Raw genomic sequence first — 54,467 nt, 5'->3', positions numbered from 1 at the left:
CGACGCCGCCGCTGCTCTCAGAGCAATCGCTCTGATCCGGCACGCGCCAGCCGTTTTGCTCGTGTTCCACGCAGCCAAACGCATTTGCCGCAAGCAAGATGACGTCGCATCAACAGTCCTTCTGGACAGCGGCGCCTTTTCCGGCTGATATGCGGCGAATTGACACATAACGGCTCCACGTGAGCCTGGAGGAAACCGCATGATCCCGTTTCATACGCGCCTGTTCGGCGCGGTCGTCGCATTGACACTTGCGGCCGGCGCACCTGCCCTCTCGCAGCAGCTCGAGCTCAAGATCATGGCGCCCGCGGCCCCCGGCGGCGGATGGGATCAGACCGCGCGCTCAATGCAGCAGGCGCTGGTCGCTGCCAAGATCGCGCGCAGCGTCCAGGTCACCAACGTGGCAGGCGCCGGTGGCAGCGTCGGCATCGCGCAGTTCGTCAACGGCGCCAAGGGCGACGGCAACCAGATGATGGTGAACGGCTTCGTCATGGTGGGCGCACTCGCCATGAACAAATCGCCGGTGACGCTCGAACAGGTGACGCCGATTGCGCGCCTCACCGAGGAGATCCAGGTGATCGTGGTGCCGGCCAATTCGCCGATCAAGACGGCGCAGGATCTTGCCGCCGCCGTCAAAGCCGATATCGCCAAGGTCACCTTTGCCGGCGGCTCGGCCGGCGGCGTCGACCATGTGATGGCGGCGTTGTTTGCGGGAACGATCGGCGCCGACGCCAAGAAGGTCAACTACATCCCATTTTCCGGGGGCGGCGAGTCACTGGCGGCCATTCTTGGCGGCAAGGTCACCGCGGGCATTTCGGGAATGAGCGAATACGAAGGTCAGATCAAGTCCGGCAAATTGCGCGCGCTCGGCGTGACGTCGGAGAAGCGCATCGCCGGCAGCGACATTCCAACCTTCAAGGAACAGGGCATCGACCTCGTGCTGGCCAACTGGCGCTCGGTGGTAGCACCTCCCGGCATCACGCCGGAACAGCGCAAGACCTTGAGCACCGCGGTGGAGAACATGGTCAAATCCGACGCCTGGAAGGACATCCTCAAGCAGAAGGGCTGGGATGACGCCTATCTCGGCGGCGATGCGTTCGCCGACTTCCTGAAGAAGGAAACGGCGCGCGTCACCGACGTCTTGAAGTCGGTCGGCCTCGTCAAATCATGACGGATCTTCCGCAGGGGCCGGCGTCACGGCGCGTCGATCGCGCCGGTATCGTCATTGCGCTGGCGCTCGCGGGCCTTGCCGCGGTGCTGGTATGGGACTCGCGCCAACTGCCGGCCACCACGATGTACGGCATGGGGCCCGAGGTGATGCCGGTTGTCATCGCCATCGGGCTCGGCCTTCTTGCGATCGGCAATCTGATCGACGCATTGCGCGGCAACCTGCCGCCGCGCGAAAGCGCCGATCCCAAGGCGGTGTGGCTTATTCTCGGGGGCCTGGCGCTTCTGATCGCCATCATCGGCTTCGGCGGCGGCTTTATCCTTGCGACCTCGGCATTGTTCGTCACCACCTCGGCGGCCTTCGGACGGCGCGCGATCCTCGCCGATTCCGCCATCGCGCTGGTCATGACCACCCTGATCTATCTCGCCTTTGACCGGCTGCTGACGTTGAGCCTCCCCACCGGGCCCCTGGAAAGACTGCTGTAATGGAAACTTTCGCCGCGCTCGCGCATGGCATGGCTGTCGCCGTGCAGCCGATGAATTTGCTCTACGCGCTGATCGGCGTGTTCCTCGGTACTGCAGTGGGCGTGCTGCCCGGCATCGGTCCGGCGCTCACGGTCGCTTTGCTGCTGCCGGTGACCTACAAGCTCGATCCCGGCGGCTCGCTGATCATGTTCGCCGGCATCTATTACGGCGGCATGTATGGCGGATCGACCACCGCCATCCTCATCAACACGCCCGGCGAGAGCGCATCGATGGCGACCGCGCTCGAGGGCAACAAGATGGCCAAGGCCGGGCGCGGTGGTCCGGCGCTGGCCACCGCAGCGATCGGCTCGTTCGTCGCGGGCACCATCGCCACCATCGGCCTCGCCTTTCTCGCGCCATGGCTGGTGGATTTCGCGGTGCGCTTCGGGCCCGAGGATTATTTCGCGCTGATGTGCGTGGCCTTTATCACGGTGTCCGCGACCTTCGGCGACTCGCCGATCCGCGGACTGACCAGCCTGTTCATCGGGCTGACGCTCGGGCTGATCGGCATCGACAAGCTCACCGGCCAGGCCCGGCTCGCTTTCGGCATCCCCGAACTGCTCGACGGCGTCGAAGTGACGACGCTGGCGGTCGGCCTGTTCGCCCTGGGCGAAGCGCTTTACGTCGCCTCGCGCCGCCATCACACCGAAGAGAAGATCGAAGCGGTTCGCGGCTCGCTGTGGATGACGAGAGAGGACTGGAAGCGATCGTGGAAACCGTGGCTGCGCGGGACGATGTTCGGCTTTCCAATCGGCGCGCTCCCCGCCGGTGGCGCCGAAATTCCGACGTTCCTGTCCTACTCCACCGAGAAGCGGCTGACGAAACATCCGGAGGAATTCGGCAAGGGTGCGATCGAGGGCGTCGCGGGGCCTGAAGCCGCCAACAACGCCTCCGCTGCCGGCACGCTCGTGCCTTTGCTGACGCTCGGCCTTCCGACCTCGGCAACGGCTGCGATGATGCTGGCGGGCTTTCAGCAGTATGGCCTGAACCCGGGACCGCTGCTGTTTGCCGAGCGGCCCGACCTGGTGTGGGGCCTGATCGCGAGTCTCTTCATCGCCAACGTCATGCTGCTGGTTCTCAACCTGCCGCTGGTAGGCCTGTGGGTGAAACTGCTCGCGATCCCGCAGCCGTGGCTGTACGCCGGCATTCTCGTGTTCGCGACCATGGGCACCATCGCCGCAAAGCCCTCGGTCGTCGAACTGTCGATGCTGGCTGGCTTTGGCGTGCTGGGCTTTCTGATGCGCCGGTTCGATTTTCCGATCGCGCCTGTCGTCGTCGGTCTCATCCTGGGGCCAATCGCCGAAAGCCAGCTGCGCCGCGCGCTCGCCATCAGCCTCGGCGATCCCCTGGTGCTGCTGCAGAGCCCGATGTCGGCCACGCTGCTCGGCATCGCGCTGATCGCGCTGCTGGCGCCGTTCGTGCTGAAGGGGATGAGCCGGTTCAAGGCGAGCGAGGACTAGGGCGTGGACTCGTTGGCGCGCAGCCAAATTCGGATTGAGGCGAGCTTGATGAAGGCCAGATAGTTGGCTGCGAGCTTGTCATATCGGGTAGCGACACGCCGACACTGCCGTAGCGTGGCCGGCAACGTTCTGAATTGACTTCCGCTTCCGGCGTCACCGCGGACGTGGCTGGACTTGCCGCTGGGTCACCCCTGTAGCGAATGACCCATAGCCGTCATTCCTTCGGCTCGATGAGCCTCGACTTTCCCTAATCACCCACGAGAACTTAGACCGCACCATAGAACTGCCGATATTGCCAAGCGGCTTCCCTCTGTAATTGGGGTTCAGACCACGACTGGTCCTTGAAGCGCATGACAGACATAGGCGAGAGGTCGACGGCCGGCTTGCCATCGATAATCCAAGTTGCGAGTGCCTCTCCGATGGTTGGCGAGATTGAGAGACCGGCGACGTTGCACCCGCTTGCAAAATAGAAACCCGTAGCGCCGGAGGCCGGGCCAAGGATATGGTGGCCGTCGGCGGTCATTGTCGGAATGCCACCGCGAAATTCTCGCACTTTTGCCGTTTGCAGGACTGGAAGTTGATCTTTGACTTCAAGGGCGGCTGAACGAAGCACTTCGATGTCTAGTGGCATGTCCTTGATATCGAAACTGGCTTGGAGCGACTGCATGTCGAAAAATCGCGGCGTTTCTTCGTAGACACCCCAAAGCAAACCGCCTTGGCAAGGCCGCGTGTACACGGCGGCATCCATGATCCGAACCATCGGTAGATCAGCACGCGCGCCATCCAAAGGCTCGGTGACGATGAGTTGCTGCCGGGTTGGCACCAATGGCACGGAAATCCCACTTGCCTCCGCGACCTGTCGCGTCCATGCACCAGCCGCATCAACCACGATCGGCCCTTCAATGACGCCTTTCGCGGTGGTTACGCCGGTCACCTTGCCGGCAATGATATTCACGGTGAGCACGTCCGTCTTCGGCAGTACGGTTGCGCCCTGAGCCGCCGCTGCTCTGGCGAAGCCGGTGGCAACCTGCGCTGGGTCGAAATACCTGTCATCACCGATCCTCATCGCCGCTACGACGCCCGTCGGCTTTAAAAATGGATTGAGGCGACTTGCCTGCTGCGGAGAAATCGGCTCGACATCGAGGCCCAAACGGCGCCCACGCTCAAGGTCGGCCTTGATCACCTCCGCGTCCTGCGCCCGGCGCGCGATCTTCAGGCTGCCAGAATGCACCCAATCGAGAGGCTGCCCCGTTTCTTCGGTGAACGCTTCAATTTTGCGACAAGCGTCCTTGATGAGGCCTATCATCAAGTCGCTCTTGCGGGCGCAGCTCACCATGCCCGCAGCGCGGGGCGAGGTTTGCGATCCAATATCGTGCTTGTCTATCAGAACGACGTTGAGACCGCGTTTGCTCAAGTAGTATGCTGTGGCAGCGCCGAGGCCGCCGGAGCCAATAACAATAGTATCGGCCTTGCTAATCATGGGGCGTGCCCTCGAAATAAGTTAGCGGCGACCGAAGCAAACCTATCACTGGCGGGCGGTAGCCGACTATTCTCTTTCTCTGGACGACAGCCGCAACGAGGGGGCCGCCTTGTGGCACTTAGCGTCGTTTCGCTGCAATGCGGAATTTGGTCGGCTATCGGCGCATGTCGGACATCGAGTAGTCATCAAGCTCGATTTCTGGGGACGCGCCCTGGTCCTACCAGCCCGGCAATGGGTCCCGTTTGAAGTCACGACCGGCACAATTCTTGCTCGAATCCAATCTGCCTGAATGCATCCGCCTGGATCGCCTGTTTCCCGGGCATTTTTGGATTTGATTATTATGCGCTGCCTCGTCGTTGCCGATTTGCATTATTCATTGCCGCAGTTCGACTGGCTGCTGGCGGCAGCTCCCGAATTCGACGTCGTCATTTTTGCCGGTGACGCGCTCGACATCGGATCGTTCGTCGATTTCCGCGCGCAGATTCTGGTGGTGAAAAAATACCTGTCGCTGCTGTCGGGCATGACGCGGGTCATTCTCTGCTCAGGCAATCACGACCTCGACGAACGCAGCGCGGAAGGCGAAAAGATCGCGCGCTGGGTCGGCGACATCAGAGAACTCGGCATCGCCTGCGACGGCGACGACGTCACCATCGGCGATGTCAGCTTCACGGTATGTCCGTGGTGGGACGGACCGCTGGTCAAGGGCCGCATCGAAGCCCAGCTTCGCGACGCAGCGATCGCGCGGGCGCAACGCTGGATCTGGGTGCATCATGCGCCGCCGGCGAATTCGCCGACGAGTTGGGGCGGCAAGCGGTTCTTCGGCGACGTCGAACTGGTGCAATGGATCGCGCAGTACCAGCCGTCGATGGTGATCTCGGGCCACGTGCATCAGTCGCCCTTCATCCCCGACGGCTCGTGGTTCGACCGGATCGGCACGACCTGGGTGTTCAACACCGGCCTGCAGCACGGCCGGCCGCCGGTCTATCTCGTGCTCGACCTCGATGAGGACGCCGCGTTCTGGCTGTCAGCCGGCGAAGCGCAACGCATCGACCTGCGCGCGCCGTTGCTGCGGCCCGCAGCTGACATCGAGAACCCGCCGCCCTGGCTCATATCCCTGGGTCGGATTGCCGATCCGAATTCGTATCGTTCGGAGAGCCGAGGTGATGGCTGATGACGATAACATCCGCGTAGAAATGGCCGGCGGGGCGGGTCAGTGGTTTTTTCGAACCAATAAACCCACCCCTGTACCCGCGCCGTCACTTCATTCCTTGCAGGTCTTGTCAGCCGCCAAAGCTGTCTGCGCCGACGCCATTGTCGGATGTGCCATGCCGATGACCTTCATGCTGCCGCCCGCGGCAGGCTGCGCATTGACGACGTGACATTTCATCGTCGCGGTATCCTGGGCCACGTAGAACGAGGAAGCACCTGATGGTGGCGCCTGACCGGTCGTTTTGTCCTGCTGCGCGAATGCAGGTGCAGTGAATGCGAGGATAGCAACCGTCGCAAAAAGAAATTTCGTCATGATCTCTACCTCCCGGTTTAGAGACAGCGAGCAGGATCGCGAAGGTTTCATGCTGGCCTCATCACCGCGCCCCTCGGTCTCATGTATGAAATCATACCCGCGGGTCGGATTGCCGATCCGAGCCTGGCGAGACCTGCGTCGGCGGCAGGTTGATCATGCTCTGCAGGAGTTCGCCGACCATCGAGAGATGGTTACCCTGACCGGCATATTGATGCATCAGGTCGGCCAGATAGGTGTTGGCGACGTTGAGGCGTTGCGCCAGCAAGCGCGCGATCAATAGCGCCACCGCCGGCTGGTCGCGCAGGAACGCCGCCGCGTCGTCGAACTCGTAGACGACGGAATCGGCGGCGGCCCGCACGGTCGCGGTATGGGGTTGGTCGAGCAGCACCGACATTTCGCCCAGCATCGCCCCCGGTTCGGTCAGAACGGCAACGACGCTATCGCCCTTGATGACTTCCAGCCGTCCTTCGAGCAGCACGAACAGATGTCCGGTCTTGCTGCCCTCATGCAGCACGAGCGCGCCCGCCGGCACGGCCCGCTGAATTCCTCCGGTGCAATAATCCAGAACAGCCCGCATCAGCTTCATCTCCGTGTCGGCCAAGACTAGGCACTCTGGATGCCAAGGTCGAACGGATAACATGCGCTTCGCTGCTCAAAATGTCGGCACGGAAAATCCGGCGCCGGCGCGCGCCGACGCGGCTTCGAACGAACATCAGATCTTTTCGAGCATTGCCGCTTTCAGCTTCGCGATGCGCGCTTCATCGCGCTTGTAGAACGTCCACTGCTTGACGCGCTTGGCGCTCACCAATCCGGCCTGCGACAATATCTTCAGATGCTCGCTTACGGTGGGCTGGCTGACGCCGAGCTTCTCGGCAATCAACACCCCGCAAACCCCGTCCTTGACAAGGTCGCCGTCGACCTGCGGGCGAAAATGCGCCCGGGGACGTTTCAGCCATTCCAGAATCAACAGCCGCCGACCGCTGGCGAGCGCGCGAAAAGCAGACTCGACGTCATCCTCGAAAGAAGCCATATTGCTAATTAGCTAAGTAACTAATTCATGTCAATGAAGCTTCGGGAGTGCGTTGCAATGGTTGCGTCAGCGGATGCCGTACCGTCGGAAATGATCGCCCAATGCGAGCGGCTCATCCGGCCCTTTATCCGGCAGACGCCGGTGCTTGAGGTCGATGGCGCCGAGTTCGGCCTTCCCGGCCATCCCCTTACGCTCAAGCTCGAGCTTCTTCAGCATTCGGGCTCGTTCAAGGCGCGCGGCGCATTCGCCAATTTGCTGACCCGCGACGTCCCGCGGGCCGGCGTGGTGGCGGCGTCCGGAGGCAACCACGGCGCGGCCGTCGCCTATGCGGCGATGAAGCTCGGCAAGCCTGCCAAGATCTTCGTGCCGAGCGTCTCTTCGCCGGCGAAGGTGCAGCGCATCAGGGATTACGGCGCCGACCTCACGATCGAGGGTGACCGCTATGCCGATGCGCTTCTGGCCAGCGAGGCATGGGCGCAGCAAACCGGCGCATTGCCGGTGCCGGCCTTCGATCAGAAGGAAACCATCATGGGACAAGGAACGCTCGGCCTCGAGCTCGCCGACCAGGCGCCGGATATCGATACGCTGCTGGTGTCGGTCGGCGGCGGCGGGCTGATCGCAGGACTTGCCGCCTGGTACGCCGGCCGTATCAAGGTGATCGGGGTCGAGCCGCTTGCTTCGCCCACGCTGACCAAAGCCTTTGAAGCCGGCCATCCGGTCGATGCAGAGGCCGGCGGTCTGGCGGCGGATTCGCTGGCGCCGCGGCGCGTCGGTGAACAAGTCTTTCCGATCGTCCAGAAATACGCACCGCGGACGGTGCTGGTATCCGACGCCGCGATCGCCGACGCACAGGCGGCGCTGTGGCGCGCCTTGCGCATCGTGGCAGAACCGGGTGGCGCAGCCGCATTCGCGGCGATCCTGTCGGGCGCGTACAGGCCCGGTGCGGGCGAGCGCGTGGCGGTTATCATCAGCGGCGGCAACACTGCCGCCGTCAATTTCGACCTCACCTATTGACCGCTGATCGGCCGCGCGATCGCGGCGAAACCTGCCTCACACCCTGACTTCGGCGGCTGAAGCTGTCGTGGGCCAGCACACTTTGGAATCACTCTAAATCAGAGCGCTGGAATCGCTCTAAATCGAGGCATTCGCGACATCAGGTCGCTGACGGCGCGATAGCCACTGCGCTACTGAAACCGGCATCTCCATCACTTTTGCCGGGCAGCTTTCATGATGAACTTTCGCGCCACCGCCGCAACCGCAGCGTTGCTTTGTTTCACCGCGTTCGGAGCCTCGCCGGCGTCCGCCGACGGCGAGGTCAACGTCTACACCTATCGCGAAACCAAGCTGATCCAGCCGCTGTTCGACGCCTTTACCAAGGACACCGGCGTCAAGGTCAACGTTGTTTCGGCAAGCTCAGGCCTCGAGCAGCGCATGAAGGCGGAAGGCGCCAGCAGCCCGGCCGACGTGCTCCTGACGGTCGATCTCGGCCGTCTCGACGACGCCGTGCAGGCCGGCGTTACCCAGCCGATCAAGTCGGTGGTGATCGACGAGATCGTGCCGGCGCAGTACCGCGATCCGGACGGCCAGTGGGCCGGCATCTCGATGCGCGCGCGCGTGATCTACGCCTCGAAGGACCGCGTCAAGCAGGACAAGATCACCTATGAGGAGCTCGCCGACCCCAAGTGGAAGGGCAAGATCTGCATCCGTTCCGGCCAGCACATCTATAATAACGGCCTGTTCGCTGCCTATACGGCCAAGCACGGCGAGGCCAAGGCCGAGGAATGGCTGAAGGGCGTGAAAGCCAATCTGGCGCAGAAGCCCTCCGGTGGCGATCGCGAAGCCGCGCGCGACGTGGCCGCTGGCAAGTGCGACATCGGCATCGGCAACACCTATTACTGGGCGCTGATGATGAACAATGACCCCGAGAAGAAGCCGTGGGCGGAAGCCACCAAGGTGATCCTGCCGACGTTCGAGGGCGGCGGCACCCACGTCAATCTCTCCGGCGTACTGCTGGCGAAGCACGCCCCCAACAAGGCCAACGGCATCAAGCTGATCGAGTGGCTCGCCGGCGAGAAGGCGCAGCAGATCTACGCTGACTCCAACTACGAATACCCGATTCGATCAGGCGTCGCCGTCAACCCGACGATTGCGGGCTACGGCAAGCTCACCGCCGATCCGACGCCGATCGCCAAGATCGTCGCCAATCGCAAGGCAGCCTCGACGCTGGTGGACAAGGTCGGGTTCGATAATTGATCGCACCAAGTCGCGACAGCATTTCCGCCAACATGCCCTCTCCCTCCCCGGGAGAGGGCATAATACTGCATGGGCTTACGGCTTGTTGCCGATGTGAGCCGGCGTGACCCGGACCACGCGCTCGGGGCGGATCGCCGCGTCGATCGCGGTCGCGACCGCCATTCTTGTCGCCGCTCCCGTCATCTCCATCATCGCGCTGGCGATGCAGCCGGCGCCTGATGTCTGGCAGACCCTCATCAAGTACGTGCTGCCGCGGAGCCTTCTCGACACCGCGCTGCTGCTGATCGGCGTCGGCGCCCTGTCGCTTGCGATCGGCACCGGCGCGGCGTGGATGATCTCGCTGCATGAATTTCGCGGCCGGCAAATGCTGCTGTGGCTGCTGCCGCTGCCGCTCGCGATCCCGACCTATCTCGCGGCTTACGTTTATGTCGATTTGTTCGAGCCGCTAGGCCTGGCCCACAAGACGCTCGCACTTTGGCTGCCGCTGCAGGACGCGGTGCGCGTGCTTCCCAATTTGCGTTCGCTGCCCGGCGCCATCATCGTGATCGCGCTGGTGCTCTATCCTTACGTCTATCTTTCGGCGCGCACGATGTTTCAGTTCCAGAGCGCGGAGTTCGCCGAGGCCGCGAAGACGCTCGGCGCCGGCCGCTGGACCACCTTCTGGCGCATCTCGCTGCCGATGGCGCGTCCCGCGCTGGCGGTCGGCACGGCGCTGGTGTCGCTGGAAACGCTGAACGACATCGGCGCCAGCGAATATCTCGGCGTCCGCACCCTCACGGTCTCGGTGTTCACGACCTGGCTCAACCGCGGTAGCCTTGCCGGCGCCGCGCAACTGTCCTGCTTCATGCTGGCGATCGTGGCCGGGCTCATCGCAATTGAACGCTACGGACGGCGCAATGTCACGACGGAGTTTTCCGCCGAAAGCCCGCGGCTGACGCAGCGGACGACGCTTGCCGGCATCAAGGGTGGCTTGGCATTCGCGGCCTGCCTGCTGCCGGCCTGTCTGGGATTTCTGGTGCCGCTATTGTATCTCGCGCATCAGAGTTTCAAGCGCGGGCTGTTTGCGAATTTCGACACGGCGTTGTGGCGCGACGCCTTCAACTCGATAGCGTTCGCGAGCCTTGCCACGCTGACCGCACTGCTGCTGGGATTTGCGACCATTCTGGCCTGGCGCTGGCGACCGAACCGGCTGCGCTTCGTTGCGATGAACATCGCGCAACTGGGTTACACGCTGCCCGGACTGGTGCTGGCGCTCGGGCTGCTGGCGCCGCTGCTCGCCATCGACAACGCGCTGAACGCGCTCGCCGCATCGCTCGGACGATCGCTGCCGGGATTGATCCTGATCGGCTCGGGTGCGGCCGTTGTCATCGCCTATGTGATCCGTTTTCTGGCGGTGCCGACCGGATTCATCAAGGCAGGGTTTGAGCGGATTCCGCGCGATTACGACGACAGCGCGCGTGCGGTCGGCGCTCGCCCCGCCACCATGATGCGGCTGATCCATCTGCCGCTGCTGCGCCCCGCCATGCTCGGCGCCGTCATCGTGGTGTTCGTGGATTGCCTGAAAGAGTTGCCGGCAACGCTGTTGCTGCGGCCGCTCAACGTCGACACGCTGGCGACCTCGATCTACCAATACGCCAGCCGCGGCAGCTTTGAGGAAGGTGCGCTGGCAGCGCTTCTGATCGTCGCCGCCAGCATCGGCCCGGTGGCGTGGCTGACGCGGTTTTCGGACATTCCGAGCGGGCCGGCATAGGCGATGCCGTGGCGGGCCGTAGGGTGGGCAGAGGAGCGTCAGCGACGTGCCCACCATCTATCGTCAATCGCGCTGCGAAATGGTGGGCACGCTGCGCTTTGCCCACCCTACGGGACTGCGCCCGTGCGCAATTGCGCACTAGGCAGGGACGACGAAAAATGGCTCACGGCGTAGAGAACTGCCCTGCACGCTTGATCAACAGGTCCAGGAAGCTGCGTGCCCGCAGCGACATCCAATGCGTCTCGGGATAAACTGCGTGCAGCGGTAGCGCGGCGATCGAAAAATCCGGCAGCAGGTCCTGCAACTGGCCGCTGCGAATGCCGGCGACGGCGCTCCATTCCGGCAGGATGGCGATGCCGAGATGGTGCATCACCGCCTGCTCCATCGCGTCGGCATCGTCGACCAGCAGCGGCCCGCCGATCGAAGCGACGTGGCGACCGTGTTCGGATTCGAATATCCAGTCGTTGGCGGCGGCCAGGCGCGAATAGACGATGCATTGGTGCGCGTTGAGGTCTTCGGGTGCGCGCGGCACCGCACGTCCCTGCAGATAGGTCGGCGTCGCGACCAGATAGCGCCGCACCGTGCCAAGCCGCCGGGCGACAAGCGTGCTCGACTCGAGTTGCCCGATCCGCAGCGCCAGCTCGATCCCCTCCTCCACGAGATTGACGAAGCGCTCGCTGAAGCGGATGTCGAGGCGAACCCCCTGATAGGTTCGGACATATTCAGCAATGACGGGCATCAAATAGCGCCGGCCGAAAGATGACGGCAGACTGACCCGCAGCGTGCCGCTCGGCCGCAGCGCGCTTTCCTCGACGTTGGCCCGCGCAAGATCGAAATTTCCAAGAATCTGGCGGGCCAGATCGTAGATGCGGTGGCCCTCGGGCGTGGGCTTGAGCTTGCGCGTGGTGCGAAAGAACAATTGCGTGCCGAATTCGCTTTCGAGCAATGCGATCCGCTTGCTCACGGCCGGCTGGCCGATGCCGAGTTCGTTGGCGGCAACCGAGAAGCTTCCGCCCTCCAGCGAGCGGACAAAGGCTCGCAAACAGTCGATCCGGTCCATCCGATATTCCCAGTAGGAATAGATCATATCCTATCCATTCCATTTTTCTTCGGCAAGTTCGTCGCTAGGCTGCAGCCAACAACGGGAGACCAGCTCCCGAACGACCAATCGAACAAACCTTTGGGGAGGCGGACATGAGACGGCGCATCGGGATCGTCGGGGCCGGCATCGCCGGCTTGCACCTGGCCCTGTATCTTCAGAAACACGGGGTCGACGCCACGCTGATCACCGACCGCGCGCCGGACGATTATCGCGGCATTCGTCTATTGAACACGGTCGCGCACCACCATGTGACGATCGCGCGCGAAGACTATCTCGGCGTCAATCACTGGAACGACCCGAAGCATCACTATTACTATCACGATCATTTTTTCAATTTCCCGCAGCCGATCAGCTTCCGCGGTTACTTCTCGCGGCCGAGCCGCGCCGTCGACTACCGGATCTATCTTCCGGTGCTGATGAAGGATTTTGCCGATCGCGGCGGCAGGGTCGAATACCGTCGCATCGAGGAAAGCGATATCGCGCCGCTGGTCGGCCGGTTCGACCTCCTCGTTGTTTCCAGCGGCAAGGGCCCGCTCGGCCAGCTCTTCGCTTACCGGCCGGAGCATTCGCCCTATTCGCAGCCGCAGCGGCGCCTCTGCGTCGGCCTCTATACCGGCGTTCGCGAGCCGGACCCGATGAACGTGACGCTTTCGGTTTCGCCGGGCCATGGCGAAATGATCGTGATCCCCACCATCACCTTCGGCGGTATCGCCAGCGCGCTTCTGATGGAGAACGTGCCGGGCGGCGACATGGAGGAGCTGGCGACACTGAGCTACGAAGCAAACCCGAAGCACTTCCTGCGCGTCGTGCTGGAAAAACTCGAGAAGCATCATCCGACCACCTATGACCGCATCGACACCGCGCGGTTCGATCTCGCGCAGCCGCTCGATCTGCTGCAGGGCGGGGTGGTGCCGACGGTTCGCAACACGGTGGTGGAATTCGACGGCGGCAAATGCGCCATCGCGCTCGGCGACGTCCATTCGGTCGTCGATCCGATGATGGGACAGGGCGCCAACGTCGCTTCCTACGCCGCCTTCGTGCTCGGCGAGGAGATCGTCAACGCCGATGTGCTCGATGCGCGCTTTTGCGAAAAGGTCGACCTGAAGCGGCAGGACCGCGTGCTGGCGGCCGCACGCTGGACCAACATCATGCTGCAGCCGCCTTCGGAGGCGCTCGGCATGCTGATCGGAACGATGAGCCAGAATCAGGCGCTCGCCGACGAGTTCACCGAGAACTTCAACTATCCGGACCACCAATGGGACCGCGTCGCGTCGGCCGAGCGCATCCAGGCCTGGATCGAGAGCAAGACGGCGCCTGCGGCACCCAGGCGGGCCACGGCGTGAGGGGCACGAGATGCAGCGCGCCAACCCGCTCGCCTTCCGTCACGCAGCGTCGCGCTTTGCAACGGGGGTCGCGGTACTGACCGCGCTCGATTCCCGCGGCGAGGTCTGCGGCATGACGGCCAACAGCTTTGTCACCATCAGCCTTTTGCCGCCCACCGTGCTGGTCTCGGTCAAATCAGGCAGGATGCATGAGGCGATGTCGGTGAGCCGGCGCTACGGCGTCAACGTGCTGCCGGAACAGGCCAAGGCGCTGTCGCGACATTTCGCGGGCCGGCCGTGCCAGGCACCTCCCGATTACGAAATCGTGGAAGGCCTGCCGCGGCTGTCGAACTGCGTGGCGTTTTTCGCCTGCGAGGTGATGCGGACGATCGACGTCAGCGACCACACGCTGTTCATCGCCGAAGTATCGGAGTGCGATTACTGCGACAGTCTCCCGCTGGTGTTCTTTTCCAGCCGCTACCATCTGGGCCCGGGGAAACCCCTCGACCACTAGTGGCCGCAATGGCGGCTGCTAGATCGCGCGCGTGAAGCGGCGGAAGCCCGGCGAACCCGTCAGCGCTTCGAACGCCGGATCGCGCTTCTCTTCAGCGAAGGTGAAGCCCGCCTTGGAATAAGATCGCTCGGCGGCCTCATTGCCGATCAGAAACGAGATCGACGCCCGCTTGAAGCCCGCAACCCTGCCGGCTTCCAGCGCGTGTTCGATAAGTGCCTGCACCAGCCCTCGCCCGCGATATTCCGGCAGCGTGGCGACATGCTCGATCAGCCAGTCGCCCTCGCCGCCCTGCACCCAGCAATTCGCCGCATAGGCGCCGCGCCGGAAGATCGCCGCCGGCTCCGACGGGTCGAGCCCGGCTTCATCGGCCGCGGCTTCGATCGCCGCCCGCACGGCCGCGCGCGTGCCGGAAGCAGGCAACGCACACAGCGAAGCCGCCGGCTTGCCTTCGACTTCAGCGATGATGAATTGCGAGACGTGCCACCAGGATGGCGTTGGCGCGACAGCGATCCGTTCGACAAACGCCAGGCATTGCGGCTCGTCCCAGCCGAGCGCGATGTCGAACCAGCCGCGCGGCAGCGGGCCGCGCTGCGAGGCCAGGATATTGCGGGCAATGAAGCTTGCGTCGTCAGTGCGCGCGGGACGGATCGCAGGTAGCGACCGCCCCGCCATTGCGTCAGGCGTTCTTCAGCGCGACGCGGAACTCGGCTTCGGTCTTCGCCTTCACCTCGTCCAGCGTGACGCCGTCGGCGAGTTCGATCAACGCCATGCCGTCCTTGCCGTACTTGTCGATGGTGAAGACGGCAAGATCCGTCACCACCATGTCGACCACGCGCTCGCCGGTCAGCGGCAGATTGCACGTCTTCAAAAGCTTCGGGCCGTCCTTGGCGGAATGCTCCATGACGACGACGACGCGCTTGACGCCGGCGACGAGGTCCATCGCGCCGCCCATGCCCTTCACCATCTTGCCGGGGATCATCCAGTTGGCGAGGTCGCCGTTCTGCGCCACCTGCATCGCGCCGAGGATCGACAGATCGATATGGCCGCCGCGCACCATGCCGAAGGAATCGGCCGAGGAGAAATAGCTGGTGTCAGGCAGTTCGCTGACCGTCTGCTTGCCGGCGTTGATGAGGTCGGCGTCTTCCTCGCCCTCGTAAGGAAACGGTCCCATGCCGAGCATGCCGTTCTCGCTCTGCAGGCTGACGTCGATACCGTCGGGGATAAAGTTCGAGACCAGCGTCGGAATGCCGATGCCGAGATTGACGTAATAGCCGTCGCGCAACTCTTTCGCGGCACGAGCGGCCATCTGTTCACGGGTCCAGGCCATGAGGCTCTCCTACGGTCTATTGTTTGCGCATGCTCTTGTCGGAAAACCGGTGCCCACTTTTCCGGATCATGCGCTGAGTTGAGATTAAGCGGCGGGGCGCGGGCGGGTGTTGCGGAATTCGATCCGCTTCTTAGCCGTACCCACTTCGATGATGCGTTGGACGAAAATGCCGGGCGTATGGATGTGGTCGGGATCGAGTTCGCCGGCCGGCACCAGTTGTTCGACCTCGGCTACGGTGATCTTCGCAGCGGTGGCCATCATCGGGTTAAAGTTGCGCGCGGTCTTGCGGTAGATCAGGTTACCGGCGGTGTCGCCCTTCCAGGCGTGGACGATCGCGAGGTCGGCGAACAGGCCGCGTTCCATGATGTATTTCTCGCCGTCGAATTCCTTCACTTCCTTGCCTTCGGCGATCAGCGTGCCGACGCCGGTCTTGGTGTAGAAGGCCGGGATACCGGCGCCGCCCGAGCGGATGCGCTCGGCCAGCGTGCCCTGCGGATTGAACTCGAGTTCCAGCTCGCCGGCGAGGTATTGCTGCGCGAACAGCTTGTTCTCGCCGACATAGGAAGAGATCATCTTCCTGATCTGCCGCGTCTCCAGCAGCCTGGAGAGGCCGATGCCGTCGACGCCCGCATTGTTGGAGACGACCGTCAAACCCTTGACGCCGGAATCGCGGATCGCATCCGACAGGGTTTCGGCAATACCGCACAGACCGAAGCCGCCCGACATGATCATCATGCCGTCCTTGAGAACGCCATCGAGTGCCGATTTGGCGTCGGGGTAAACCTTTTTCATGGAGAATTGACCTGATGGAGGGAGCGGCTGGAGGCCGACATTATCCGGATTATTAGGCGAATTCTTCGCGGTGCGTCAATGACGCGGGGATTATGCCGCCGAACCGCCCACCGGGCGCCACCTCGGCCTTGAAAGCGTCAAGAAAACCCTTCAAGTTGCGTGGGTTGGCACGGGCTTGACCGTTGCGCCGCCTGCCCTAATCAACATAGACCCTGTAAGCATCAACCGAGTTCGGTTTAGCCAGATCCGGATATGTCATTGACGATGGCCCAAGGAATGAAGCGCCTCGGGATGCCGATTGCGGCGCTGCTCGGCGTGGCCGTGCTCGCCCTGTTCGGAACCTCCTGGTTCCTCAACCGCGACGCGCTGCGGCAGGCGGTCGAGGCGCAGATCCGCGGGGTCACCGGGCTCGATCTGATCGTGTCAGGCCCGATCGACGTTTCGGTGTTTCCGGGAAGCTACGTCTCCTTTCACAATGTCGGCCTGAAGGGCGGCGGCACCACCGACCCCGCACTGCAGGTCGATGTGCTGACCGCGAACCTGCGCCTGCTGCCGCTATTGCTGCGGCGCTTTGAAATCGCCGACGTCATGATGCTGCGGCCGCATATCCGCGTCGTCAGGGACGGCAGCGGCGAGAGCAACTGGACGCCGTTCGTCGAACGGATCGCGCGCACGATGAAGCCCGGCGCCGAAAACCAGGTATCGTTTTCCGAAATCAGGATCCAGGACGGCGTGCTCAAATATGAGGACGCCGTTAACAACGTCAAAGAACAGCTCGGCGACATCGATCTTTCGCTGGCCTGGCCGTCGATCTCGCGCTCGTTCGCGGCGACCGGACAATTCGACTGGCGCGGCGAGCGCGTCGACGGCTCGATCTCGGCCGGCGACTTCGTTGCGATGCTGTCGGGCGACCGCTCGGGCCTGAAGGCGCGCATCGTCAGCGCGCCGCTGAAACTGGCCTTCGACGGCTCGGTCGCCAACCGCACCAGCCTGATGATGGAAGGCACGGTGACCGTCGACAGCCTGTCGCTGCGCAATGCGATGCGCTGGATGGGACAGCCTGTGCCCGGCAGCGGCGGGTTCGGCCGCTTCGCGCTGAAAGCCCGCGCCAATGTCGTCGGCGCCTCGGTCGCGTTGACCAATGTGAATGTCGAACTCGACGGCAACGTCGCCGAAGGCGTGATGACTTTTGCCAATAACGGCCGCCAGGCGCTGCAGGCCACGCTCGCCGCAGGCAATCTGGATTTCACGCCGTACATCTCGACCGTGCGGCTTCTTGCCAGCGGCGCGCGCGACTGGAACCGGCAATTGTTCGACCTCACCTCGCTTTCCGCCACCGATCTCGACATGCGCCTGTCGGCGGCGAGGGTGACGGTCGGCCCGACAAAACTCGGCCGCACCGCGTTTGGCGCGAACCTGCGCGGCGGCGCGCTGGCGCTCTCGATCGGCGAAGCGCAGATGTATGGCGGCATCGCCAAGGGCTCGTTCGGGATCGCGCGTTCGGACGCGATCGCCGACGTCAAGGCGCAGTTCCAGTTCACCGATGTCGACCTGCAGGCCTGCGCCGGCGAATTGTTCGGCATCACCAAACTCTCCGGCCGCGGCAATCTCGGGGTTTCGCTGACGGCCTCCGGCTCGAGCCCGTTCGGCCTCGCCTCCTCGCTCGACGGCACGGCTACCCTGATCGGCCATGAAGGCGCGATCGCGGGCTTCAATGTCGAACAACTCCTGAAGCGGCTGGAGCGCCGGCCCTTGTCCGGCGGCGGCAATCTGCGCTCAGGTTCGACGCCTTACGACAATCTCACCGTCTCGGTGCGCTTCAACGACGGCATCGCCACCGTCGAGGACGTCCGCGTCGACGGGCCGACGACGCGCCTGACCTTGACCGGCACCGCTTCCGTGCCGGCCCGCGAATACGACCTCAAGGGCGTCGCCAGCCTGACGCCTGCGGCCAACGGCGGCGACAAGGGTTTTGAACTGCCGTTCGTGGTGCAGGGCCCGTGGGACGATCCCCTGGTATTCCCCGATCCGGAAAGCCTGATCCGCCGCTCGCCGGGCGCCGCGCCGCTGCTCGATGCGGTGAAGGACCGCAAGACGCGCGATGCCGTGCGCTCGGTGATCGAGCGGTTTACCGGTGGGGGGCCGAAGCCGGCAGCGCCGGAGACGGCGGACGGCGCGAAGGCGAACTAGCTTGATCGCGTAGCCCGGATGAGCGGCTTGTCCGCCGTAGCTCGAAGAGCATAGGCGGAAGCACATCCGGGGTTCTTGTTCGCTTGGTCCTGCATATCGCTGCGCCTGTCATCGGGCGCGCGTTCGCGCGACCCGTTGGCTCATGCGGGCGACTTGCTGACGGCAAACCGTCATAGGCACCCTTTCACTATGGAACGTTTTCGTTCCGGCCACCCCCAACCCCATACGGCTTGTTGAGAAAATAACTCCGGTTACCCAGCGCTGCTTCGGCATATTGGTCGATCGCAACGATGATCGCCTGCACATGCGCGTGGCACCAGCCTTCGCGCGTCGCTCTTATGCGAACTTCCGCCAGGGCCTTTATCCACGGCGGGTTATCCGCGTTGTGGTCGTACCATCGAAGCGGTCCTGACATCGCTGGCCCCTGTTGATGAAATCTTCCAGCTCCGCCCGCTTCCGCGAGAGCAGGAGTTGGGCCCGCGCGTTGTCCAGGCCGGATTGATCGAGCTGGCGCACAAGCTGGTCCAGTTCGCCAATCCGCCGGCGCAGCGCTTGAATCGTCTCATCGCTCACGGCGGCCGCGAGCCTTTTCCGTTCCGATTGAATCGGAACGGGACTCTGGAGTTTTGATTGGACGCGTGTTCTTGACGCGAACCGGTGCCCGCCCCGGATCAGGTCCAGGGCCGGCTTTCACTGGAAAACGCGCCGGCGCCCCGTTCGCGGGTTTTCGGCTGACCGCCCGGACGTCCAGCTTCAGCCGTTCATCAACATTGAGCAGGCGTTCCTCGCCGCCGAGCCGGTTCCGCTCGCTGATGAGCCCGAGCATGACGACCCGCATGGACATCAGGTGAACAGCGGCCTCCGAGCAGTCCTCATCTCGATTGACCCGTTTGCGGATGTTATCCTCCGCGCCCAACATCTCCGCCCGCAAGAACCTGATTTTTCTACGAATTTCGTTCAATTTGTTGTCCATGGGCCACCTCGTCAGGGTTGAACCCCATAAGAACAAATAAAGAACAAATTTCAAGTTAAGAGTCGGCTCCCAAGCAAAGATTCTTTGGAGTTCCAGGATGACCCGCCTCCCCGACCAGGTCGACGCCCCGATGACGCCCCGCCAACTGGCGACGCTCCGCACCCTCAGCTCCGAGGCCTATCAGCCGAAGTTGTTCGAGAAGAACCTGACCGCGAGGGAAGCCGAGCGGCGCATTACGGTGCTGAAGGCGGAGATCGAGCTGGCGAATTCGTTTTGAAGCCGCAGTAGCCCGGATGACCAACGGGTCGCCCGAATGCGCGCCTGCGACGAGCGCAATTGCGCTCGCGCAGTGATGACAGGCTGCGCGACATACGGATCTTATTGTGATCCCCGCATACGGCTGCGCTCATGCGGCTATTTGCTTTTCTGCGGCAGCTTGTCGGCAGCCGCGCCGCAGCCGCGCGCATCCCTGCGACCGAAGAACTACCTGACGATTTCCCAGAAGATGCCCGCCTCGGCGACAAATGCCAAAGTGAACAGCACGGTGCGAAGGTAGGGAAAGCCGACCCAATAGACGACGGCGTGAGCCAGCCGCAGCCAAAAGAAGCTCGCCGACCAGAACGCGGTCATCGCGTCCGCCTTCCCGGTCAGGTGCGCGGCGACGACCAGTGCGGCGAACGGGGCAAATACCTCGATTGCGTTCAGATATGCCCGGTGTGCGCGCTGCCCCCAGGGCGGGACCGGGCGCGGCAGGCCGGGGTCGGCATAGTTCTTTGGCTGGAGCGGTCCGTTGGTCCTGACCTGGCAAACGATATACGGAATCCAGAGAGCGGCGGTCAGCATGGCGGTATAGACGAGGTATCTGAGGTCGGTGGTCACCTTGGCCTCCTTCGTTCGGCGCCAATTCTAAAGGAGCGCGCGCGAAGGCTCGCGGGGCGCGTCCTGATTGGCCGGTACAGTCGTTCGGGCCGCGACCCAAACGACAGGGCCGCGCGAATTTATTTTAAGACCCGGGGAGCAAGCGTAGGCCCGGATGAGCGACTTGCCCGCCGCAGCTCAAGGAGCGCAGGCGGAAGCAGGATATTCGAAGCCAGGGTTCAGTCCCGGAACGCCGCGTCATAAAGATCGATTATCTCACCCAACCGAAGGGAGAACGCCATGAAGGCCATCGCACTGGGCGCATTCGGTGCCGCGCTGCTCGCGTCCGCCGCTTCCGCCGCGCCCCTCAACGCGACGACGATTGGCTCCGCCGAAGTCTCCAGCGTCGGCCAGGTCGGTCTGCTCTGCAACGAGTATGATGGACGCTGCTGGCGGATCCGAGGACCGCGCTATGTCCAGCGCTATTTCTATGACCCCAGCTACTTCCCCGGCCGGAGCTACAACTATTACGCTGGCCCCGGCTACTACGATCGCGGCTACGGCGGCTACGGACCAAGGTTCGTCATTCGCGGCTGGTAGGCAGGAAGCAAAAGGGCCGCCCTCCGGTGGGCCGCTTCTTACGGACAGCAAGCGTAGCCCGGATGCTGCCTGCTAGGGCGACCTTCGAATAGACCAGAGGATAGCGTTCGCGAGCATTCGCTGGTAGCGGGCGTCCTGCCAAACTGACGGCTCGTGGCCTAGCGCCGTATAGAATACGCGTCCCTCGCCGTAGAACCGGGTCCACGCGAGAGGCCAACCATAGAATCGTCGATGCACGCCGGTCTTGCCAAGATCCACCGAACCTGGGTCGAGGCGCAAGAGCACGCGTGATCCACGATAGTCGAAGTCGCTGACTTGGTAGATCTCGTCCTCGACTTGCAACGAATTCCCAAGAAAGGCCACCAGGGGATCGCGGGGATCAGCCACCTGAATTGTCACGGCCTGATGCCAGGGATGACCATTAAAGTAGCCGCCGACCAGATCGAGATAGTCCGGCCAGGTGTAGAACGTGTCCGTCGCCGAATGAACGCCGAGAAACCCGCGGCCCGAACGCACGAAGTTGAGAAGAGCGGTCTTTTGCGCGTCGCGCATCGGAAGCTCTCCCGACGTGTAGAACATCACCGCGGCGTAGCGCTCGAGGTTCTCGGCGGAAAATTCAGACATGTCTTCCGTAGCAGTGACTTCAAAGACACCCGAATTGCTTCCAAGCTGGGCCAGGATTGCCTTGGAAAGCGGTATGACATCATGCCGGTAGCCGGCCGAATATGTGAAATAGAGGATGCGCGCTGGCGGGCGCTCGGCATGCGCGCCGAGTGGTCGGATTGCCGCCGCGCTGCCGAGGAGCGCGATGAACTCACGTCGCCTCACAATCCTCTCCGCGCAACCCGACCAACCATGTGTTGAAAAAAGCCTAGCACAGATCAGTCCAGCGCTGGCCCTGCAGCATCGCCCTCTGCAGTCCGATGCAACGCCCACGTTCAATTCCTGGCCTTGGCCTGGCCAGGCACTCAGCCCACAAGTGGATCCCGCATATCGCTCCGCTCATGCGGCTACTCGCTACCGTGTGCGAACGCACATTCAGTTGTCATCGCCCGGCTTGACCGGGCGACCCAGTATTCCAGAGACGGCAGTGATTGAATCGATAGGCCGCGGCGTACTGGATGCCCCGCCGGAGCCTGTCATCGGGCTCGCCAAAGGCGAGACCCGGTGGCGTGGCATGACGGTTTTGGGTGCCGCGACAATCCGGATAGCTTCCGGTATCCGAGGGCGCAAATGATTGAACCAAATGATTGAACCAAATGCCGGGCGGAGCCCCTGCCGCATTTGCGCCCGGAATGTCCCCCTACAGAAGTCTGCCTCGTCCCATCTGGCTAACGCCGAATGGTTGCGCTATCTTTTATCTAACCGGTTAACAAGCCGGCGTTTTCAGGGAGAACAACGTGATATCCAAAAAATTAGGTGGGCTTTCACTCGCGGTCGCTGCGGTCGGGCTGTTTTACGCCACCGCACCCGCGCTTGCCCAGCAAAAGACCATCACCGTCTGGTTCGGCAAGGGCTTTTACAAATCCGAGGACGACGCGCTGCTGGAGGCGATCAAGAAATTCGAGGCCAAGACCGGCATCAAGGTCGAACTCTCGCAATACGCCATTCAGGACATGATCCCGAAGACGGTGGCGGCGCTGGATTCCGGCACCGTGCCCGACGTCGCCTATTCCGACAGCTATGACGTGCAGGCGCAGGGTAAATGGGCGTTCGAAGGCAAGCTCGAGGACCTCGGCGACATCCTGACGCCGATGAAGTCGGCGTTCGCGCCGAACACGCTGGAAACCGCGCTGCTCTACAACGACGTCGCCAAGAAGAAGGCCTATTATGGCTTCCCGCTGAAGCAGCAGAGCATGCACGTCCAGATCTGGCAGGACATGCTGGAGCAGGCCGGCTTCAAACAGAGCGACATCCCGACCAAGTGGGAAGACTACTGGTCGTTCTGGTGCGACAAGGTGCAGTCCGCCAGCCGCAAGGGCACCGGTCAGCGCGTCTACGCCGTCGGTCAGCCGATGGGTGTGGAATCCACCGATAGCTTCCAGTCGTTCTACACCTTCATGGACGCCTACAACGTCAAGCTGGTCGATGACGACGGCAAGCTGACGGTCGACGATCCCAAGGTGCGGGAAAACCTGATCAAGGCGATGAAGGACTACACCGATACCTACGTCAAGGGCTGCACGCCGCCCTCTTCCACCACCTGGAAGGATCCCGACAACAACGTCGCCTTCCACAACAAGACGATCGTGATGACGCACAATTTCACGATCTCGATCGCGGCGAAATGGCTCGACGACTCCAACAACGCAGCACTGACGCCGGAACAGCGGGCGCTGGGCAAGAAGAACTACGACGAGACCATCATCACCGCCTCCTTCCCGAACAAGCCGGATGGTACCCCGATCAAGTACCGCTCCGACGTCAAGACCGGCCTGATGTTCACGGTCGCCAAGAACAAGGGCGAGGGCAAGGAATTCATCAAGTTCCTGCTGCAGGAGGAAAATCTTCGGCCCTACATCGAAGGCGCGCTCGGTCGCTGGTTCCCGGTGACGACGGCCAGCCAGCAGAGCCCGTTCTGGCAGGCTGACCGCCATCGCAAGGCGGTGTACAATCAGTTCACCGGCGGCACCACGCCGTTCGACTTCACCAAGAACTGGAAGTTCACGATCCTGAACAACGAGAACGTCTGGGCCAAGGCGATGAACCGGGTGGTGAGCGAGAAGATCCCGGTCGACAAGGCCGTCGACGAACTGATCGCCCGCATCAAGCAGGTCGCGGGTTAGGAGTAAGCGATACCGGCCGCCGCGAAGTCGTCCCTGCCGCGTGCGCATTGCGCACGGAGCAGGGACCCAAACTCCGCGGCGGTCGTTTCGGAAGATGCTGGTCGACGGCTTTTGCTCAATAACAAGGGCCTGTGGGTAGGGGTCCCTGCGCCCGTGCGCAATTGCGCACTAGGCAGGGACGACGATGTAGCAGCGGCCGGCCTCTTTCCCTCTTTCCCCGTACGCGGGGCGAGGTAAAAGAAAGTCGCAGAAATAGAGTTTAGAATATGGCGATCACGCTTTCGGGCGACCACGCACTACCCGGCCCGCCACTGTCAGCCCGGCTGACCACACCGCAGGTCTGGGGCATCGTGCTGCTGGCGCCCTATATCCTCGTGTTCCTGGCCTTCGTGGTCTACCCGGTCGGCTACGGGCTGTGGCTGGCGCGGCATCCGGCGAGCTACGTCGCGCTCTGGCACGACCCGATCTTCGCGCGCGCCGCCGTCAACACGCTGATCTTCCTCTTGATCGGCATCAACGTCAAAATGGCGATCGCGCTGTTTTTGTCCGGCTTCTTCGCGCAGCAGCGCACCTGGATCAAATGGCTGTCGGTGCTGTTCATTCTGCCCTGGGCGGTGCCGTCGATCCCGACCATCCTCTCCGTGCGCTTCATGTTCAATCCGGAATGGGGCGTGGTCAACCAACTGATCTTCAAATTCACCGGCGAGGACGGGCCGAACTGGCTCAACGACCCTGCGGTGGCGCTCACCATGGCGATCGGCGTGCACATCTGGAAATCGCTGCCGTTCTGGACGCTGATCCTGCTGACCGGGCGCCTTGCGATCTCGCACGACCTCTATGAGGCGGCCGAGGTCGACGGCGCGAGCTGGTCGCAGAAATTCCGCTTTATCACCTGGCCGTCGATGCAGACGCTCTACGTCACCTGCACGCTGCTCTCGATGATCTGGACGCTCGGCGACTTCAACAGCGTCTACCTGCTCACCGGCGGCGGCCCCGCCGACCTCACCCACGTGCTCGCTACATTGGGCATCCGCTATCTCCGGCTCGATCAGCTCTCACTCGCGATGGCGTCGATCGTCTGTGCGATGCCCTTCGTGCTGCCGCTGATCTATTTCATGATGAAACGGTTGTCGCGATGAAGCTGCCAACACTCCGCGAGATCGGCACTGAGACAAAACTGCTCCTGATCGGCATTCCTCTGTTCATCTGGACCATGGTGCCGATCTACCACATGTTCCTGTTCGCGATCTCGCCGAAGGAGGACGCGTTCTCGGGCAAGCTGTGGCCGGCGCATCCGACGCTGAACAATTTTTACATCGTGTTTCACCAGCAGCACTACTTCCTGCGCGATTTCTGGATCCAGTTCCTGAATTCGGTGGTCATCGCGCTGTCGGCGGGCGCGCTGACGCTGATGATCGCGACCGCGGCCGCGTTCTCGATCTCGCGGCTGCGCGTGCCCGGCGGACGCTGGGTGATGAATCTGGCGCTGCTCACCTATTTCATCCCGGCAGCGTTCCTCGCCGTGCCGATGTACCGCACCATGGGCACTTACGGCCTCCTCAACAATCACTGGTCATTGATCCTCGCGATGGTGACGATCGCCTCGCCTTACGCGATCTGGGTGCTGAAGCAGGCCTCCGACAAGCTGCCGGTCGAACTCGACGAAGCCGCCACCATGGACGGCGCCACCACGCTGCAATTGTTCCGCCTGGTCTACGTGCCCTTGATGATGCCCTCACTGGTGGCGATCGGCACCTACGCGATCCTGCTCGCCTGGAACGAATATCTCTACGCCTTCCTGCTGCTCTCCAAGGACACCGAGATCACGCTCCCTGTGGCGCTCGGCAACTTCCTGGCCGCGGACGACTCGCCGTGGGAATTGCTGATGACCACCGGCTTCATCTACGCGCTGCCGCCGGCCGCGATCTATTACGCGTTCAAGCGCTATATGGTGGGAGGACTGACCGCGGGCGCCGTGAAGTCGTGATGCGGCTATAGGGGCGCTGCGCTCTTGCCTTGCGAACTCGACAGTTTCGAGGCGAGCGAAGCGAGCACGATCGTCACCGCGATCAGCGCGATCACCATGGTGCAGATCGCGTTGATCTCGGGCTTCACCCCGAGCCGCACCTCGGAATAGATCCGGATCGGCAGGGTCGCGGAGCCCGGCCCGGTGGTGAAACTTGCGATCACGACATCGTCGAGCGAGAGCGTGAAGGCCAGCATCCAGCCCGCGGCAATCGCCGGAATGATCAGCGGCAAGGTCACCGAGAGAAAGGCCTGCACCGGATCGCAGCCGAGATCCATCGCCGCCTCTTCCAGGCTGCGGTCGAGCGAGGCGAGGCGTGACTGCACCACCACGGTAACGAAGCACATGGTCAGCGTGGTGTGGGCGATCGTCACCGTCCAGAAGCCGCGCTCGGCGTTCAGCGCCACGAACAGCAACAATAGAGAAAGCCCCGAGATCACCTCCGGCATCACCAGCGGCGCATAGAGCATGCCGGACAACAGCGAACGCCCCCTGAAGCGCTCGCCGCGGACCAGCCCCACCGCCGCCAACGTGCCGAGCAGCGTTGCGATCGTGGCTGAAACCGCGGCGACACGCAGGCTCATCCATGCCGCATCCAGCATCGCGCGATCGTTGAAGAATTCATGGTACCAGCGCAGCGACCAGCCGCCCCACACCGTGACGAGCCGCGAGGCGTTGAACGAATAGATGACGAGGATCACGATCGGCAGGTAGAGAAACGCCATCCCGAGCGCGAGCGCGGTGATGTTGAACGGCGAGATCTTGCCGACCTTGCGCGCCATCAATTCGTCCCTCCGAGCTGACGGCGTTGCAGCCGGTCGTAGAGCAATAACGGCGGCACCAGCAGCACCAGCAACGCGACTGCAGCCGCGGCGGCGACCGGCCAGTCCTTGTTGGTGAAGAATTCCAGCCACAACGTCTGGCCGATCATCATCGAACCGGAGCCGGCGAGCAGATCGGGGATCACGAACTCGCCGACGATCGGGATGAAGCAGAGCAGCGCACCGGCACCGACGCCCGGTAAGGACAGCGGAAACGTCACCAGCCAGAATGCCCTAAGTGGCGACGCGCCGAGGTCGCTTGCGGCTTCCAGCAGCGAGGGATCCATCCTGGCGAGCGTCGCATAGAGCGGCAGGATCATGAACGGCAGATAGGAATAGACGATGCCGATATACATCGCGGTGTCGGTCGAGAGCCACACCACCGGCGTCGAGACCAGATGCAGCGTGAGCAGAATCTTGTTCAGCAACCCGTCATGCTGCAGAATATTGATCCAGGCATAGATGCGGATCAGGAACGAGGTCCAGAACGGAATGATCACTAGCATCATGGCAATCGCCTGCCGGCGTTCCGGCAGCCGCGCCATGCCATAGGCGATGGGATAGCCGATCAACAGCAGGATCAATGTCGAGGTCACCGCGACGACGAGGCTGCGAAGATAGGAGCTGATGTAGAGATTGTCCGAGATCAGCAGCCTGAAATTGTCCGGCGAGAGCTGCGCGAAGGCCGCCTTGATCGCCGCCCACCCTTCGGTGAAATCGAACAAGGGCAGATAGGGCGGCTGCGCGATCGCGGTCTGCGACAGGCTGATCTTCAGCACGAAGCCGAACGGCACCAGGAAGAAAAGCACCATCCAAACATAGGGCGCGATCGCGGCATAGCGCGCCGGCTGTGCGAAAATGCGGCGCGCGCTCATTGCTCCAGCACCACGCAGTCGTCGGGTGTGAACCACACCACCACGCGCTGGCCCGCGCCATAGATGTCCCGGTCCATCCGCGCAGTATTGGCCATCGACGAGCGAACCACCGCGCCGGAATCGAGCTTGATCTTGTAGACGGTCGAGCCGCCGAGATAGCCGACATCGGTGACGACGCCTTCGAGCCGGTTGATCGCCTGCGAATTGGCCGCATCCGATGCCGGGCCACGGCGCGACAGTTTTACCTTCTCGGGACGGATCGCGACCGTGACGACAGTCTTGCTGACGGCCTGGCGCGGCTCCGCGACCACCATCGCGCCGCCATCCCCGGTCGCAACCGTCAGGCGATGATGTTCGTGCGAAGTGACCTCGCCGTCGAACAGGTTGACGTCGCCGACGAACGCGGCGACCCAGCGCGTGGCGGGCGCCTCGTAAAGGTCGCGCGGGGTCGCGACCTGTTCGAGCCGGCCGGCATCCATCACGCCGATTCTGTTGGCCATCGTCATCGCCTCTTCCTGGTCGTGGGTGACGACGATGAAGGTCATGCCGAGCCGGCGCTGCAACTCCATCAATTCCAGTTGCGTGCTCTCGCGCAGCTTCTTGTCGAGCGCGGCCAGCGGCTCGTCGAGTAACAGAACCTTGGGCCGCCGCGCCAGCGAGCGCGCCAGTGCCACGCGCTGCCGCTGGCCGCCGGAAAGCTGGTCAGGCTTGCGCTTCTCCATGCCATCAAGCTTGACCAGCGCGACCATCTCGGCGACGCGGGTGTCGATGGCGGCGCGCGGCATGCCGGCGCGCTTCAGCCCGAACGCGATATTGTCCCGAACGTTGAGATGCGGAAACAGCGCGTAGTTCTGAAACATCATGTTGACCGGCCGCTCGTGCGGCAGCACCGGCGCGATGTCGCGGCCACCGAGCAGGATGCGGCCCTCGTCGGGCGTCTCGAAGCCGGCAAGCATGCGCAGCAACGTGGTCTTGCCGCAGCCGCTCGGGCCCAACAGCGCAAAGAACTCACCCGCCCCGATGTCGAGCGAGAGCCGGTCCACCGCGCGGAAATTGCCGAATGTCTTGGAGACCCCCTCGATCCGGAGCAACGGCATGTCCGCCGCCGTGTCGACAGGCGAAACTGGCCTCGCCGGCGCTGCCGCCGCATCGATCTTCGGCGTTTCGATATCAGGCGATTCCCCGGTCATGCCACCTGCCAGCCCCGTCGTAGGCCGCACGCTAGCGGCGGATCGGCATCCACTCAACCGGCCCGGAACCAGCAGCCACAATATTCTGGATGCGGGTCACCGCTCTGGTAAGGTTCGGAGCTCGCAGAAAGCCGGCCGCCGCGCGGCGATACGAAGGATCGGGAGGGATTTGATGACCGTTCGGAATCTGCTGGCCGCAACGGCGATTTCTTCCCTGCTCGCCAGTTCGGCCGCCGCACAGGAAGCCCTCGTGAGCTACAAATCGTTGAGCCCCGAACTGGCGCTGGATCTCGCGCGCGCGACGCTGGCGGATTGCCAAAAGCGCGGCTTTCAGGTGACGGTCGCCGTCGTCGACCGCTTTGGCGTCACGCAAGTCTTGCTGCGCGACCGCTTTGCGGGCCCTCACACGGTGTCGACCGCTTCAGGCAAGGCCTGGACCGCGGCCAGCTTTCGCACCAGCACAACCGAACTCAACGCCATCAGCCAGCCCGGGATGATGCAGGCCGGAATCCGCAACCTGCCCGGCGCCGTCATCGTCGGCGGCGGGTTGACGGTTGAAGCGGCAGGTTCGCTGCTGGGCGCCATCGGCGTCTCCGGAGCCCCCGGCGGCGACGCGGACGAAGCCTGCGCCAAGGCGGGCATCGACGCCGTACGCGACAGGCTCGATTTCTAGACGTGACGATGCCATCGCCCCAAGGACCCAACGATGAACCGCGACAGATACGATCTTCCGCTGACCACCGCCTCCGATCGCGCCGCGGCGTATTACCGCGACGGCGTCGACTGCATGTTGTCGGCCTGGCACGGCGCCGAGGACGCCTTCGACAAGGCGATCGCGGAAGATCCGGCTTTTGCGCTGGCGCATATCGGGCGCGCCCGGCTGCACCAACTCAACATGGAGGGCGGCAAGGCGCGCGCCATGGCGGCGCAGGCCCGTGAACTGGCCGCGGGCGCAACGTCGCGCGAAAAAAACCATGTCGAGATCATGGCCGCCGTGATCGAGAGCAAGCCGAAAGTCGCCGTGGCCGGCGCCGAGGCGCATCTCGAGGAATATCCGCGCGACGCGCAGGTGCTGTCGATCCTGCTCGGCGCGTTCGGCCTCTACGCGTTCTCGGGCCGTCCCGACCACGATGCCGCCAAGCTCGCGATCTGCGAACGCCACGCGCGGCATTATGGCGAGGACTGGTGGTTCGTCAGTTACCTCGGCTGGTCGCACACAGAGGCGGGAAATCTCTCCACCGGGCGGACACTGTCCGAGCGCGCCATGGCGCTGCGTTCCGAAAACGCCAACGCCGCCCATGGCCTCTCCCACGCGATGTTCGAGCAAGGCGACATGGCGGCGGGCCGCCAATTTCTCGCGCAATGGATGCCTTCGCATGATCGCAAGAGTTTTCTGCACGGGCATCTTGCCTGGCACGTCGCGCTGACCAATCTCGACGAAGGCGATCTCGATGGTGCGCTTGATATCTACGAACAGCATATCAAGCCTGCAGGCCGGCCCTATCCGCCGCTGAATATCTTCACCGACGGCGCCTCGCTGTTGTGGCGGTTGTCGCTGGCCGGCAAGGCCGGGCTGGAGCCGCATTGGCGGGATGTTGCGGCCTATGGCGAGAAATATTTTCCGCAAGCCGGGGCGCACTTTGCCGACGTGCATTTTGCACTGGCCGGGTCAATGACAGACGGCGATGCCCTGGACACGCGACTGGCCCAACTGGAAGCGCGCGCCGCCGACGGCAAGCTGGCGCCGGGCGGCTGCGCGATCGAGCTCTGTCGCGGCGTCCGGGCGTTTGCCGCAGGCGACAATGACGGTGCGGTCCGCCTGCTCGAACCTGCTATTTCCGAACTGACGCGGATCGGCGGCAGCCACGCCCAGCGCCAGCTATGGGAAGATACACTGATCGTCGCCTATATGCGCGCCGGTCACGGCGACAAAGCCGCCCGGCGCATCTCGGCGCGGCTCGACTGCAGGCCTTCGGCGCGCGACGAGGCGTGGTCGCGGCAGGCGCAGCGAAATTAAAGTCGTCCGTGAAATCAGCTACGACGCTCGACGGCAAACACCTCGATAGCGGCCGCACGGCCGCGCAAGCGCGCCTCCCCGAGCGGTTCAACCGCGAAAGCCGGCTTCAGCTTCATGTGGCCCAGCAGCTCGGCAGACACCAGCAAGTTCCGGCCGACCTCCTTGCAATATTCCTGCAGCCGCGCCGTCACGTTCACGGTGTCGCCGAAATAGGCAAGCTGGCGGCGTGAGCTGCCGCACTCGCTGATGACCACGTGACCGGCATGCAGGCCGGCCCGGAAGCCCGGCACCATCCCGAACTCCTGCCGGTAGCTATCGGCCTTGCCCGCAATCGTGTCGGCAATCGCGAAGAAGCAGTCCACGCAGCGCCCGCCCAACATCTTGTCATCGAGCGGCCACGTCACGATGACCTCATCGCCGACATAGGCATGAACCTCGCCACCATGCGCGACGATCGCGGCATCGATGTCGAAAAAGAAGCGGGTGAGCAGGTTTTGCACGCGCAGCTCTCCCATCGCCTCGGCGAGCGAGGTCGAATTTGCGAGATCGAGGAACATCAACACGCGCGCTTCCCGCACTGGGCTTCGGTAGCGTCCGAGCGCCACATTGAACAGCACCCGGCTGCCGATCAGCCGTGTCAGCTCAAAGGCTGACAAGACGAGCAGGGATGCAAAGAAGCTGATCGCAACGATGCCGGGAAACTGTTCGATCAACCACTTCGTCTCGATCCATTGCCAGTACAACGTCATCTGCAAGACCAGCGCCGCACTCGCGACGACGATAGCCATCGTCACTGAGCGCACCGCCAGATCCATCAACAGCGGCCATTTGCTAACCCACGCACTTCGTCGCGACGTGAAGTAGAGATGACCCCCCCAGGCGGCCAGCGTTATGCCCATCCCGTGCAGGCTGCTCCTGAGATAGTACGGCAGCGTCGCTTCGATCGGATCATCAATGAAATAGCGATAGACTATTCCCCCGAGCAGGCCGAGAATCGCCATGAAAACAGTTGGCCTGATCGCGCGTCGCATGTCCGATCCATTCCTCACACCGGCGACGCCATGAACGCCGCCAGCGCGTCGCGATCCGAAGGCGGCATGGTAAGGCCAAGCTTGGAGCGCCGCCACAGGATGTCATCAGGAAATCGCGCCCACTCCTTTTGCATGAGATAGCGTACTTCGGCGCCCGTCAATTCCGGCCCGAAGGCAAGGCCGAGGTCACTGCGCTCCCTGGCGTCGCCGAGGATCTCCTTGGCGTTCGACCCATAGGCGGCGACCAGACGCCGCGCCTGGTCCTCGCCGAGAAACCGCCAGCGGTCACGCACCTCGTCGACCTCGTTGTCGAAGCGCTCCCACGCAAAATCGCCGCCGGGCAGCGGCGCCTTCGCGGTCCAGCGCGCCGACATCGGATAGAACGGCGTCAGCTTCGATACCGCCCGCTCCGCGCGCAGCCGCGAGGTCGTGACGTCGCCGCCGACAACCGTGATCAGCGGCGCCTTGCCGCGTCCATAGTCGAGCGTCATCGCCCCGTCACGCGGCGAAAGCCTGCTTGCGGGCTTCATCACCATGTTGGCGCCGGAAAGCGTCCGCACCACGTCGACCGTCTCGATCCGCTCGCGAAAATAGCGGTTCGCCGCATCGCAGAGATAGGCGACGTCGTTCGCCGCCGCCGCAACGATGGCGGGATCGCCCTTGAAGGCATGGCTGGCGGTGCCGATCAGGGTAAAATCCCGTTCATAGGGACTTGCGAAAATCAGCCGTCCGTCGCTGTTCTGGAACACATAGACGTTGTCGCTGTCGAACAGGCGGCGGACGACGATCTGGTCCATCTGTACGGCGGCCACCTTCGGTGGCTGCACACGCAGCACCGTCTCGGCGACGGACGGCGTCCAGGCGCCGGTGGCGTTGGCGACCGCCCGGGCCGTGACGATCTGGCGAAAGCCGCGATCCTTCGTCACCAGCCGCCACTCCTTGCCGCGTTCGGCCCGGGTGCAGCGTGCGCCGGTGCGAATCGCCGCGCCGCGCGCCGCGGCATCGACGGCGGTGAGAACCACCAGCCGGGAATCGTCCACGACGCAGTCGGAATACTCAAAGGCGGTGCCGAACGGCCGCTTCAGCGCGTTGCCGACGGGATGATGGGTGACGTCGACGGTCGCCGAGGCCGGCAGACCGTTGCGCGAGGCCAGCCGGTCGTAGAGCAAGAGCCATGAGCGCAACTGCCAGGCCGGGCGTTCGTCGGAATGGGCAGGGATAGCAAAGCGCATCGGGCGCACCAGATGCGGCGCGATCCGGAGCCAGACGTCGCGCTCGGCAAGCGCCGAACGGACGCGAAGAAAATGCCGGCGCTCAAGCCCCGCCAGATCGCCATGGATCAGCCGCGGCGAGGCCGAGGATGCGCCCGCGCCAAGATCGCCCTGCTCCAGCAGGATGACGCGCAAGCCGCGGCCAGCGGCGTCGCGCGCGATGCTGACGCCGTTCAATCCGCCGCCAATGATCGCGAGATCGTAGTCCGCCATACGCAAGGGTGACTTGTAGAGAACGTGCGTTCACTACACTAGGCCATGATGGCCAAAAGAGGATGTCACTCCCGGAAATGAATCAAGCCCGGCAAGAACCGGGCAGCCGCCGCTCTAGAACCTTTCCGCTCCGATGGAATCGGAACGGAAAAGGCTCCAGGGTTTTATTTTGACGCGTTTTCTTGACGCGAACCGGTCTCCACCTCGCTGGAAAACGCTCTAACCGGTTGCGCCGATCGATGCGAAAAAGCTTTCCGGTCCTTCCAGTTCCACCAGTTTCTTTTTTTCGATCACCCAGAACCGGCTCCCCACCGTTCGTACGAAGTTGCGGTCGTGTGAAACCAGCAGGCAGCTTGCCTGATGCTCCAGCAATTCGTCCTCAAGCGCTTCCTGTCCCTCGATATCCAGATGGTTGGTAGGCTCATCGAGCAGATAGAAGTTCGGTTGGGCAAGCCGCAGCAGAAGCATGCCAAGACGCGCCTTCTGTCCGCCGGAAAGCCTACCGATCGGACGGCTTTGCATCGCAACCGACAGGCCGGAGCTGGCGAGCAATGCCCGCGCGCGCTGATCGCCGACCTCGAATCGGTTGACGATCGTGTGCATCGGTGTGTCGGCATCGGCAAGATCCGCAAGGTCCTGCCCGCAATAGCCGAGTGCAAGCGACTGCGTGACCTTGATACCGGCCTGCATGGCCGCCGGATTTTCGATCGCCTGACGCAGCATCGCCACGAGCCGGGTCTTGCCGGCTCCGTTTGGCCCCAACAGCACGATCCGGTCTGACTTGCAGATGAACTGCTTGCCGGTCTTGAACAGCAACCTGCCGTCGGGGGTAGTGACGGCGGCATCGTCCAGTGCAATCAGAACCTTGGCATGCGTTCCGCGATTGGCCAGCTTGATCGTCCCTGCGGATCGTTCCAGATGCGCGGGTTTTGCTGCATCTTCCAGCTTCTCGGCCCGCTGCTTCAGTTGCTTCGTCTTCTGCAACAGAAGGTCGCTGCCGGAATTGACGCCGATATTGTTGAGCTTTGCAGCGTGCTGACGAAGCTGCTCGGCAGCCTTCAGGTCCCGTCGATAGCGCCGTTCATCCGAAGCATCCACCTCGCTGAGCGCGGCGCGAGCCTGGGTATAGGGCAGCGAAAATATCTGCGACCGCTCGGGCCGCAAAAATATCGTGCGGTTCGTGGTTGCGTCGAGAAAGGCGCGGTCATGGCTCGATATCACGACCGGCATATCCCGTGGCAGCGCGTTCAGCCAGGCTTCAAGCTGGCACATCCTGGCGAGGTCCAGATGGTTGGTCGGCTCGTCGAGCAACAGCACATCGGCCTCGGCCACCACGACGCGGGCGAGCATGGCAAACCGCTGCCAGCCGCCGCTCAGTTGCTTCAGCGGCTTCTGCCGCAGCGCCTCGGGCACCTCAAGCGATTCCAGGGCAACGTCTACCCTCCAGCCTTCACTTGCCCGTCGTTCGAGGGGAAGCATGTCGAGCACCGCCGCATAGAACGGCGTTTCCGCGAGCGCGGACGGTACATCCTGCTCGACATAGCCGATGGTCAGCCCTCGCGATCTGGCGATATCGCCGTCGCTTGGCTCCGCCACGCCGGCAATGCAGCGCAGTAACGTGGACTTGCCGCGCCCGTTGGCGGCGACGAGCCCGATGCGGTCACCGGCATTGACGGAAAGGTTCAGTCGGGAAAACAGCGGAGCGCTCAGCGTCACGCCAAGATTGCGAATATTGATAAGGGTCATGATCGTTCCCTGGTCTTGCCGGCCAACACGACGTCCGGGGCATGCAGCCATCATCGGATGTTCGTGCTGGAGCGCGGCGAGCTACACAAATGCGGGCGCGAACGATCAGACGTTCGACGCCGTATTGCCACGGGGGCAGACCAGGAAGAGATTTGCGAAAAAGTCTCTGGTCAGCCCTGCAAACGCATTTGCAGGGCGTTGACGGGGCCACGCTGGCGATAATGCCGGAAAAATATCGTCACTGCGCAGCCCTCCTTTCTCGACAAGGTATCTGCGCCAAAAATAACCGGGCCCTCAGCGGAAGGCAAGCCGGGGTCTCATCGAAATCAAATCGCGAAAGGCCCGAGAGGTCACGCATGCAACCGCATCTCCGGGCATGCCGCCCGATGCACCGCGGTTGCGATTTCGCGAAATCAGGCGCTGGCGAGCTTGCGCGCGGTTTCGACGTCGTTTGCGGCGCTGCGGCCGACCAGCGCGTGGTAGTGCCCGATCGGCTGGGGCCTGCCGAGGAAATAGCCCTGCACCGCATCGCAGCCCTCGTCCGACAGGAAGCTGAGTTGCTCCTGGGTCTCGACGCCCTCGGCAACGATCGACATCTCGAGGCCGTGGCCGAGGTCGATGACGGCGCGCACGATCGCCGCCGATTGCGGGTTGCGCCCGAGATTCATGACAAAGGCGCGGTCGATCTTGATCTTGTCGAACGGGAACGCCTGCAGATAGCTCAGCGAGGAATAGCCGGAACCGAAATCGTCCATCGAGATCCGCACGCCGAGCGCCTTCAGCCGCCTCAATAGCGCGAGACCGCGATCGAAATCCTCGATCAGCACGCCTTCGGTGATTTCGAGTTCGAGCCGGTCGGGAGCCAGGCCGGTTTCGAGCAGGATCGAATGCACCAGGCTGACCACGTCGCCGTGCATGAACTGCGCCGGCGACAGGTTGACGGCGATCTGCAGCGGTTCCGGCCAGGAGGCAGCCTCGCGGCAGGCTTCGCGCAGGATCCAGACGCCCATCTCGACGATCAGGCCGCTCTCTTCCGCCAGCGGGATGAACTCGCCCGGCGACACGAAGCCGCGCACCGGATGCATCCAGCGCGCCAGCGCCTCGAAGCCGATGATCTTGCTGGCGGCGACCGTTGCGCCCGACGCGGCCTGCGGCTGATAGTGCAACGACAATTCGCCGTTCCTGATCGCCATCGAGAGGTCCTGGTGCAGCACGCGGCGGTCGCGAATCTGCTGGTCCATCTCGGGCGCGAAAATGCTGATCGAGCCGCGCGACTTCTGCTTGGCGCGGAACAGCGCCGCGCCGGCATTGGCGAGCAGCGAAGCCGCGTCCGAGCCGTGATGCGGAAATACCGAGATGCCGGTGGTGACGCCGGTGCGCACCGACTTGCCGTCGATCACGAATTCGTCCGACAGCGTTTGCGCGAGTTTTTCGGCGAGCGCCTTGCCGGCCTCCGGCTGCTTGCCGTCGATGATCAGGCCGAATTCGTCGCCGGACAGCCGGGCCACCACGCCGCCACGGGCGGAGGACTGGATGCGGCCCGCGACCTCGATCAGGAGCTTGTCGCCCATCGCATGGCCGAACACGTCGTTGATTTCCTTCAGGCCGTCGAGGTCGACGCACAGCACCGCAAATTCCTCGTCGGTGCCGGCGCAGGCCTCGATCATCTGCGCCAGCGCCTGCAGGAAGGCGGCGCGGTTCGGCAGATCGGTCAGGCCGTCATGATAGGCCATGTGCGCCATCCGGGATTCGGTCTGGCGGCGGTCGGTCACGTCCTCGTGGGTCTTGATCAGATATTGCGGCTCGCCGGCCTCGTCGAGCACCGTCATGCGGCGGGTCAGGAACAGCCGCAGTCCATCCTTGGTGGAGATCGGGTGCTCTTCGGTGAGCAGGCCGCGCTTCTTGATCGCAGCCTCGTCGCGCGCGATGATCAGCTTGGCTTCGCGCGGATTGAAGATGTCGGCGGCGGTCAGGCCGGTGGCATCCTCGCGGCGGCGATTGAGAATGGTTTCGGCGCTGCGGTTGGCGAGCAGATACCGTCCGTCGCTGATGCGTTCCACGATCAGCGACACCGGGATGTTGTCCACCACCAGTTCGAGGAACTTCTTGGTGTTTTCGAGCTCGCGCGACAGCGACTTCCGGTCGGTGACGTCGTCGAACAGCGTGATCAGGAATTCCGGCGCACCGTTCTCGTTGCGGGCGATCACGCGGTTGGCGGACAGAACGCGCCGGTCATCGCCCCGTTCGACGGTGTATTCGCTGCGATGATAGCCTTCGGGCGCCGTCAGCGCCGCCTGATCCGCGACTTCGATGCTTGCTGCGGTTTCGGATCGGAACATCTCGTCGGCGCGCTTGCCGACGATGTGATCGCGGGAGAAGCGCGAGAAGCGCTCGAACGCGCGGTTGACGAAGATATAGCGGCCGTCCTCGATGTTCTTGGCGGCGACGCAGACCGGAACGTTGTCGAGCACCGATTCCAGAAATTTGGTGGTCGATGCCAGTTTGCGCGACAGCTGGCGCTGCTCCGTGCAATCCTCATGCGTGCCGATCGTCCCGCCATTGGGCAGGCGGAAAATCTTCGAAAGCACCAATCGCCCATCCGGCAATTCGGTGACGAGGCCTTCGGGGCGGCGGGCAAGCTTGCCGAACTCGTCGACGGTAAGGTTGAGCAGGCCCCGTGCGCGGCGCAGTTCGGCCAGTTCACGGCCCGTCATGGTGCTCGAAATCTCGGCGCGGTCGAGCCCGTACATTTCGAGAAAGCGGTCGTTGCAGAAAACCACGCGGTTTTGCGCGTTGGTTATCATCACGCCCTGGTTGAGCGTGTTGAGCGCCGAGCTGATGAATGCGCTGCGCCGCAATTGCGCGCTCTTGGCCCCGCGCAACGCCGCCAGTATCCAGATCCCGATCGCTACCAGGAAGGAAACGGCGGCGATCGCCCCGAGCAGAAGCTCCCACACGAGATTGGGATCAAGCTCGCCGATGTAGCTCGCCGGGGCAAAGCCCGCGGAAGGCACTGCAGCCCACGCAAATCCGCACGGCGCAGCAATGGCGAGCAGACAGACGAGGGCCTGCGCCGGAATCGAATTCTTCCGTCCTGCCTGCCGGTTCTTGTCAGCCATTACCCACCCAAGTTTGCGGGCGGAGTGTCTGGCTTGACGGGTTTGGATCGGGTAAATGACTACCCCCGCAATTCTAAAATGTGACCCAAATTACGGCAATTGGCCTGACATGATTAATGCTTCACTAACGGGACTGCGTTCGCGGCGTATTTCGAGGCAAAGCAACGGGTTGTTTGACTGCTCCGGCGGTCGAGGCGATGATTGCCGAGCGTGGCAAGCGCCGAATTCCACGGCAGATTCTCAGGTCCGAAGCTGACATGGACAAGGTCGATTGCGTCGTCGTCGGAGCGGGGGTGATCGGGCTCGCGATCGCACGACGGCTGGCCAAGGCGGGCCGCGAAGTGATCGTGCTCGAGGCCACCGAGGGCATCGGCACCGTCACCTCCTCCCGCAACAGCGAGGTGATCCACGCCGGCATCTATTACCGCGCCGGCAGCCTGATGGCGCAGATGTGCGTGAGCGGCAAGCGCGCGCTCTACCAGTATTGCCGCGAGCATGGCATTCCCCATCGCAATTGCGGCAAGCTGATCGTGGCGACGACAGCAAGCGAAGCCGATAAACTGCAGTCGATCCGCGCGCATGCCGAAGCCAATGGCGTCGACGATCTGCAGTTGCTGACGGGCGAGGCGGCGCGAGCGCTGGAGCCGGCGCTCAACTGCGATGCGGCCCTGCTCTCGCCGTCCACCGGCATCATCGACAGCCACGCCTACATGCTGGCGCTGCGGGGCGACGCGGAAGAAGCCGGCGCGGCTTACGCTTTCCATACGCCGCTGTTGTGCGCCAGGGTCGGCGCCAACGGAATCGAAATCGAAGCCGGCGGCGACGCGCCGATGACGCTTGCATGCAACCTGCTCGTCAACGCAGCGGGCTTAAACGCGCCCGCATTGGCGCGCAGCATCGAAGGCATGCCGATCGGGATGATCCCCTGCGCCTATCTGGCCAAGGGCAATTATTTCAGCTGCAGCGCGCGGGCCCCGTTTTCACACCTGATCTATCCCGTGCCGGAGCCCGGCGGGCTGGGCGTGCACCTGACGCTGGACATGGCGGGCCAGGCCCGTTTCGGCCCCGACGTCGAATGGGTCGAGAGCATCGACTATGCGGTGGATCCTGCCCGTGCCGAACGTTTCTATCCCGCGATCCGGCGCTACTGGCCGACGCTGCCGGACGGCGCGCTGATGCCGAGCTATTCCGGAATGCGGCCGAAGATCGTGCCGCCGGCCGTCGCTACGCAGGATTTTCTGATCCAGGGCCCTGCCGATCACGGCGTCGCCGGGCTGATCAATCTGTTCGGTATCGAATCGCCGGGACTAACGTCGTCGCTCGCAATCGCCGATCACGTCAGCGCCCTGCCAGAACTTTGACAGAGGCTCCGTGCAGGCAACCACGTGCCGGCGGATGAGCGCATCGGCGCCCATCCGGCCGTGTGGGGATTTTCGATACTCTGCTGGGACTGATTAGTGGAGAGTTTCGCTAGCGGTGTTCTTCAACCGCTCGATCTCATCCTTGACCATCAACTTGCGGCGCTTCAACTCGACAATTTGGAGGTCGTCGGTGGAAAGGTGCACGAGCGCTTCGTGCAATTCATTCTCGAGAATCTTGTGTTTACGTTCAAGTTCAACAAGATGCGCCTGTAGTGCCATACGAAATCTCCTCGGTGGTTGAACCTCAGATTCGATCCGGACGAGGTAGTGTACACCAGACGACGAATCTGTCGATGATTATCCAGAATCGCGCCTGTCATATTTTCGGATTTATCTGTAACCAATCGTGAGTATGGGAACCTGGCCAGCTTGCGAACCGGCCTCACAGGGACGATATTCACTGCCGGCCTGGAGCATGATCCGGAAAAGTGGGTACCGGTTTTCCCTCGCGACAAACGCGGATCGCGTTTGCGCGGAGAAAATGCTCAAATCAAAGAACTGGAGCGGGATGACTATTCGAAGAAAAGTCGTCACGCTTTGAGAATAATCCGTTCACAACCTCATCGCGCTTTCAGCTAACGTACACCATGACCGACGATGATGAGCGCGAGCTTGAAAACGAGCTCGCCCGGCTGCAGCAGGAACATCGTGATCTCGATGCGGCGATCGACGCGTTGCATCAGTCGCCGGCGCCGGACTTGCTGCGGCTGCAGCGGCTGAAGAAACGCAAATTGCAATTGCGCGACCGCATCGCCTTCATCGAAGATCAGATCACGCCTGACATCATCGCCTGATCGTTGCGCTTGCCGCGTTCGGCCAATTCGGTTCGCCGACACCGTCCACCTTCCGGCAGGTCCTTTTCCCCGACATCCACAGAGCCCAGACCTCGCGAAGATCTTGCCGAGCGCGCGGGCCGGAAAAAAACAGGTTTCCGGTTGGCGGGTGCGGCTTGACTCTTTGAGAACAAAAAGAGAACATAGCTTCCTGCCGCCAGCCTCGGGAGTCCCGCCCATGTCCGTCACATCGTCCCTGTCCGACAACAGCCGCTACGAGCAGGCCTGCGATCAGGCCATCGCGATGTGCGACGGCAATCTGCGCTCGACCATCAAGGCGCTGATCATGGCGAACGAGTATCTGGAAACCGAACTGGAGGAATTGCAGGCGGCAATCGCCGCCGGCTGTGTGCCGGCGCGAACCTCCCATGCGGAGAGCGACGCAGCCTGATCAATCAAACCCGGAGCGAACCAATGGCCGATGTCACTTATTACGTCGCAATGCCATTTCTGCAGGACGATAGCGGCACGCCGATGGCGGGAGCCGCGGAAGAATGCCAGAGCCCGACGACCGCGTTACGGCGCGCCGAGACGATGTCGCGAATGGCCGGCAGCATCGGCGCCGTCGCCTTCAGCCGCAGCGGCGATCCCATGATGGGTGAATTCGGCGACGCGAAACTGCTGCGCAAGTTCGGCAATGTGCCGGATGATCTCAGCGGGCTTTAAGGATCGTCGGGATTCGTAGGGTGGGCAAAGCGCAAGCGTGCCCACCATCTTCTTCCATGCTTGCCGATGGTGGGCACGGCGCAAGTGCGCCTTTGCCCACCCTACAGTCTACGAATTCGTCTCATGCCGCCGTAGCGCCTTGCGCACATACATGGCGCTGTCGGCTGCTTCCAGCGCGCGGCCGGCTTCGGAGTGGGTATCGAGGAGGCAGACGCCCGCCGAGGCGCCCGCGGTAATGGTGCGACCATCGAACACGAAGGTAAGGCGATCGATCGCTTGCTCCAGCGCCGCAGCCTTGGCGTGAGCGTCTGTCTCGCTGAGATTCCACAATAGCAACGCGAACTCATCGCCGCCGAGCCGGCCGACCACATCGGAAGCGCGCACCTGCGCGAGCAGCGTCGCGACGATGGCCTTGAGCACCTGGTCGCCTGCAGCGTGTCCGAAGGCGTCGTTGATCGGCTTTAAGCGATCGACGTCGAGCACGACCAGGGCGCCGCCGGCGCGATAGCGCTTGATGTAGGCAATCGCGCGATTGAGCTCGCGCTCGAAGCCGCGTCGGTTCGGAATGCCCAGCAGGAAGTCGGTATCGGCGGAGGCCTGAAGTTCCTCGATCTGCGCCTGCGTCCGGGCCAGTTGCGCCTTCAGCCGGCGAATCGTCGCCTTGGTGCCATTGGACATTGCCGGCGGCCGGGATCCCGGAGCGGACGACCGCCGTGGTGCGGTTTTTCGCCCGGAAGCCGCGCTTTTGGGGCGTTTTCCGGCCCTGGAGGCGGTCGTCCTGGTTTTCTTCGCCATGGCCTTCCCTGTGCAGGCTCGCTTATCAAGGCTTGCCGGGATTCACCAAGACAGGATAGTCCATTCCTAATCCCTTGCCACGCCTTGGATGAACCGCGGGCCGACCCTATAATCCGGCCTATGTTTTTGGATTCCCGAACAGAATTGACGAGATGACCGCACCGATCGCCATCATCATGGGCAGCCAGTCCGACTGGGAGACCATGCGCCACGCCGCCGCGACCTTGGCTGTGCTCGGGATCGATTGCGAAAAGCGCATCGTCTCGGCCCACCGGACCCCGGACCGGCTGTTCGCCTTCGCCAAGGGCGCCAAGGCTGCAGGCTTCAAGGTCATCATCGCCGGCGCCGGTGGCGCGGCCCATCTGCCGGGCATGGCGGCGGCGCTGACGGAACTGCCGGTGTTCGGCGTTCCCGTCGAATCCAAGGCGCTGTCGGGGGTCGATTCGCTGTACTCGATCGTGCAGATGCCTGCCGGCGTTCCCGTCGGCACACTGGCGATCGGAAAGGCCGGCGCCATCAACGCCGCGCTGCTCGCGGCCGCCGTGCTCGCGCTGAATGACGCACCGCTCGCCGTACGGCTCGCCGCCTGGCGCAAGCAGCAGACAGACGCCGTCGAGGAGCGCCCGGAGGGATCGGCGTGACGGCTTCAGACAAGGTGAAGCTGAAGCCGGGCGACACCATCGGAATTCTCGGCGGCGGACAATTGGGCCGGATGCTGGCGATGGCGGCGGCGCGCCTTGGCCTCAAATGCCAGGTGTTTTCGCCGGACCCGGATTCGCCTGCTTTCGACGTGGTGCTGAACGCGACCTGCGCCGAATATGCCGACGTCGAGGCGCTTGAATTGTTCGCCAACGATGTTGACGTCATCACCTATGAATTCGAGAACGTGCCGGCCGCCACCGCCATGGTGCTGGCGGCGCGGCGTCCCGTGTTGCCCGCGCAGAAGATCCTGGAGACCACGCAGGACCGGCTGATCGAAAAGGATTTCGTCAAGCGGCTGGGCATCGGCACCGCCGACTATGCCGACGTGTCGTCGGTAGAAACGCTGCAGGCGGCGATCGCGCGCGTCGGCCTTCCCGCCGTGATCAAGACTCGCCGCTTCGGCTATGACGGCAAGGGCCAGGCGATCATCCGCGAGGGCGACGATCCCGCTCAAGTCTGGGAAGACCTCGGCACCAAATCCGCGATCCTCGAAGCCTTCGTTCCCTTTGAGCGCGAGATATCGGTGATCGCCGCGCGCTCGGCGGACGGCGAGGTCGAATGCTACGACGTCACCGAAAACGAACACCGCGATCACATCCTGAAGATCTCGCGCGCGCCAGCCGCGATATCGGATGCGCTGGCTGCCGATGCGCGTGCCGTCGCCGAGAAGATCGCCAACGCGCTAGACTATGTCGGCGTGCTCGCGGTCGAGTTGTTCGTTGTCGCCGGAAACGGCGGACCGCATGTGCTGGTCAACGAGATTGCGCCGCGGGTGCATAATTCCGGGCATTGGACGCTGGACGGCGCCTCGATCTCGCAGTTCGAGCAGCACATAAGGGCAATCGCCGGCTGGCCGCTCGGCAAACCGGTTCGTCACGGCGAGGTCACCATGACCAACCTGATCGGCGACGATATCCTCGACTACGAGCAATGGCTGACGGTGCCCGGCGCCACCGTGCACCTTTACGGCAAGGGCGCGCCACGGCCGGGCCGCAAGATGGGCCATGTCACCGAAGTGGCCCCGGCGGCCAAGAAATAGCGCCTGCCGCGAGATCGCAGATCAGGCCCTCTTCAGGCCTTCCACGACGCCGGCAGGCTCCTCGCTGAGCCAGCGATAGACCACGCCGCCGAGCGCGCCGCCAATTAGCGGCGCAACCCAGAACAGCCAGAGCTGCGCCAGCGCCCAGCCGCCGACGAACAGCGCAGGCCCGGTGCTACGCGCGGGATTCACCGACGTGTTGGTGACGGGAATGCTGACGAGATGGATCATCACCAGCGCCAATCCGATGGCGAGCGGCGCAAAGCCCGCGGGCGCCTTGCCGTGGGTGGCGCCCATGATGATGAACAGGAACATCATGGTCATCACCACCTCGGTGATGAAGCAGGCCATCATGCTGTACTGCCCGGGCGAATGCGCATCAAAGCCATTGGACGCAAAACCCTTGCTGACGTCGAAGCCGGGCGCGCCGCTTGCGATCACATAGAGCAGCGCCGCGGCGACGATCGCGCCGATCACCTGCGCGATCATGTACGGCAGAATCTGCGACGCCGGAAAGCGCCCGCCTGCGGCGAGACCAACCGTTACTGCGGGATTGAGATGGCAGCCTGAGATGTGGCCGATCGCGTAGGCCATGGTCACGACGCTCAGGCCGAACGCCAGGGACACCCCGAGCAGGCCGATTCCGACCTGAGGAAAGCCGGCCGCGATGACCGCGCTGCCGCATCCCGCAAAAGTGAGCCAAAACGTGCCGATCGCTTCAGCGGCATATTTTTTGGTATTCATTACTCGCCTCCCGCATGTTTTGTGTTGCTGGATGCTAGGGAGGCGCCGTGAAGGGCTCGTTATTTGAGGAAATCGAGCCCGTATCGGCGAATCCCGCGCATTTTCGTGGCGTTCCCAAGCCAAAAACCGCCTTCTCAGGTGGACATTAGCAGTTTTGTCTGCTACATGCCCGCGTTCAGGGTTAAGGGCCAGGCCTTTCGCCGGCCCTTTACTTTACCAGAATTCCTATCCGATCAATTGAAAGAGGATGCCGCGTGCAGGTTCTCGTCCGCGATAACAATGTCGATCAAGCCCTCAAGGCGCTGAAGAAGAAGATGCAGCGCGAGGGTATTTTCCGCGAGATGAAGCTCCGCGGACACTACGAAAAGCCCTCCGAAAAGAAGGCCCGTGAAAAGGCCGAAGCCGTGCGCCGCGCGCGCAAGCTGGCCCGCAAGAAGCTGCAGCGCGAAGGCCTGCTGCCGATGAAGCCGAAGCCGGTGTTCGGCGCCGGTCCCGGTGGCGATCGTGGTGGCGCTGGCGGCCGCGGTGGCCCGGGCGCAGGTCCGCGCGGACCGCGCTGAGCGTGCTCTAAAAAGATTTGAGTTGAAAACGCGGGCCTCGGGCCCGCGTTTTTGTTTTCGCCAACCGAAGATCCGGCACTATGGGATTATCGGCGCTGGTGTGCGCGCGTGCTGATCACCCGCATCTCCTTCGGCGACCGTTACGGCTATTTTCACCGATGCATTTTGCGATTCATCGGGTTAGATGCCGTACTGGACAAGCGAGAGTATTCCGCTGCATGGCCGTTACGGATTGCAATGCCCTTCCCTGCGCTTCGCGCTTCACGGCCGTCCCCATCGCGCTGCTGGCGGTCGTTCTTGCCTATCCGCTCGGCGGCTGTTCGTTCGACCTGGGATCATGGGGATCGGACAAGGAGAAGCTGCAGGCCGAGCAGAAACCGACCGGCACGATCAATGGACAAAGCGCCAGCGACGCCCAGGGCTACGCTGCCCGCGGCCAGGCGCTCGCCAAATCCGGCAAGACCGAAGCAGCGCTGGCGGAATTCGACCGCGCGCTCACGCTCGATCCCTACAACGTGCCGGCCCTGTACGGCCGTGGCCTGATCCATCAGGCCGACAAGCAGCATGAGCAGGCAATCGCGGATTTCACCGCAGCCAACGGCTTGACGCCGCAACGGGTCGAGCCGCTGCTGGCGCGTGCAACCAGCTATCTCGCCGTCGACAAGGCAAAGGAAGCCGCTTCCGATCTGGACGAGGCGGTGCAGGCCGACCCCAACAGCGCGCAGGCCTGGTCGGCACGCGGCGTCACCTACGAACGTCTGGGCGACAAGGCCAAGGCATTCGCCTCCTATGGCCGCGCGCTCGCACTCCGCCCCAAGGACGAAGCCGCGCGAAGCGGGCTCGCGCGCACCGGCGGTTAGAGCCTTCTCGCTTTTGATTGAATCAGGAGCCGGGCTGCAGCCTTGCTTGCGCGTTTTCCTTGCGCCAAGCAGAAGCCCCTCGGGTCAAGTCCGAAGGAATGCATCGCCGGAAGACGTCATAGACTTATTTCGGTAGCACCGCGTGGAAGATCGACTTGGCGGTCGACAGCGCGTCCTCGGCAGCCGCTGTCGCACGTTCACGCACGGAAGGCTCCGCCATTTCGGCACGCAGATCGAGCGGACGCGAAAGCGGAATCTCCGCAGGCGGGGTTGGGCGGTTCGGATCGACAGCCTCAGCATAAGGCGGCCGTGGCTGCGACGGCGCCTGACCACGGGGGTCGCCGGCTGGCGTGCCCGAGATCATGATCGGCGGCGGCAGCGGGCGAAGCGCCGGCGGATTCACGGCGGCCGGCGCATTGGCGACCACGGGTGCATGCGCGACCGAAGGTGCGTTCACGACCACGGGCGCATTCGCTACCTTCGGCGCCTCGGGAGCACGGGCCGTCTCGGTGGCACGCGAAGAGGCTTCGCCGTTGGCGCGCAGGCGCTCGATCGCGGCGCGCGCCAGATCATTGGCATCGCGCCGTTCCTCCGGCGCAGCCGCAGTCTCGACAGGAGCGGCCGGCGCTGCCGCCGCAACCGGAGCTGCCGAGGACGCCACTGGCTGGATGGGCGACGGCAGCACGACCCGGATCTTTTCCTTTTCGCGCGGCGCAGCTGCCTGACGGCGCTGGTCGGTGTCAGCCGGGCTTTCAGCCGATTTCACATCGGACTTGGGATCGGCAGACTTGGCATCAGCAGACTTGGCATCGGCAGACTTGCTATCAGGGGACTTGGTGTCGGTTTTGGCGTCAGCCTTTGCTTCGGCCTTCGCTTCAGTCTTATCCTGGGCCTTTTCCACCGCCGCCGGCCGTTCGGCAGCGGTCTTCTCCATGATGGCTTTCTCGGAGATTCCCCTCGCCTTGACACCGGCAGCCGGAAGATTGCTGACACTGGCCGTGGTCTCAGCCGACTTGGCGTCGGATTTGGCTTCCGCCTTGCCATCCCCCTTGGGATTGGCAGTGGACACCGCAGCGGCAGGAGCATCCGCGGCAGGCTTGCTCACGATGTAGTGGTTGACGATGTACGCCCCGATGACTGTTGCGGCCACCGACGGGAAGATGTCCACCGCAAATTTCTTCAGGTAATTCAGCATTCCGGCCACTCCGCGCGGTCCATCAATTGCCGGAACTTTGAGGCACATTGAGGGATCAACTGCGACGGATCGGTGGCAATTCAGCAGTTCCCGTGCAGATCGGGCGGGACCGGCTTGGGTCGGTTAAAAATTGCCTAACTGGTTCGGGGACATAGGGCGAGCCCGGAAACAGAGCCTGGAACCCGCGGCCAGGTGGTCAGGGCTTCAGTTCGACCTCCAGAAACACGATCTCGGCTGCCGTCTCGTTGAGCACGTCGTGCTGGACGCCGGCTTTCCGGAAATAGGATTTGCCGGCCCCCAGCTGCGCCTTGGCGCGTTCGCCGTTCGGCGCGACGATGGTCATCTCGCCCGAGGTCACCGGCACGATCACATAATCCATCCCGTGGGTGTGATGCCCGGTAGCGCTGCCGGGCGGCAGCCGCCACTCGGTGACACGGACTTCTGCTGTATCGACCTGAACGTCGGATTTCGCGGCAAGCATATCGGGTTCACTCCGGGGGAATTACGGCACGAATACCATGAACGGGAACACCGCGAACACCAGCATATGCACGAGCCCGAGCAGGATGTTGGTGCGGCCGGTGCCGAAGGTCAGCATGCTGATGACGAAAGTCAGCACCACCATCTCCGGCACTATGCAGCAAACAACCGCCGCCGTCAGCCTCCTGCGGCGTTGATGAATTGCCGCGCCGTTTCAATCGCGCCGAAACTGCCGAGATTCTCGTGACCGCCTCCGGGAAACCGGACGAACTGCTTTGGCTCATGGGCGAGAGCAAACAGCCGCTCGCCAAAGACGATGGGAATTGCGGGATCGTTGCTGCCATGCATGATCAACAGCGGAACGGTGACCCGCGCGATGCGCTCGTCGGACCGGAACTGATCCCGCATCACCAGCCGCACCGGCATGAACCAGAACAGCGATGCGGCGACATCCGCGGTCGACGTAAAAGGCGCTTCCAGAATCAGCTTTCCGGTCCGTTGCTCCGACGCCAGCGCCACCGCAACGCCGGTGCCAAGCGAAAAGCCCCAGACGACGATGCTGTCCGCACTGTACCGCGCCGTCGTGAAGGCGTAGGCCGCAGCGGCGTCCTGCAGCAACCCGCGCTCGCTCGGCCGCCCGCTCGATCCGGCATAGCCGCGATAAGACAGCGCGACGACCCCGGTCCCGTCGGCGATGATGTCGCGGAAGCGGCCAAAGAAGCCGGCGAGAAAATCGCCGTTGCCATGGAAGTAGAGAATGACGGGGCGGCCGGGCCTCGCCGGGACATGCCAGAGGATGACTTTTTCACCGTCCGCCGTGGTCAGGACATGTTCTTCGGCGTCCGGGAAGCCCGCCTCCTGCGGCGCCGTGCGCGCGGTTGTCGGAACCGGAAACAGGAACGAGCGTTGCGCGAAGAACAGCACAACGAGACCGCAGAGATAGCCGGCTGAGACGACAATCAGGAGCCATTTCAGCGCGGTCATGATTGCCTGCGGGGGTGAATTACATCCCCTTGACGATGTTCTCGGTGACCTTCTTGGCGTCGCCGAGCAGCATCATGGTGTTGTCGCGGTAGAACAGCGGGTTGTCGATGCCGGCATAACCCGAGGCCAGCGAGCGCTTGATGAACATCACGGTGCCGGCCTTCCAGACCTGCAGCACCGGCATGCCGTAGATCGGCGAGGTCTTGTCTTCTTCCGCGGCCGGGTTGGTGACGTCATTGGCGCCGATCACGAAGGCGATGTCGGCCTGGGCAAATTCGGAGTTGATGTCCTCGAGCTCGAACACCTCGTCATAGGGCACGTTGGCTTCCGCCAGCAGCACGTTCATGTGGCCGGGCATGCGCCCCGCAACCGGGTGGATGGCGTACTTCACCTCGACGCCCTCCTTCTTCAGGAGGTCGCCCATTTCGCGCAGCGCATGCTGGGCCTGCGCCACCGCCATGCCGTAGCCCGGCACGATGATCACCTTCTGCGCGTTCTTCATGATGAAGGCCGCGTCGTCGGCCGAACCGAGTTTTGCGGGCTTCTGCTCGCCGCCGGCACCGCCGGCCGCTGCGGTTTCGCCGCCGAAGCCGCCGAGGATGACCGAGATGAAGGAACGGTTCATCGCGTGGCACATGATGTAGGAAAGGATCGCGCCCGAGGAGCCGACCAGCGCGCCGGTGATGATCAGCGCGGAGTTGCCGAGCGTGAAGCCGATGCCGGCCGCAGCCCAACCCGAATAGGAGTTCAGCATCGAGATCACGACCGGCATGTCGGCGCCGCCGATCGGGATGATCATGAGCACGCCGAGCACCAGCGCGATGATCGTGATCAGCCAGAAGTCGAGCGCGCTGCCGGACCGGACCAGGCCGAAAATGAAGAACACCAGCGCAAGCGCGAGCGCGATGTTGATGATGTGGCGGCCGGGCAGGATGATCGGGGCGCCGCTCATACGCGCGGAAAGCTTGAGGAAAGCGATCACCGAGCCGGTGAAGGTCAGCGCGCCGATGGCAACGCCGAGCGACATTTCAACCAGGCTGGAGGCGTGAATGGCGCCGGGCTTGCCGATATCGAAGGCTTCGGGCGCATAGAACGCGCCAGCCGCGACCAGCACCGCGGCCATACCGACCAGCGAGTGGAAGGCTGCGACCAGTTCCGGCATCGAGGTCATCGGGACCCGGCGGGCGATCACGGCACCGATGCCGCCACCGATGGCAATACCGAGGATGACCAGCACCCAGGCGACGCCGTCCGCCGGCGGATGACTGGCGAGCGTGGTGGCGACCGCGATCGCCATGCCGATCATGCCGAACAGATTGCCCTGGCGGGACGATGCCGGGCTCGACAGTCCGCGCAGCGACAGGATGAACAGCACACCCGCCACGAGATACAGAATTGCAGCCAGATTGGCGTTCATCTCAGGTCCCCATTTGCCTTTGTCACCACGAGGTGCACGCCGTTCACTTCACCTTCTTCTTGTACATCGCCAGCATGCGCTGGGTGACAAGGAAGCCGCCGAAGATATTCACACAGGCGAAGATCAGCGCGATGAAGCCGAAGCCGCGTGCCCAGCCCGAGCCGCTGGAGATCATTGGGACGCCGACCGCGAGCAGCGCGCCGACCACGATCACCGAGGAGATCGCATTCGTCACCGACATCAGCGGCGTATGCAGCGCAGGCGTCACCGACCAGACCACGAAGTAGCCGACGAAGACGGCGAGAACGAAAATCGAAAGCCGGAATACGAAGGGATCGACGACTTGGGCGATGTGCTCCATGGCTTCTCTCCTTAGGCTTTCGACTGGAAGTTCGGATGGATGACGGCGCCGTCTTTGGTAAGCGCGGTGGCTTTCACGAGTTCGTCGTCCCAGTTGACTGCGAGCGCCTTGTTCGCCTTGTCCACCATCGTCTCGATGAAGTTGAACAAATTGCGGGCATAGAGGCTGGATGCCGATTGCGCGACGCGGCCGGCGACATTGGTGTAGCCGACGACCTTGATGCCATCGAGATCGACGACTTCGCCGGCCTTGGCGCCCTCGACATTGCCGCCGCGCTCGACGGCGAGGTCGACCAGCACCGAGCCCGGCTTCATCGATTTCACCATCTCGGCGCTGACGAGCTTTGGCGCCGGCCGGCCCGGGATCAGGGCCGTCGTGATGACGATGTCCTGTTTCTTGACGTGCTCGGCGGTGAGCGCGGCCTGCTTGGCCTGGTACTCTTTCGACATTTCCTTGGCGTAGCCGCCGGCGGTCTGGGCGTTCTTGAATTCCTCGTCCTCGACGGCGAGGAACTTTGCGCCCAAGCTCTCGACCTGCTCTTTCGTGGCCGGGCGCACGTCGGTTGCCGTGACGACGGCGCCGAGCCGCCGCGCGGTCGCGATCGCCTGCAGGCCGGCGACGCCGACGCCCATCACGAACACTTTCGCCGCCGGAACGGTGCCGGCCGCGGTCATCATCATCGGGAAGGCGCGGCCAAAGGATTCGGCGGCCTCGATTACCGCGCGATAGCCGGCGAGGTTCGCCTGGCTGGACAGCACGTCCATCACCTGCGCACGCGTAATGCGCGGCATCAATTCCATCGCAAATGCCGAGACGCCGGCATCCGCGATCGTCTTCAGCGCCGCCTCATTACCGTAGGGGTCCATGATGGCGATGACCAGCGCGCCGCGCTTGTATTGCGAAAGCTCGGAGGCTTCAGGCCGCTTCACCTTGATGATGATGTCGGCGTCCTTCAGCGCGTCCGCGCTGACGGTGGCGCCGACGGCGGTGAATTCGGAATCCGGCAGGCCCGACTTGATGCCCGCACCCGGCTCGACCGCGACTTCGGCGCCGATCGCCTTGAATTTCTTCACGGTATCCGGGGAAGCGGCAACCCGCGGTTCGGACGGATCGATTTCCTTGGCAACGGCAATCTTCATAAGGCCTCCCGCTGCGCGGCAGGCGCGCGCAAGCAAACTAGCGTCTTTTTCGCTTAGTTGGATACCGGTTTCGCAACCGGCATGCGTGCTAATTTCTGGCCACCGCCGGCGTGGGCGGTGCAGGCAGCGATGCGTCAGGTCAGGAAGTAGCCCATCAGGGCGACAATGAGCACGACGGCGGCGGTGCCGTATTTGACCAGCATGATGAACCCCTCATAGGTCTGCTCATGGGCCACATAGTCGTTGCCGTCAGCGGTCGTGTAGGCCACTTCGCTATGGTCTGCCATCGGTATCCCCCGTCAAAATCCGCGTTTCTCGCGTGCAATTACCGCAAAGCGTTTGGGAGGGCAACGGCCCCCTGCCTATCGGGTCATTCGGAAGGCCAATTATCCCGGATCCAGCGGGTCAGGCCCTCTTCGTTTACCTCGCTTGCCGCGAGGGAGAGGATGATGGCCGTGGCATGCGCCGGGTCGGGCGCGAAGGGTATGTCGTTGCTGCGCAGGAAGACCATCATGGCATGGAACGCAATCCGCTTATTGCCGTCCACAAAAGCATGATTGCGCGCGAGACCGAAGGCATAGGCCGCGGCGAGTGCAGCCATATCCGTCTGTCCGTAATTCCATTGATTGACTGGCCGCAAAACGGCGGACTCAAGAAGGCCTCGATCCCGAATGCCTTCCGGTCCGCCGAATATTGCCAGTTGCTCGGCGTGCATGTCGATAACCTCATCGACATTGAGCCAAATTGGCGCACTCATTTTGCAAGCGCGGCAAACGTATCGCGATACTCGTGCATGACCTGGCGGGCGATTTCCATGGTCCGTGCGTGCTTGGGGTCGAATGGCGAGAGCCGCAGGCTGCCATCCGGTTGCTCGACCGGATAGAACTTGTCCCCCTCCTTGAGCTTGAGCCGCGCAAGAAGCTCTTTCGGCAGGATGACACCAACCGAATTGCCAATCTTCCGAATTTGAAGGGCGGTGTCCTCAAGCTTGTATTCGCGAGAGGCCTCTTCCATTCCGCGGGGGGCTTTGGTCATTGCACAGGCTCCGTTATACAATATGTATAACACGACCTCGCAAGCCGTTCAACAGATGTATTACGTCACCTACCCCCAGCTACTGCTGTCTCGCCCGTGGCCCGAAAGCTACCCGACCACGAAGTCGAAACGCCCCGCCAGCCATCCCGCGTTCTTGGCCGTACGTATCTGCAAGTCCTTGCGGAACAGGCTGTCGGAGCGGTTTTTTGACTCGCCGGGAAAATAGAGCTGGGTGGTCAGCACGTTTCCGTCGCGCGGCTGCACCTTCACATGGATGTGGCGCGTGCGGCCGGGATAAATGCCGGGCACGATGCTGCGCAACCGATAACGGCCTTCCGCATCGGAAAATTGATGACCGCGAAGGCGGAAGCCGGAATTGTCGTAGCGGCCCTTGTCATCCGCCTGCCAGAAATCCAGCAAGGCGCCGGCGAGCGGTTTGCAGGCACGACTGAGCACGAAGCCAACCAGTTCGATCGGCTGCCCTGCCATGCCCTCTTCGAACAGCTCGATTCGTTCAGGCGACGACGGCTTGAAGTACGGACCTTCGGTTTGCGGCACTGTGGCGTCGTCGCCGTCGTGGCACGCAGGCGTCGCGGCAAGCGGGGCCTGAGCCACGCTGCCATCGGCCATGAGCAGCGAACCGGCTGCGAAGACTCCCGCTCCAAGGACAACGCGCCGCGTCGGGGTGTCGATCATGGGGCCCTCCCCTTTTGTCGTCACCATCATCATGGCGGGCGACGGCGGCTGAAATTGTGTCCGCGCCCATCACAAATCCGTTTCGTGGCCGCACGCGACCCCGTCAGCCCATCGCTTCCAACTCGTCGATCATGCCTGATATGACCGACAGCCCGCCGTCCCAGAATTTGGGATCCTTGGCATCGAGCCCGAACGGCCTCAGCAGTTCGGAATAATGCTTGGTGCCGCCGGCTGCGAGCATGGCGAGATAACGCTCGGCAAAACCCTCCGAGGCGTTCTCGTACACCGCATACAGCGAGTTCACCAGGCAATCGCCGAACGCGTAGGCGTATACGTAGAACGGCGAATGGATGAAGTGCGGAATGTACATCCAGAAATTCTCGTAGCCCGGGCGGATGTCGATGGCCGGCCCGAGGCTTTCACCCTGCACGCTGAGCCAGATCTGGCCGATGCGCTCGGCGGTCAGTTCGCCGTTCTTGCGCTCGGTGTGCACGGCGCGCTCGAACGAATAGAACGCGACCTGCCGCACCACGGTGTTGATCATATCCTCGACCTTGCCGGCGAGCAGCGCCTGGCGCTGCCTGGCGTTCTTGGTCTGCGACAGCAGCCGCTTGAAGGTCAGCATTTCGCCGAACACGCTGGCCGTCTCCGCCAGCGTCAGCGGCGTCGGCGCCATCAGTGCTCCATTTTTAGCCGCCAGCACCTGGTGCACGCCATGACCGAGTTCATGCGCCAGCGTCATCACGTCGCGCGGCTTGCCCTGGTAGTTCATCAGCACATAGGGATGCGCCGACGGCGTGGTCGGGTGCGAGAACGCGCCCGGAGCCTTGCCCGGCCGCACCGGCGCGTCGATCCAGCGATCGGTGAAGAAGCGTTCCGCGATCGCCGCCATCTCGGAAGAGAAGCCGCGATACGCCGTCAGCACCATCTTCTGCGCTTCGGGCCAGGCAATGGTGCCGGTCGCCGCAAACGGCAGCGGCGCGTTGCGGTCCCAATGGGCGAGCTTCTTCTTTTTGAACCAGCCGGCTTTCAGATTGTAGTAGCGGTGGGAGAGCCGCGGATAGGCCGCGCGAACCGAGCCGACCAGCGCATCGACGACCTCGCGCTCGACGCGGTTGTTGAGGTGGCGCGAATCCGCGACATCCTGGAAACCGCGCCAGCGATCGGAAATCTCCTTGTCCTTGGCGAGCGTGTTGGTGATGAGCGCAAAAGTCCGCTCATTGTCCTTGAAGGTCTTCGCCAGCGCCTGTCCGGCAGCCTTGCGCTTTTCCGGCGCGCGGTCCTGCAGCAGACTGAGCGTCGGCTCGATCGCCAGTTCCTTGGCCCCGACCTTGAAGCGCAGGCCCGAGATGGTCTGGTCGAACAGCCGATTCCAGGCGGCATAACCGCTCTGGGATTTTTCGTGAAACAACTGCTCGACGCGATCTTCGAGCTGATACGGCTTGTCCTTGCGCAGATCCTCGATCCACGGCCGGTAGTGAGCGAGCTCGGGCGCCTGCATCGCGCGCTCGATCACGGCATCGTCGATGCGGTTGAGTTCAAGCGCGAAGAACAGCAAATGCAGCGAGGCCGCCGTCAGGCGC

Annotated in this window: 57 protein-coding genes and 2 pseudogenes (1 of these 59 running past the window's edge); 25 read left to right on the top strand and 34 right to left on the bottom strand. The window is 63.2% G+C overall.

The features are described from left to right. Positions 1-199 precede the first annotated feature (199 nt). Genes ACVWVY_RS11690 through ACVWVY_RS11680 form a run of 3 tightly spaced genes read left to right on the top strand, consistent with a single transcriptional unit; the run spans position 200 to position 3,149 of the window. On the top strand, positions 200-1,168 hold the full coding sequence (locus ACVWVY_RS11690) for a Bug family tripartite tricarboxylate transporter substrate binding protein (protein WP_456626511.1): 969 nt from the start codon (positions 200-202) through the stop codon (positions 1,166-1,168). Further along, the gene (locus tag ACVWVY_RS11685) at positions 1,165-1,650 is read left to right on the top strand and encodes a tripartite tricarboxylate transporter TctB family protein (RefSeq protein WP_456626510.1); all 486 of its coding nucleotides are present in this window, start codon (positions 1,165-1,167) and stop codon (positions 1,648-1,650) included. The genes ACVWVY_RS11690 and ACVWVY_RS11685 overlap by 4 nt, the downstream gene beginning before the upstream one ends. Next, positions 1,650-3,149 (top strand): tripartite tricarboxylate transporter permease, encoded by a 1,500-nt coding sequence (locus ACVWVY_RS11680; RefSeq protein WP_456626509.1) that lies wholly within the window; start codon positions 1,650-1,652, stop codon positions 3,147-3,149. The genes ACVWVY_RS11685 and ACVWVY_RS11680 overlap by 1 nt, the downstream gene beginning before the upstream one ends. Here ACVWVY_RS11680 and ACVWVY_RS11675 read toward each other — a convergent pair. Beyond that, positions 3,146-3,262 (bottom strand): annotated as a pseudogene (locus tag ACVWVY_RS11675) (IS5/IS1182 family transposase); the annotation flags it as partial. The gene ACVWVY_RS11680 and the pseudogene ACVWVY_RS11675 sit on opposite strands and share 4 nt — an antisense overlap. A gap of 152 nt (positions 3,263-3,414) precedes the next feature. Next, a complete protein-coding gene (locus ACVWVY_RS11670; RefSeq protein WP_456626508.1) occupies positions 3,415-4,629 on the bottom strand; it encodes an NAD(P)/FAD-dependent oxidoreductase in 1,215 nt (404 codons plus the stop codon). A 340-nt stretch (positions 4,630-4,969) separates the two neighbouring features. On the opposite strand from ACVWVY_RS11670, the gene ACVWVY_RS11665 reads away from it, so the two are divergent. Next, positions 4,970-5,800, top strand: a complete 831-nt coding sequence (locus ACVWVY_RS11665; protein WP_456626507.1) for a metallophosphoesterase family protein — start codon at positions 4,970-4,972, stop codon at positions 5,798-5,800. Positions 5,801-5,890: 90 nt separating this feature from the next. Here the strand turns inward: ACVWVY_RS11665 and ACVWVY_RS11660 are convergent, their stop codons facing one another. From ACVWVY_RS11660 to ACVWVY_RS11650, 3 genes are all read right to left on the bottom strand, one after another. Beyond that, on the bottom strand, positions 5,891-6,151 hold the full coding sequence (locus ACVWVY_RS11660) for a hypothetical protein (protein ID WP_456626506.1): 261 nt from the start codon (positions 6,149-6,151) through the stop codon (positions 5,891-5,893). Between the two features lie 91 nt (positions 6,152-6,242). After that, entirely contained in the window at positions 6,243-6,728 is a 486-nt protein-coding gene (locus tag ACVWVY_RS11655) for a Crp/Fnr family transcriptional regulator (protein ID WP_456626505.1), read from the bottom strand. A gap of 135 nt (positions 6,729-6,863) precedes the next feature. Then, positions 6,864-7,181 (bottom strand): ArsR/SmtB family transcription factor, encoded by a 318-nt coding sequence (locus ACVWVY_RS11650; protein WP_456626504.1) that lies wholly within the window; start codon positions 7,179-7,181, stop codon positions 6,864-6,866. Positions 7,182-7,238: 57 nt separating this feature from the next. Between ACVWVY_RS11650 and ACVWVY_RS11645 the strand changes: the two genes are divergently transcribed. The 3 genes from ACVWVY_RS11645 (at position 7,239) to ACVWVY_RS11635 (ending at position 11,184) form a co-directional block, all read left to right on the top strand. After that, positions 7,239-8,195 carry a threonine/serine dehydratase gene (locus ACVWVY_RS11645; protein WP_456626503.1) on the top strand — a complete coding sequence of 319 codons (957 nt, stop codon included), beginning with the start codon at positions 7,239-7,241 and terminating at the stop codon, positions 8,193-8,195. A gap of 213 nt (positions 8,196-8,408) precedes the next feature. After that, positions 8,409-9,434 (top strand): Fe(3+) ABC transporter substrate-binding protein, encoded by a 1,026-nt coding sequence (locus tag ACVWVY_RS11640; protein WP_456626502.1) that lies wholly within the window; start codon positions 8,409-8,411, stop codon positions 9,432-9,434. Positions 9,435-9,537: 103 nt separating this feature from the next. Then, positions 9,538-11,184 (top strand): ABC transporter permease, encoded by a 1,647-nt coding sequence (locus tag ACVWVY_RS11635; protein WP_456626501.1) that lies wholly within the window; start codon positions 9,538-9,540, stop codon positions 11,182-11,184. A gap of 163 nt (positions 11,185-11,347) precedes the next feature. Here the strand turns inward: ACVWVY_RS11635 and ACVWVY_RS11630 are convergent, their stop codons facing one another. Further along, positions 11,348-12,244, bottom strand: a complete 897-nt coding sequence (locus ACVWVY_RS11630; protein ID WP_456632176.1) for a LysR family transcriptional regulator — start codon at positions 12,242-12,244, stop codon at positions 11,348-11,350. A gap of 134 nt (positions 12,245-12,378) precedes the next feature. Between ACVWVY_RS11630 and styA the strand changes: the two genes are divergently transcribed. Together styA and styB are read left to right on the top strand one after the other, a co-directional pair. Further along, positions 12,379-13,629, top strand: coding sequence for a styrene monooxygenase subunit StyA (gene styA, locus ACVWVY_RS11625; protein WP_456626500.1), 1,251 nt, complete (start codon positions 12,379-12,381; stop codon positions 13,627-13,629). Between the two features lie 10 nt (positions 13,630-13,639). Then, positions 13,640-14,122, top strand: coding sequence for a styrene monooxygenase NADH-dependent flavin reductase subunit StyB (gene styB, locus ACVWVY_RS11620; RefSeq protein WP_456626499.1), 483 nt, complete (start codon positions 13,640-13,642; stop codon positions 14,120-14,122). A gap of 18 nt (positions 14,123-14,140) precedes the next feature. Here styB and ACVWVY_RS11615 read toward each other — a convergent pair whose 3' ends face one another. The 3 genes from ACVWVY_RS11615 to ACVWVY_RS11605 form a co-directional block, all read right to left on the bottom strand. Beyond that, positions 14,141-14,794: a GNAT family N-acetyltransferase gene (locus ACVWVY_RS11615; RefSeq protein WP_456626498.1), complete on the bottom strand. Its 654-nt coding sequence runs from the start codon at positions 14,792-14,794 to the stop codon at positions 14,141-14,143. Between the two features lie 4 nt (positions 14,795-14,798). Beyond that, positions 14,799-15,449 carry a 3-oxoacid CoA-transferase subunit B gene (locus ACVWVY_RS11610; protein ID WP_456626497.1) on the bottom strand — a complete coding sequence of 217 codons (651 nt, stop codon included), beginning with the start codon at positions 15,447-15,449 and terminating at the stop codon, positions 14,799-14,801. 84 nt (positions 15,450-15,533) lie between these two features. Next, the gene (locus ACVWVY_RS11605) at positions 15,534-16,241 is read right to left on the bottom strand and encodes a CoA transferase subunit A (protein ID WP_456626496.1); all 708 of its coding nucleotides are present in this window, start codon (positions 16,239-16,241) and stop codon (positions 15,534-15,536) included. A gap of 264 nt (positions 16,242-16,505) precedes the next feature. On the opposite strand from ACVWVY_RS11605, the gene ACVWVY_RS11600 reads away from it, so the two are divergent. Further along, positions 16,506-18,431 (top strand): AsmA family protein, encoded by a 1,926-nt coding sequence (locus ACVWVY_RS11600; RefSeq protein WP_456632175.1) that lies wholly within the window; start codon positions 16,506-16,508, stop codon positions 18,429-18,431. Between the two features lie 562 nt (positions 18,432-18,993). On the opposite strand, the gene ACVWVY_RS11595 is transcribed toward ACVWVY_RS11600, so the two are convergent. Continuing rightward, on the bottom strand, positions 18,994-19,404 hold the full coding sequence (locus ACVWVY_RS11595; RefSeq protein ID WP_456626495.1) for a hypothetical protein: 411 nt from the start codon (positions 19,402-19,404) through the stop codon (positions 18,994-18,996). A 97-nt stretch (positions 19,405-19,501) separates the two neighbouring features. Between ACVWVY_RS11595 and ACVWVY_RS11590 the strand changes: the two genes are divergently transcribed. After that, positions 19,502-19,681, top strand: coding sequence for a DUF3072 domain-containing protein (locus ACVWVY_RS11590; RefSeq protein ID WP_456626494.1), 180 nt, complete (start codon positions 19,502-19,504; stop codon positions 19,679-19,681). Between the two features lie 206 nt (positions 19,682-19,887). On the opposite strand, the gene ACVWVY_RS11585 is transcribed toward ACVWVY_RS11590, so the two are convergent. After that, a complete protein-coding gene (locus ACVWVY_RS11585; protein ID WP_456626493.1) occupies positions 19,888-20,283 on the bottom strand; it encodes an MAPEG family protein in 396 nt (131 codons plus the stop codon). 279 nt (positions 20,284-20,562) lie between these two features. Between ACVWVY_RS11585 and ACVWVY_RS11580 the strand changes: the two genes are divergently transcribed. Next, positions 20,563-20,862 carry a hypothetical protein gene (locus ACVWVY_RS11580; protein WP_456626492.1) on the top strand — a complete coding sequence of 100 codons (300 nt, stop codon included), beginning with the start codon at positions 20,563-20,565 and terminating at the stop codon, positions 20,860-20,862. Between the two features lie 72 nt (positions 20,863-20,934). Here ACVWVY_RS11580 and ACVWVY_RS11575 read toward each other — a convergent pair whose 3' ends face one another. Further along, the gene (locus ACVWVY_RS11575) at positions 20,935-21,690 is read right to left on the bottom strand and encodes a ThuA domain-containing protein (RefSeq protein WP_456626491.1); all 756 of its coding nucleotides are present in this window, start codon (positions 21,688-21,690) and stop codon (positions 20,935-20,937) included. 572 nt (positions 21,691-22,262) lie between these two features. Between ACVWVY_RS11575 and ACVWVY_RS11570 the strand changes: the two genes are divergently transcribed. The 3 genes from ACVWVY_RS11570 (at position 22,263) to ACVWVY_RS11560 (ending at position 25,635) form a co-directional block, all read left to right on the top strand. Beyond that, on the top strand, positions 22,263-23,648 hold the full coding sequence (locus ACVWVY_RS11570; RefSeq protein WP_456626490.1) for an ABC transporter substrate-binding protein: 1,386 nt from the start codon (positions 22,263-22,265) through the stop codon (positions 23,646-23,648). A 266-nt stretch (positions 23,649-23,914) separates the two neighbouring features. Continuing rightward, entirely contained in the window at positions 23,915-24,787 is an 873-nt protein-coding gene (locus tag ACVWVY_RS11565) for a carbohydrate ABC transporter permease (RefSeq protein WP_456626489.1), read from the top strand. After that, positions 24,784-25,635 carry a carbohydrate ABC transporter permease gene (locus tag ACVWVY_RS11560; RefSeq protein WP_456626488.1) on the top strand — a complete coding sequence of 284 codons (852 nt, stop codon included), beginning with the start codon at positions 24,784-24,786 and terminating at the stop codon, positions 25,633-25,635. Before ACVWVY_RS11565 ends, ACVWVY_RS11560 begins: the two co-directional genes overlap by 4 nt. Positions 25,636-25,640: 5 nt before the next feature. Here ACVWVY_RS11560 and ACVWVY_RS11555 read toward each other — a convergent pair whose 3' ends face one another. Genes ACVWVY_RS11555 through ACVWVY_RS11545 form a run of 3 tightly spaced genes read right to left on the bottom strand, consistent with a single transcriptional unit; the run spans position 25,641 to position 28,560 of the window. Beyond that, entirely contained in the window at positions 25,641-26,456 is an 816-nt protein-coding gene (locus tag ACVWVY_RS11555; RefSeq protein WP_456626487.1) for an ABC transporter permease, read from the bottom strand. Continuing rightward, the gene (locus ACVWVY_RS11550; RefSeq protein WP_456626486.1) at positions 26,456-27,370 is read right to left on the bottom strand and encodes an ABC transporter permease; all 915 of its coding nucleotides are present in this window, start codon (positions 27,368-27,370) and stop codon (positions 26,456-26,458) included. Before ACVWVY_RS11550 ends, ACVWVY_RS11555 begins: the two co-directional genes overlap by 1 nt. Continuing rightward, positions 27,367-28,560, bottom strand: a complete 1,194-nt coding sequence (locus tag ACVWVY_RS11545) for an ABC transporter ATP-binding protein (RefSeq protein WP_456626485.1) — start codon at positions 28,558-28,560, stop codon at positions 27,367-27,369. Before ACVWVY_RS11545 ends, ACVWVY_RS11550 begins: the two co-directional genes overlap by 4 nt. Before the next feature lie 172 nt (positions 28,561-28,732). Here ACVWVY_RS11545 and ACVWVY_RS11540 point away from each other — a divergent pair, with 172 nt between their 5' ends. Both ACVWVY_RS11540 and ACVWVY_RS11535 read left to right on the top strand, forming a co-directional pair. After that, a complete protein-coding gene (locus tag ACVWVY_RS11540; RefSeq protein ID WP_456626484.1) occupies positions 28,733-29,233 on the top strand; it encodes a GlcG/HbpS family heme-binding protein in 501 nt (166 codons plus the stop codon). A 33-nt stretch (positions 29,234-29,266) separates the two neighbouring features. Beyond that, positions 29,267-30,577: a tetratricopeptide repeat protein gene (locus ACVWVY_RS11535; RefSeq protein ID WP_456626483.1), complete on the top strand. Its 1,311-nt coding sequence runs from the start codon at positions 29,267-29,269 to the stop codon at positions 30,575-30,577. A gap of 14 nt (positions 30,578-30,591) precedes the next feature. Here ACVWVY_RS11535 and ACVWVY_RS11530 read toward each other — a convergent pair whose 3' ends face one another. The 4 genes from ACVWVY_RS11530 to ACVWVY_RS11515 all read right to left on the bottom strand — a co-directional run bounded on the left by ACVWVY_RS11530 (position 30,592) and on the right by ACVWVY_RS11515 (position 37,957). Next, entirely contained in the window at positions 30,592-31,608 is a 1,017-nt protein-coding gene (locus ACVWVY_RS11530; protein ID WP_456626482.1) for an adenylate/guanylate cyclase domain-containing protein, read from the bottom strand. Between the two features lie 14 nt (positions 31,609-31,622). After that, the gene (locus tag ACVWVY_RS11525; RefSeq protein ID WP_456632174.1) at positions 31,623-33,092 is read right to left on the bottom strand and encodes a glycerol-3-phosphate dehydrogenase; all 1,470 of its coding nucleotides are present in this window, start codon (positions 33,090-33,092) and stop codon (positions 31,623-31,625) included. 219 nt (positions 33,093-33,311) lie between these two features. Further along, positions 33,312-34,838 carry an ABC-F family ATP-binding cassette domain-containing protein gene (locus ACVWVY_RS11520; protein WP_456626481.1) on the bottom strand — a complete coding sequence of 509 codons (1,527 nt, stop codon included), beginning with the start codon at positions 34,836-34,838 and terminating at the stop codon, positions 33,312-33,314. A gap of 413 nt (positions 34,839-35,251) precedes the next feature. After that, positions 35,252-37,957 (bottom strand): sensor domain-containing protein, encoded by a 2,706-nt coding sequence (locus ACVWVY_RS11515; RefSeq protein WP_456626480.1) that lies wholly within the window; start codon positions 37,955-37,957, stop codon positions 35,252-35,254. Positions 37,958-38,154: 197 nt separating this feature from the next. Here ACVWVY_RS11515 and ACVWVY_RS11510 point away from each other — a divergent pair, with 197 nt between their 5' ends. Beyond that, the gene (locus ACVWVY_RS11510) at positions 38,155-39,318 is read left to right on the top strand and encodes an NAD(P)/FAD-dependent oxidoreductase (protein WP_456632173.1); all 1,164 of its coding nucleotides are present in this window, start codon (positions 38,155-38,157) and stop codon (positions 39,316-39,318) included. A 93-nt stretch (positions 39,319-39,411) separates the two neighbouring features. Here ACVWVY_RS11510 and ACVWVY_RS11505 read toward each other — a convergent pair whose 3' ends face one another. Continuing rightward, on the bottom strand, positions 39,412-39,597 hold the full coding sequence (locus ACVWVY_RS11505) for a YdcH family protein (protein WP_456626479.1): 186 nt from the start codon (positions 39,595-39,597) through the stop codon (positions 39,412-39,414). A gap of 368 nt (positions 39,598-39,965) precedes the next feature. Here ACVWVY_RS11505 and ACVWVY_RS11500 point away from each other — a divergent pair, with 368 nt between their 5' ends. The 3 genes from ACVWVY_RS11500 to ACVWVY_RS11490 all read left to right on the top strand — a co-directional run bounded on the left by ACVWVY_RS11500 (position 39,966) and on the right by ACVWVY_RS11490 (position 40,877). Beyond that, the gene (locus ACVWVY_RS11500; RefSeq protein ID WP_057851906.1) at positions 39,966-40,172 is read left to right on the top strand and encodes a YdcH family protein; all 207 of its coding nucleotides are present in this window, start codon (positions 39,966-39,968) and stop codon (positions 40,170-40,172) included. A 217-nt stretch (positions 40,173-40,389) separates the two neighbouring features. After that, positions 40,390-40,602, top strand: coding sequence for a hypothetical protein (locus ACVWVY_RS11495; protein ID WP_214490630.1), 213 nt, complete (start codon positions 40,390-40,392; stop codon positions 40,600-40,602). A gap of 23 nt (positions 40,603-40,625) precedes the next feature. After that, positions 40,626-40,877: a hypothetical protein gene (locus ACVWVY_RS11490; protein WP_212419232.1), complete on the top strand. Its 252-nt coding sequence runs from the start codon at positions 40,626-40,628 to the stop codon at positions 40,875-40,877. Between the two features lie 108 nt (positions 40,878-40,985). Here ACVWVY_RS11490 and ACVWVY_RS11485 read toward each other — a convergent pair whose 3' ends face one another. Then, positions 40,986-41,672: a GGDEF domain-containing protein gene (locus tag ACVWVY_RS11485; protein WP_456626478.1), complete on the bottom strand. Its 687-nt coding sequence runs from the start codon at positions 41,670-41,672 to the stop codon at positions 40,986-40,988. Positions 41,673-41,824: 152 nt separating this feature from the next. Here ACVWVY_RS11485 and purE point away from each other — a divergent pair, with 152 nt between their 5' ends. Together purE and ACVWVY_RS11475 are read left to right on the top strand one after the other, a co-directional pair. Beyond that, positions 41,825-42,313 carry a 5-(carboxyamino)imidazole ribonucleotide mutase gene (gene purE / locus ACVWVY_RS11480; RefSeq protein ID WP_456626477.1) on the top strand — a complete coding sequence of 163 codons (489 nt, stop codon included), beginning with the start codon at positions 41,825-41,827 and terminating at the stop codon, positions 42,311-42,313. Continuing rightward, on the top strand, positions 42,310-43,413 hold the full coding sequence (locus tag ACVWVY_RS11475) for a 5-(carboxyamino)imidazole ribonucleotide synthase (protein ID WP_456626476.1): 1,104 nt from the start codon (positions 42,310-42,312) through the stop codon (positions 43,411-43,413). The genes purE and ACVWVY_RS11475 overlap by 4 nt, the downstream gene beginning before the upstream one ends. A gap of 21 nt (positions 43,414-43,434) precedes the next feature. Here the strand turns inward: ACVWVY_RS11475 and aqpZ are convergent, their stop codons facing one another. After that, a complete protein-coding gene (aqpZ, locus tag ACVWVY_RS11470; protein WP_456626475.1) occupies positions 43,435-44,157 on the bottom strand; it encodes an aquaporin Z in 723 nt (240 codons plus the stop codon). A 254-nt stretch (positions 44,158-44,411) separates the two neighbouring features. Here aqpZ and rpsU point away from each other — a divergent pair, with 254 nt between their 5' ends. Both rpsU and ACVWVY_RS11460 read left to right on the top strand, forming a co-directional pair. Continuing rightward, on the top strand, positions 44,412-44,717 hold the full coding sequence (gene rpsU / locus ACVWVY_RS11465; protein ID WP_057838472.1) for a 30S ribosomal protein S21: 306 nt from the start codon (positions 44,412-44,414) through the stop codon (positions 44,715-44,717). A 218-nt stretch (positions 44,718-44,935) separates the two neighbouring features. Beyond that, positions 44,936-45,577 (top strand): tetratricopeptide repeat protein, encoded by a 642-nt coding sequence (locus tag ACVWVY_RS11460; protein ID WP_456626474.1) that lies wholly within the window; start codon positions 44,936-44,938, stop codon positions 45,575-45,577. 124 nt (positions 45,578-45,701) lie between these two features. On the opposite strand, the gene ACVWVY_RS11455 is transcribed toward ACVWVY_RS11460, so the two are convergent. The 12 genes and pseudogenes from ACVWVY_RS11455 to ACVWVY_RS11400 form a co-directional block, all read right to left on the bottom strand. Next, positions 45,702-46,772: a hypothetical protein gene (locus ACVWVY_RS11455; protein ID WP_456626473.1), complete on the bottom strand. Its 1,071-nt coding sequence runs from the start codon at positions 46,770-46,772 to the stop codon at positions 45,702-45,704. Positions 46,773-46,968: 196 nt separating this feature from the next. Then, positions 46,969-47,253: a cupin domain-containing protein gene (locus tag ACVWVY_RS11450; RefSeq protein ID WP_456626472.1), complete on the bottom strand. Its 285-nt coding sequence runs from the start codon at positions 47,251-47,253 to the stop codon at positions 46,969-46,971. 21 nt (positions 47,254-47,274) lie between these two features. Then, a pseudogene (locus tag ACVWVY_RS11445) lies at positions 47,275-47,397 on the bottom strand (ionic transporter y4hA); the annotation flags it as partial. A 32-nt stretch (positions 47,398-47,429) separates the two neighbouring features. Continuing rightward, the gene (locus ACVWVY_RS11440) at positions 47,430-48,236 is read right to left on the bottom strand and encodes an alpha/beta hydrolase (RefSeq protein WP_456626471.1); all 807 of its coding nucleotides are present in this window, start codon (positions 48,234-48,236) and stop codon (positions 47,430-47,432) included. A 19-nt stretch (positions 48,237-48,255) separates the two neighbouring features. Continuing rightward, a complete protein-coding gene (locus ACVWVY_RS11435) occupies positions 48,256-49,653 on the bottom strand; it encodes an NAD(P)(+) transhydrogenase (Re/Si-specific) subunit beta (RefSeq protein ID WP_456626470.1) in 1,398 nt (465 codons plus the stop codon). A gap of 43 nt (positions 49,654-49,696) precedes the next feature. Then, complete coding sequence (locus tag ACVWVY_RS11430) at positions 49,697-50,014, bottom strand: proton-translocating transhydrogenase family protein (RefSeq protein WP_334443013.1); 318 nt, start codon at positions 50,012-50,014, stop codon at positions 49,697-49,699. Between the two features lie 11 nt (positions 50,015-50,025). Further along, positions 50,026-51,153 (bottom strand): Re/Si-specific NAD(P)(+) transhydrogenase subunit alpha, encoded by a 1,128-nt coding sequence (locus tag ACVWVY_RS11425; RefSeq protein ID WP_456626469.1) that lies wholly within the window; start codon positions 51,151-51,153, stop codon positions 50,026-50,028. A 134-nt stretch (positions 51,154-51,287) separates the two neighbouring features. After that, positions 51,288-51,440: an aa3-type cytochrome c oxidase subunit IV gene (locus ACVWVY_RS11420; RefSeq protein ID WP_456626468.1), complete on the bottom strand. Its 153-nt coding sequence runs from the start codon at positions 51,438-51,440 to the stop codon at positions 51,288-51,290. 83 nt (positions 51,441-51,523) lie between these two features. Beyond that, positions 51,524-51,910 (bottom strand): type II toxin-antitoxin system death-on-curing family toxin, encoded by a 387-nt coding sequence (locus ACVWVY_RS11415; protein WP_456626467.1) that lies wholly within the window; start codon positions 51,908-51,910, stop codon positions 51,524-51,526. Beyond that, entirely contained in the window at positions 51,907-52,167 is a 261-nt protein-coding gene (locus tag ACVWVY_RS11410; protein ID WP_456632172.1) for an AbrB/MazE/SpoVT family DNA-binding domain-containing protein, read from the bottom strand. The genes ACVWVY_RS11415 and ACVWVY_RS11410 overlap by 4 nt, the downstream gene beginning before the upstream one ends. A gap of 129 nt (positions 52,168-52,296) precedes the next feature. Beyond that, the gene (locus ACVWVY_RS11405; protein ID WP_456626466.1) at positions 52,297-52,917 is read right to left on the bottom strand and encodes a dioxygenase family protein; all 621 of its coding nucleotides are present in this window, start codon (positions 52,915-52,917) and stop codon (positions 52,297-52,299) included. 70 nt (positions 52,918-52,987) lie between these two features. Then, positions 52,988-54,467, bottom strand: the 3' portion of a protein-coding gene (locus ACVWVY_RS11400) for a M3 family oligoendopeptidase (protein ID WP_456626465.1). It continues 383 nt past the right edge of the window; only the last 1,480 of its 1,863 coding nucleotides appear in the window; its start codon lies beyond the right edge, outside the window; it ends in the stop codon at positions 52,988-52,990.

The sequence above is a fragment of the Bradyrhizobium sp. URHC0002 genome, assembly GCF_054059515.1.
Note: the sequence above shows the minus strand (reverse complement) of the source record. Positions and strands in the feature narration are given on the sequence as shown.

Excerpts from the sequence above, each read along its gene's own strand:
- ACVWVY_RS11690 (WP_456626511.1), top strand. The coding sequence starts at position 200 with ATGATCCCGTTTCATACGCGCCTGTTCGGCGCGGTCGTCGCATTGACA.
- ACVWVY_RS11685 (WP_456626510.1), top strand. The coding sequence starts at position 1,165 with ATGACGGATCTTCCGCAGGGGCCGGCGTCACGGCGCGTCGATCGCGCC.
- ACVWVY_RS11680 (WP_456626509.1), top strand. The coding sequence starts at position 1,650 with ATGGAAACTTTCGCCGCGCTCGCGCATGGCATGGCTGTCGCCGTGCAG.
- ACVWVY_RS11670 (WP_456626508.1), bottom strand. The coding sequence starts at position 4,629 with ATGATTAGCAAGGCCGATACTATTGTTATTGGCTCCGGCGGCCTCGGC.
- ACVWVY_RS11665 (WP_456626507.1), top strand. The coding sequence starts at position 4,970 with ATGCGCTGCCTCGTCGTTGCCGATTTGCATTATTCATTGCCGCAGTTC.
- ACVWVY_RS11660 (WP_456626506.1), bottom strand. The coding sequence starts at position 6,151 with ATGACGAAATTTCTTTTTGCGACGGTTGCTATCCTCGCATTCACTGCA.
- ACVWVY_RS11655 (WP_456626505.1), bottom strand. The coding sequence starts at position 6,728 with ATGCGGGCTGTTCTGGATTATTGCACCGGAGGAATTCAGCGGGCCGTG.
- ACVWVY_RS11650 (WP_456626504.1), bottom strand. The coding sequence starts at position 7,181 with ATGGCTTCTTTCGAGGATGACGTCGAGTCTGCTTTTCGCGCGCTCGCC.
- ACVWVY_RS11645 (WP_456626503.1), top strand. The coding sequence starts at position 7,239 with ATGGTTGCGTCAGCGGATGCCGTACCGTCGGAAATGATCGCCCAATGC.
- ACVWVY_RS11640 (WP_456626502.1), top strand. The coding sequence starts at position 8,409 with ATGATGAACTTTCGCGCCACCGCCGCAACCGCAGCGTTGCTTTGTTTC.
- ACVWVY_RS11630 (WP_456632176.1), bottom strand. The coding sequence starts at position 12,244 with ATGGACCGGATCGACTGTTTGCGAGCCTTTGTCCGCTCGCTGGAGGGC.
- styA (WP_456626500.1), top strand. The coding sequence starts at position 12,379 with ATGAGACGGCGCATCGGGATCGTCGGGGCCGGCATCGCCGGCTTGCAC.
- styB (WP_456626499.1), top strand. The coding sequence starts at position 13,640 with ATGCAGCGCGCCAACCCGCTCGCCTTCCGTCACGCAGCGTCGCGCTTT.
- ACVWVY_RS11615 (WP_456626498.1), bottom strand. The coding sequence starts at position 14,794 with ATGGCGGGGCGGTCGCTACCTGCGATCCGTCCCGCGCGCACTGACGAC.
- ACVWVY_RS11610 (WP_456626497.1), bottom strand. The coding sequence starts at position 15,449 with ATGGCCTGGACCCGTGAACAGATGGCCGCTCGTGCCGCGAAAGAGTTG.
- ACVWVY_RS11605 (WP_456626496.1), bottom strand. The coding sequence starts at position 16,241 with ATGAAAAAGGTTTACCCCGACGCCAAATCGGCACTCGATGGCGTTCTC.
- ACVWVY_RS11600 (WP_456632175.1), top strand. The coding sequence starts at position 16,506 with ATGGCCCAAGGAATGAAGCGCCTCGGGATGCCGATTGCGGCGCTGCTC.
- ACVWVY_RS11595 (WP_456626495.1), bottom strand. The coding sequence starts at position 19,404 with ATGGACAACAAATTGAACGAAATTCGTAGAAAAATCAGGTTCTTGCGG.
- ACVWVY_RS11590 (WP_456626494.1), top strand. The coding sequence starts at position 19,502 with ATGACCCGCCTCCCCGACCAGGTCGACGCCCCGATGACGCCCCGCCAA.
- ACVWVY_RS11580 (WP_456626492.1), top strand. The coding sequence starts at position 20,563 with ATGAAGGCCATCGCACTGGGCGCATTCGGTGCCGCGCTGCTCGCGTCC.
- ACVWVY_RS11565 (WP_456626489.1), top strand. The coding sequence starts at position 23,915 with ATGGCGATCACGCTTTCGGGCGACCACGCACTACCCGGCCCGCCACTG.
- ACVWVY_RS11560 (WP_456626488.1), top strand. The coding sequence starts at position 24,784 with ATGAAGCTGCCAACACTCCGCGAGATCGGCACTGAGACAAAACTGCTC.
- ACVWVY_RS11555 (WP_456626487.1), bottom strand. The coding sequence starts at position 26,456 with ATGGCGCGCAAGGTCGGCAAGATCTCGCCGTTCAACATCACCGCGCTC.
- ACVWVY_RS11550 (WP_456626486.1), bottom strand. The coding sequence starts at position 27,370 with ATGAGCGCGCGCCGCATTTTCGCACAGCCGGCGCGCTATGCCGCGATC.
- ACVWVY_RS11545 (WP_456626485.1), bottom strand. The coding sequence starts at position 28,560 with ATGACCGGGGAATCGCCTGATATCGAAACGCCGAAGATCGATGCGGCG.
- ACVWVY_RS11540 (WP_456626484.1), top strand. The coding sequence starts at position 28,733 with ATGACCGTTCGGAATCTGCTGGCCGCAACGGCGATTTCTTCCCTGCTC.
- ACVWVY_RS11535 (WP_456626483.1), top strand. The coding sequence starts at position 29,267 with ATGAACCGCGACAGATACGATCTTCCGCTGACCACCGCCTCCGATCGC.
- ACVWVY_RS11530 (WP_456626482.1), bottom strand. The coding sequence starts at position 31,608 with ATGCGACGCGCGATCAGGCCAACTGTTTTCATGGCGATTCTCGGCCTG.
- ACVWVY_RS11525 (WP_456632174.1), bottom strand. The coding sequence starts at position 33,092 with ATGGCGGACTACGATCTCGCGATCATTGGCGGCGGATTGAACGGCGTC.
- ACVWVY_RS11520 (WP_456626481.1), bottom strand. The coding sequence starts at position 34,838 with ATGACCCTTATCAATATTCGCAATCTTGGCGTGACGCTGAGCGCTCCG.
- ACVWVY_RS11515 (WP_456626480.1), bottom strand. The coding sequence starts at position 37,957 with ATGGCTGACAAGAACCGGCAGGCAGGACGGAAGAATTCGATTCCGGCG.
- ACVWVY_RS11510 (WP_456632173.1), top strand. The coding sequence starts at position 38,155 with ATGATTGCCGAGCGTGGCAAGCGCCGAATTCCACGGCAGATTCTCAGG.
- ACVWVY_RS11505 (WP_456626479.1), bottom strand. The coding sequence starts at position 39,597 with ATGGCACTACAGGCGCATCTTGTTGAACTTGAACGTAAACACAAGATT.
- ACVWVY_RS11500 (WP_057851906.1), top strand. The coding sequence starts at position 39,966 with ATGACCGACGATGATGAGCGCGAGCTTGAAAACGAGCTCGCCCGGCTG.
- ACVWVY_RS11495 (WP_214490630.1), top strand. The coding sequence starts at position 40,390 with ATGTCCGTCACATCGTCCCTGTCCGACAACAGCCGCTACGAGCAGGCC.
- ACVWVY_RS11490 (WP_212419232.1), top strand. The coding sequence starts at position 40,626 with ATGGCCGATGTCACTTATTACGTCGCAATGCCATTTCTGCAGGACGAT.
- ACVWVY_RS11485 (WP_456626478.1), bottom strand. The coding sequence starts at position 41,672 with ATGGCGAAGAAAACCAGGACGACCGCCTCCAGGGCCGGAAAACGCCCC.
- purE (WP_456626477.1), top strand. The coding sequence starts at position 41,825 with ATGACCGCACCGATCGCCATCATCATGGGCAGCCAGTCCGACTGGGAG.
- aqpZ (WP_456626475.1), bottom strand. The coding sequence starts at position 44,157 with ATGAATACCAAAAAATATGCCGCTGAAGCGATCGGCACGTTTTGGCTC.
- ACVWVY_RS11460 (WP_456626474.1), top strand. The coding sequence starts at position 44,936 with ATGGCCGTTACGGATTGCAATGCCCTTCCCTGCGCTTCGCGCTTCACG.
- ACVWVY_RS11455 (WP_456626473.1), bottom strand. The coding sequence starts at position 46,772 with ATGCTGAATTACCTGAAGAAATTTGCGGTGGACATCTTCCCGTCGGTG.
- ACVWVY_RS11450 (WP_456626472.1), bottom strand. The coding sequence starts at position 47,253 with ATGCTTGCCGCGAAATCCGACGTTCAGGTCGATACAGCAGAAGTCCGT.
- ACVWVY_RS11440 (WP_456626471.1), bottom strand. The coding sequence starts at position 48,236 with ATGACCGCGCTGAAATGGCTCCTGATTGTCGTCTCAGCCGGCTATCTC.
- ACVWVY_RS11435 (WP_456626470.1), bottom strand. The coding sequence starts at position 49,653 with ATGAACGCCAATCTGGCTGCAATTCTGTATCTCGTGGCGGGTGTGCTG.
- ACVWVY_RS11430 (WP_334443013.1), bottom strand. The coding sequence starts at position 50,014 with ATGGAGCACATCGCCCAAGTCGTCGATCCCTTCGTATTCCGGCTTTCG.
- ACVWVY_RS11425 (WP_456626469.1), bottom strand. The coding sequence starts at position 51,153 with ATGAAGATTGCCGTTGCCAAGGAAATCGATCCGTCCGAACCGCGGGTT.
- ACVWVY_RS11420 (WP_456626468.1), bottom strand. The coding sequence starts at position 51,440 with ATGGCAGACCATAGCGAAGTGGCCTACACGACCGCTGACGGCAACGAC.
- ACVWVY_RS11415 (WP_456626467.1), bottom strand. The coding sequence starts at position 51,910 with ATGAGTGCGCCAATTTGGCTCAATGTCGATGAGGTTATCGACATGCAC.
- ACVWVY_RS11410 (WP_456632172.1), bottom strand. The coding sequence starts at position 52,167 with ATGGAAGAGGCCTCTCGCGAATACAAGCTTGAGGACACCGCCCTTCAA.
- ACVWVY_RS11405 (WP_456626466.1), bottom strand. The coding sequence starts at position 52,917 with ATGATGATGGTGACGACAAAAGGGGAGGGCCCCATGATCGACACCCCG.